The organism is Prauserella isguenensis, assembly GCF_014191605.1.
In the GTDB taxonomy this organism is placed as follows: Bacteria; Actinomycetota; Actinomycetes; order Mycobacteriales; family Pseudonocardiaceae; genus Prauserella; species Prauserella isguenensis.
The window spans coordinates 575,985-633,655 of sequence record NZ_JACHWU010000001.1; the positions used below are offsets into that span (position 1 = coordinate 575,985).

General features: G+C 70.0%; 50 protein-coding genes (2 of these 50 cut by a window edge). 25 read left to right on the forward strand and 25 right to left on the reverse strand.

Translation table 11 applies throughout. The features are described 5' to 3' along the window. Both FHS23_RS02680 and FHS23_RS02685 read left to right on the forward strand, forming a co-directional pair. Positions 1–1,075 carry the 3' portion of a CoA transferase gene (locus tag FHS23_RS02680; RefSeq protein ID WP_183647171.1) on the forward strand. It extends 131 nt beyond the left edge of the window, so only the last 1,075 of its 1,206 coding nucleotides appear in the window; its start codon lies off the left edge, out of view; its stop codon occupies positions 1,073–1,075. Positions 1,076–1,077: 2 nt separating this feature from the next. Then, on the forward strand, positions 1,078–1,953 hold the full coding sequence (locus FHS23_RS02685) for a citryl-CoA lyase (protein ID WP_183647173.1): 876 nt from the start codon (positions 1,078–1,080) through the stop codon (positions 1,951–1,953). Between the two features lie 115 nt (positions 1,954–2,068). On the opposite strand, the gene FHS23_RS02690 is transcribed toward FHS23_RS02685, so the two are convergent. Genes FHS23_RS02690 through FHS23_RS02700 form a run of 3 tightly spaced genes read right to left on the reverse strand, consistent with a single transcriptional unit; the run spans position 2,069 to position 5,097 of the window. Further along, entirely contained in the window at positions 2,069–2,323 is a 255-nt protein-coding gene (locus FHS23_RS02690) for a hypothetical protein (protein ID WP_183647176.1), read from the reverse strand. 28 nt (positions 2,324–2,351) lie between these two features. Further along, positions 2,352–3,695, reverse strand: coding sequence for a TRAP transporter large permease subunit (locus tag FHS23_RS02695; RefSeq protein ID WP_183647179.1), 1,344 nt, complete (start codon positions 3,693–3,695; stop codon positions 2,352–2,354). A gap of 46 nt (positions 3,696–3,741) precedes the next feature. After that, positions 3,742–5,097 (reverse strand): RraA family protein, encoded by a 1,356-nt coding sequence (locus tag FHS23_RS02700; RefSeq protein WP_183647182.1) that lies wholly within the window; start codon positions 5,095–5,097, stop codon positions 3,742–3,744. Between the two features lie 178 nt (positions 5,098–5,275). On the opposite strand from FHS23_RS02700, the gene FHS23_RS02705 reads away from it, so the two are divergent. Further along, positions 5,276–6,019, forward strand: coding sequence for an IclR family transcriptional regulator (locus tag FHS23_RS02705; protein WP_183647185.1), 744 nt, complete (start codon positions 5,276–5,278; stop codon positions 6,017–6,019). 238 nt (positions 6,020–6,257) lie between these two features. Here the strand turns inward: FHS23_RS02705 and FHS23_RS02710 are convergent, their stop codons facing one another. After that, a complete protein-coding gene (locus FHS23_RS02710) occupies positions 6,258–6,752 on the reverse strand; it encodes a dihydrofolate reductase (protein WP_183647189.1) in 495 nt (164 codons plus the stop codon). After that, entirely contained in the window at positions 6,749–7,546 is a 798-nt protein-coding gene (locus FHS23_RS02715) for a thymidylate synthase (protein ID WP_183647191.1), read from the reverse strand. The genes FHS23_RS02710 and FHS23_RS02715 overlap by 4 nt, the downstream gene beginning before the upstream one ends. A gap of 94 nt (positions 7,547–7,640) precedes the next feature. On the opposite strand from FHS23_RS02715, the gene FHS23_RS02720 reads away from it, so the two are divergent. Beyond that, complete coding sequence (locus FHS23_RS02720; RefSeq protein ID WP_183647195.1) at positions 7,641–8,798, forward strand: FAD-dependent oxidoreductase; 1,158 nt, start codon at positions 7,641–7,643, stop codon at positions 8,796–8,798. A 76-nt stretch (positions 8,799–8,874) separates the two neighbouring features. On the opposite strand, the gene FHS23_RS02725 is transcribed toward FHS23_RS02720, so the two are convergent. Both FHS23_RS02725 and FHS23_RS02730 read right to left on the reverse strand, forming a co-directional pair. Continuing rightward, the gene (locus FHS23_RS02725; protein ID WP_183647198.1) at positions 8,875–9,066 is read right to left on the reverse strand and encodes a hypothetical protein; all 192 of its coding nucleotides are present in this window, start codon (positions 9,064–9,066) and stop codon (positions 8,875–8,877) included. Positions 9,067–9,087: 21 nt separating this feature from the next. Next, a complete protein-coding gene (locus FHS23_RS02730) occupies positions 9,088–10,350 on the reverse strand; it encodes an NAD(P)/FAD-dependent oxidoreductase (protein ID WP_183647201.1) in 1,263 nt (420 codons plus the stop codon). A 167-nt stretch (positions 10,351–10,517) separates the two neighbouring features. Here FHS23_RS02730 and FHS23_RS02735 point away from each other — a divergent pair, with 167 nt between their 5' ends. Together FHS23_RS02735 and FHS23_RS02740 are read left to right on the forward strand one after the other, a co-directional pair. Next, on the forward strand, positions 10,518–12,056 hold the full coding sequence (locus tag FHS23_RS02735; RefSeq protein ID WP_183647204.1) for a PucR family transcriptional regulator: 1,539 nt from the start codon (positions 10,518–10,520) through the stop codon (positions 12,054–12,056). A gap of 194 nt (positions 12,057–12,250) precedes the next feature. Next, positions 12,251–13,882: a sulfatase family protein gene (locus FHS23_RS02740; protein WP_183647207.1), complete on the forward strand. Its 1,632-nt coding sequence runs from the start codon at positions 12,251–12,253 to the stop codon at positions 13,880–13,882. A gap of 25 nt (positions 13,883–13,907) precedes the next feature. Here the strand turns inward: FHS23_RS02740 and msrA are convergent, their stop codons facing one another. Continuing rightward, positions 13,908–14,567: a peptide-methionine (S)-S-oxide reductase MsrA gene (gene msrA, locus FHS23_RS02745; protein WP_183647210.1), complete on the reverse strand. Its 660-nt coding sequence runs from the start codon at positions 14,565–14,567 to the stop codon at positions 13,908–13,910. A 149-nt stretch (positions 14,568–14,716) separates the two neighbouring features. Here msrA and FHS23_RS02750 point away from each other — a divergent pair, with 149 nt between their 5' ends. From FHS23_RS02750 to FHS23_RS02760, 3 genes are all read left to right on the forward strand, one after another. Continuing rightward, positions 14,717–15,940 (forward strand): SHOCT domain-containing protein, encoded by a 1,224-nt coding sequence (locus FHS23_RS02750; RefSeq protein WP_183647213.1) that lies wholly within the window; start codon positions 14,717–14,719, stop codon positions 15,938–15,940. A 204-nt stretch (positions 15,941–16,144) separates the two neighbouring features. After that, a complete protein-coding gene (locus tag FHS23_RS02755) occupies positions 16,145–17,629 on the forward strand; it encodes a flagellar basal body-associated FliL family protein (RefSeq protein WP_183647214.1) in 1,485 nt (494 codons plus the stop codon). Then, positions 17,622–21,401, forward strand: coding sequence for an FkbM family methyltransferase (locus FHS23_RS02760; RefSeq protein ID WP_183647217.1), 3,780 nt, complete (start codon positions 17,622–17,624; stop codon positions 21,399–21,401). Before FHS23_RS02755 ends, FHS23_RS02760 begins: the two co-directional genes overlap by 8 nt. Before the next feature lie 74 nt (positions 21,402–21,475). Here the strand turns inward: FHS23_RS02760 and FHS23_RS02765 are convergent, their stop codons facing one another. Continuing rightward, on the reverse strand, positions 21,476–22,645 hold the full coding sequence (locus FHS23_RS02765; RefSeq protein WP_183647220.1) for a hypothetical protein: 1,170 nt from the start codon (positions 22,643–22,645) through the stop codon (positions 21,476–21,478). 164 nt (positions 22,646–22,809) lie between these two features. Between FHS23_RS02765 and FHS23_RS02770 the strand changes: the two genes are divergently transcribed. Both FHS23_RS02770 and FHS23_RS02775 read left to right on the forward strand, forming a co-directional pair. Further along, the gene (locus FHS23_RS02770; RefSeq protein ID WP_343053593.1) at positions 22,810–24,897 is read left to right on the forward strand and encodes an acyltransferase family protein; all 2,088 of its coding nucleotides are present in this window, start codon (positions 22,810–22,812) and stop codon (positions 24,895–24,897) included. An 81-nt stretch (positions 24,898–24,978) separates the two neighbouring features. After that, positions 24,979–25,332: a nuclear transport factor 2 family protein gene (locus tag FHS23_RS02775; RefSeq protein ID WP_183647223.1), complete on the forward strand. Its 354-nt coding sequence runs from the start codon at positions 24,979–24,981 to the stop codon at positions 25,330–25,332. Between the two features lie 105 nt (positions 25,333–25,437). Here FHS23_RS02775 and FHS23_RS02780 read toward each other — a convergent pair whose 3' ends face one another. Next, positions 25,438–27,165 (reverse strand): gamma-glutamyltransferase family protein, encoded by a 1,728-nt coding sequence (locus FHS23_RS02780; RefSeq protein WP_183650683.1) that lies wholly within the window; start codon positions 27,163–27,165, stop codon positions 25,438–25,440. Between the two features lie 107 nt (positions 27,166–27,272). After that, the gene (locus FHS23_RS02785) at positions 27,273–28,583 is read right to left on the reverse strand and encodes a UDP-glucose dehydrogenase family protein (RefSeq protein WP_183647225.1); all 1,311 of its coding nucleotides are present in this window, start codon (positions 28,581–28,583) and stop codon (positions 27,273–27,275) included. Here FHS23_RS02785 and FHS23_RS02790 point away from each other — a divergent pair. From FHS23_RS02790 to FHS23_RS02800, 3 genes are all read left to right on the forward strand, one after another. Further along, the gene (locus FHS23_RS02790; RefSeq protein ID WP_183651257.1) at positions 28,503–28,670 is read left to right on the forward strand and encodes a hypothetical protein; all 168 of its coding nucleotides are present in this window, start codon (positions 28,503–28,505) and stop codon (positions 28,668–28,670) included. The genes FHS23_RS02785 and FHS23_RS02790 overlap by 81 nt on opposite strands. Before the next feature lie 45 nt (positions 28,671–28,715). Beyond that, positions 28,716–29,474, forward strand: coding sequence for an SDR family NAD(P)-dependent oxidoreductase (locus FHS23_RS02795; RefSeq protein ID WP_183647228.1), 759 nt, complete (start codon positions 28,716–28,718; stop codon positions 29,472–29,474). A gap of 606 nt (positions 29,475–30,080) precedes the next feature. Continuing rightward, positions 30,081–31,406 (forward strand): HNH endonuclease signature motif containing protein, encoded by a 1,326-nt coding sequence (locus FHS23_RS02800; protein WP_183647231.1) that lies wholly within the window; start codon positions 30,081–30,083, stop codon positions 31,404–31,406. On the opposite strand, the gene FHS23_RS02805 is transcribed toward FHS23_RS02800, so the two are convergent. After that, positions 31,390–33,087, reverse strand: coding sequence for a TM0106 family RecB-like putative nuclease (locus FHS23_RS02805; protein ID WP_183647234.1), 1,698 nt, complete (start codon positions 33,085–33,087; stop codon positions 31,390–31,392). The two genes, FHS23_RS02800 and FHS23_RS02805, sit on opposite strands and share 17 nt — an antisense overlap. A 170-nt stretch (positions 33,088–33,257) precedes the next feature. Between FHS23_RS02805 and FHS23_RS02810 the strand changes: the two genes are divergently transcribed. Then, complete coding sequence (locus tag FHS23_RS02810; RefSeq protein WP_221218935.1) at positions 33,258–33,860, forward strand: DUF6474 family protein; 603 nt, start codon at positions 33,258–33,260, stop codon at positions 33,858–33,860. Between the two features lie 64 nt (positions 33,861–33,924). Here FHS23_RS02810 and FHS23_RS02815 read toward each other — a convergent pair whose 3' ends face one another. The 5 genes from FHS23_RS02815 to FHS23_RS02835 are packed head-to-tail and all read right to left on the reverse strand — an operon-like array spanning position 33,925 to position 39,496. After that, positions 33,925–34,905 carry a glycine betaine ABC transporter substrate-binding protein gene (locus FHS23_RS02815; RefSeq protein WP_183647237.1) on the reverse strand — a complete coding sequence of 327 codons (981 nt, stop codon included), beginning with the start codon at positions 34,903–34,905 and terminating at the stop codon, positions 33,925–33,927. Further along, on the reverse strand, positions 34,902–35,678 hold the full coding sequence (locus tag FHS23_RS02820) for an ABC transporter permease (RefSeq protein ID WP_183647240.1): 777 nt from the start codon (positions 35,676–35,678) through the stop codon (positions 34,902–34,904). Before FHS23_RS02820 ends, FHS23_RS02815 begins: the two co-directional genes overlap by 4 nt. Then, a complete protein-coding gene (locus tag FHS23_RS02825) occupies positions 35,675–36,898 on the reverse strand; it encodes an ATP-binding cassette domain-containing protein (RefSeq protein ID WP_183650700.1) in 1,224 nt (407 codons plus the stop codon). The genes FHS23_RS02820 and FHS23_RS02825 overlap by 4 nt, the downstream gene beginning before the upstream one ends. Positions 36,899–36,941: 43 nt before the next feature. Further along, entirely contained in the window at positions 36,942–37,589 is a 648-nt protein-coding gene (locus FHS23_RS02830; RefSeq protein WP_183647244.1) for an ABC transporter permease subunit, read from the reverse strand. After that, complete coding sequence (locus FHS23_RS02835) at positions 37,586–39,496, reverse strand: BCCT family transporter (RefSeq protein WP_183647247.1); 1,911 nt, start codon at positions 39,494–39,496, stop codon at positions 37,586–37,588. The genes FHS23_RS02830 and FHS23_RS02835 overlap by 4 nt, the downstream gene beginning before the upstream one ends. Before the next feature lie 265 nt (positions 39,497–39,761). Here FHS23_RS02835 and FHS23_RS02840 point away from each other — a divergent pair, with 265 nt between their 5' ends. From FHS23_RS02840 to FHS23_RS02855, 4 genes are all read left to right on the forward strand, one after another. After that, positions 39,762–40,298, forward strand: a complete 537-nt coding sequence (locus tag FHS23_RS02840) for a hypothetical protein (protein WP_343053594.1) — start codon at positions 39,762–39,764, stop codon at positions 40,296–40,298. A gap of 136 nt (positions 40,299–40,434) precedes the next feature. After that, a complete protein-coding gene (locus FHS23_RS02845) occupies positions 40,435–41,208 on the forward strand; it encodes a YcnI family copper-binding membrane protein (protein WP_183647250.1) in 774 nt (257 codons plus the stop codon). Next, positions 41,205–41,810 (forward strand): copper resistance CopC family protein, encoded by a 606-nt coding sequence (locus FHS23_RS02850; protein ID WP_343053596.1) that lies wholly within the window; start codon positions 41,205–41,207, stop codon positions 41,808–41,810. Before FHS23_RS02845 ends, FHS23_RS02850 begins: the two co-directional genes overlap by 4 nt. Further along, positions 41,807–42,814, forward strand: coding sequence for a CopD family protein (locus FHS23_RS02855; RefSeq protein WP_183647253.1), 1,008 nt, complete (start codon positions 41,807–41,809; stop codon positions 42,812–42,814). Before FHS23_RS02850 ends, FHS23_RS02855 begins: the two co-directional genes overlap by 4 nt. 120 nt (positions 42,815–42,934) lie before the next feature. Here the strand turns inward: FHS23_RS02855 and FHS23_RS02860 are convergent, their stop codons facing one another. Then, positions 42,935–43,801, reverse strand: coding sequence for an aminoglycoside phosphotransferase family protein (locus FHS23_RS02860; RefSeq protein ID WP_343053597.1), 867 nt, complete (start codon positions 43,799–43,801; stop codon positions 42,935–42,937). A gap of 32 nt (positions 43,802–43,833) precedes the next feature. Beyond that, positions 43,834–45,252, reverse strand: a complete 1,419-nt coding sequence (locus FHS23_RS02865; protein ID WP_183647256.1) for a helix-turn-helix transcriptional regulator — start codon at positions 45,250–45,252, stop codon at positions 43,834–43,836. Positions 45,253–45,964: 712 nt separating this feature from the next. Here FHS23_RS02865 and FHS23_RS02870 point away from each other — a divergent pair. From FHS23_RS02870 to FHS23_RS02880, 3 genes are all read left to right on the forward strand, one after another. Further along, a complete protein-coding gene (locus FHS23_RS02870) occupies positions 45,965–46,297 on the forward strand; it encodes a hypothetical protein (protein ID WP_183650712.1) in 333 nt (110 codons plus the stop codon). A 12-nt stretch (positions 46,298–46,309) separates the two neighbouring features. Further along, entirely contained in the window at positions 46,310–46,771 is a 462-nt protein-coding gene (locus tag FHS23_RS02875) for a hypothetical protein (RefSeq protein ID WP_183647259.1), read from the forward strand. A 635-nt stretch (positions 46,772–47,406) separates the two neighbouring features. Next, positions 47,407–48,033: a TetR/AcrR family transcriptional regulator gene (locus FHS23_RS02880; RefSeq protein ID WP_343053598.1), complete on the forward strand. Its 627-nt coding sequence runs from the start codon at positions 47,407–47,409 to the stop codon at positions 48,031–48,033. A gap of 65 nt (positions 48,034–48,098) precedes the next feature. On the opposite strand, the gene FHS23_RS02885 is transcribed toward FHS23_RS02880, so the two are convergent. Further along, on the reverse strand, positions 48,099–49,286 hold the full coding sequence (locus FHS23_RS02885) for an alanine racemase (protein ID WP_183647262.1): 1,188 nt from the start codon (positions 49,284–49,286) through the stop codon (positions 48,099–48,101). A gap of 83 nt (positions 49,287–49,369) precedes the next feature. Between FHS23_RS02885 and FHS23_RS02890 the strand changes: the two genes are divergently transcribed. Further along, positions 49,370–50,677, forward strand: coding sequence for a D-arabinono-1,4-lactone oxidase (locus FHS23_RS02890; RefSeq protein WP_183647265.1), 1,308 nt, complete (start codon positions 49,370–49,372; stop codon positions 50,675–50,677). On the opposite strand, the gene FHS23_RS02895 is transcribed toward FHS23_RS02890, so the two are convergent. Together FHS23_RS02895 and FHS23_RS02900 are read right to left on the reverse strand one after the other, a co-directional pair. After that, a complete protein-coding gene (locus FHS23_RS02895) occupies positions 50,664–51,317 on the reverse strand; it encodes an NAD(P)H-binding protein (RefSeq protein ID WP_183647268.1) in 654 nt (217 codons plus the stop codon). The two genes, FHS23_RS02890 and FHS23_RS02895, sit on opposite strands and share 14 nt — an antisense overlap. Positions 51,318–51,438: 121 nt before the next feature. Continuing rightward, a complete protein-coding gene (locus tag FHS23_RS02900; protein WP_183647271.1) occupies positions 51,439–52,104 on the reverse strand; it encodes a hypothetical protein in 666 nt (221 codons plus the stop codon). Between the two features lie 649 nt (positions 52,105–52,753). On the opposite strand from FHS23_RS02900, the gene FHS23_RS02905 reads away from it, so the two are divergent. Together FHS23_RS02905 and FHS23_RS02910 are read left to right on the forward strand one after the other, a co-directional pair. After that, entirely contained in the window at positions 52,754–53,611 is an 858-nt protein-coding gene (locus FHS23_RS02905) for an HpcH/HpaI aldolase/citrate lyase family protein (RefSeq protein ID WP_343053600.1), read from the forward strand. A gap of 300 nt (positions 53,612–53,911) precedes the next feature. After that, on the forward strand, positions 53,912–54,868 hold the full coding sequence (locus FHS23_RS02910; protein ID WP_183647274.1) for an MsnO8 family LLM class oxidoreductase: 957 nt from the start codon (positions 53,912–53,914) through the stop codon (positions 54,866–54,868). A 6-nt stretch (positions 54,869–54,874) separates the two neighbouring features. On the opposite strand, the gene FHS23_RS02915 is transcribed toward FHS23_RS02910, so the two are convergent. The 3 genes from FHS23_RS02915 to FHS23_RS02925 form a co-directional block, all read right to left on the reverse strand. Next, positions 54,875–55,717, reverse strand: coding sequence for a mycofactocin-coupled SDR family oxidoreductase (locus FHS23_RS02915; protein ID WP_183647278.1), 843 nt, complete (start codon positions 55,715–55,717; stop codon positions 54,875–54,877). 90 nt (positions 55,718–55,807) lie between these two features. After that, positions 55,808–57,154: an amidase gene (locus FHS23_RS02920; protein WP_183647281.1), complete on the reverse strand. Its 1,347-nt coding sequence runs from the start codon at positions 57,152–57,154 to the stop codon at positions 55,808–55,810. A 20-nt stretch (positions 57,155–57,174) separates the two neighbouring features. Further along, on the reverse strand, positions 57,175–57,671 hold the 3' portion of the coding sequence (locus FHS23_RS02925) for an ATP-binding cassette domain-containing protein (RefSeq protein WP_183650721.1). Its footprint extends 295 nt past the window's final position; the window shows 497 of its 792 coding nt (coding positions 296–792); the start codon falls outside the window, past its right edge — the gene reads right to left on this strand; it ends in the stop codon at positions 57,175–57,177.

The window sequence follows — 57,671 nt, forward strand, 5'->3', positions numbered from 1 at the left end:
CCTCGCCCGCCAGCTCGGCGCCGACGCGGAGCTGAACGAGGCACACCTGGGCACGTCGTTCCTCGCACAGAACGGCGGCAAGCGGTCGCTGACGCTGAACCTCAAGAGCGCCGAGGGCAAGGAGATCTTCGCCGGGCTCGTCCGGGGCAGCGCCGTCGTACTGGAGAACTTCCGGCCCGGCGTGCTGGCCAGACTCGGCTTCGACCGGGACCGGCTGCACGACCTCAACCCGCGGCTCGTCTACTGCGCCATCTCGGGATTCGGGCAGCAGGGTCCGATGGCCGACCGGCCCGCCTACGACCAGATCATCCAGGGCCTGTCCGGAATGATGAGCGCCACCGGAACGCCGGAAACGGCACCGCTCCGCGCCGGGTACCCGATCTCCGACACGCTCGGTGGAATGGCCGCCGCGTTCTCGGTGTGCGCCGCGCTGACGCATGCGGAACGCAGCGGCGAAGGCGCCTTCCTGGACCTGTCCATGATGGACACCGCGATGACGGCGATGGGCTGGGCGATGTCGAATTACCTGATCGCCGGTGTCGAACCGCGGGCGATGGGCAACGAGAACGCCACCGCGGCCCCGTCCGGCACGTTCCGCACGGCCGACGGCCACCTCAACATCGCCGCGAACAAGCAGGAGCAGTTCGAAGCGCTGTGCGCCGAGATCGGTCGTCCGGAGCTGGCCGGCGATCCGAGGTTCGCCGCCCGCGAGGACCGGAAGGCCAACCGCGACGCACTCCGCGAAGAGGTGGAGGTCGGCCTCACCGCACGGCCTGCGGCGCACTGGGAACGGGCGTTGTCCGCGGCCGGGATCCCGGCGGCACGGGTGCTCGACGTCCCGGAGGTGCTGGAGCTGGACCAGGTCCGCGAGCGGGAGCTGGTGCACGAACTGCCGTTCCCCGGCCGCGATTCCGGCACGGTGCGTGTCCTGGGCAGCGGCGTGCAGGTGGACGGGAAGGCCGCCGCACCGAGCGGTTCGCCACCGCTGCTCGGCGAGCACACCGACGAACTGCTCGCCGAACTCGGCTACGGAACCGCCGAGATCACCGAACTGCGCAGCGCTGGAGTGGTGTGACCGTGGCAGGCGACAACAGCGACAACGACGACAACGGCAACACCGGCGACAACCGCAACGGCAACGTCGGCACCGACGGCGGCGGACGTGACGAGGCTGCGGCCTACTGGGCGACGAACCTGGTGCGCATCCGGCCCGGCGAGATCGCGCTGCGCGGCTATCCGATCGAGGAGCTGATCGGCAGGTTCTCGTTCGTCGACATCACCTGGTTGATGGTGCGGGGCGAGCTGCCGACACCGCCGGAGTCGCGATTGCTGGAGGCGGCGCTGACCGCGGCGGTGGACCACGGCCCGCAGGCGCCGTCGATCGCGGCCGCGCGCATGGCCGCCACGTGCGGCGTCGGCCTCAACAACGCGATGGCCACGGGCGTGAACCTGCTGGGCGATGTGCACGGCGGCGCGGGACAGCAGTGCATGGAGGTGTTGCAGGACGTCCGCGACCGCGCGCCCGGAGCGGGGTCCGTCGAGGCGGCCGTCGAGCAGGTGCTGGCCGAACACCGCTACGTGCCCGGATTCGGCCACCGCTTCCACCCGCGGGACCCGCGCCGTGACCCGCTGCTCGGCCTCGTCGAGCAGGCCCGTGACGACGGCGTCGTGGCCGGTGAGCACCTCGCCGCGGCCGTCGAACTCGAACGGCAGCTGGCGCTGAGGTCGAGCAAGCCGATCCCGATGAACATCGACGGCGCGACGGCGGTCATCTACGGCGAACTCGGGTTCACGCCGGAACTGGCGCGGGGCCTGTTCGTGCTGTCGCGATCCGTCGGCATCCTCGCGCACGCCTGGGAGGAACGGCAGACCGGAACGAGGATCAAGGGACCGGTACCCCGCTCCGTGCTCGCCGACTACACCGGACCCGACCTGCGCGAACCGCCCCGCTGAACGGACCCGCGATCCGGCATGGACCGACAGCCGGGCCCGGCGGCGAGCTATGCCGCGACGCGGTGGCGACGTCCGTTCCGGCGTCGCCACCGCGTCTTACGGCCCGTAGGAAGCGTCACGCGTCGGCGCTTTCGTTCCGCTTCGGCATGACATAGCTGCTTACGAAACCGACGAGTCCGAAGGCGACGCCTGCCGTGATGCTGGGGGTCAGCAGCGTCTCCGCAGCCCACGAAACCCACTCGGCCTGCATGAGGACGACGCCGGCCAACTGGACACCGACGAGCACTGCCGCCATGGCGAGGAAGACGAGCAGGGTCACGATGAACGCTGCTCGGCACACGACCTGTGCGCGTTGTGTGGTGACGGTCATTCGGAATCCTTTCCGGGAACGGGTCGGGTCAGGACAGAACCGGGAGCAGACCCCAGGCGATCAGGCAGCCGATGAGGGTGATCGGGACCATGTAGTAGGCGATCAGGGGCAGGAACGTCTTCTCGGCTTTCGCGCCGGTGAGCCCGGAAGCCACGAAGATCGACCCGGAGGCGGGCGGCGAAGCCCCTTCCGTCGAGGCGAACACGAGAATCGCCGTGACGGCCAGCACAGGGTCCACTCCGACGGAGACGAGCGCGAACAGGGAGACCTGGCCGACGGCCGTCAGCGTGGCGGTCGACGACAGCGGACCCGCGATGACGGCCACGAGAACACCCACGATCAGGGCCGTGACGTACTTGTCCAGCTGCAGGCCGTTCAGTACGGCGTCGATGTCGTCGGCGAGCCCCAGCTCCCCCAGGACCACACTCGCGGCGACAGCGAAGTACAGCAGCGCGCCGATGTTGGAGAAACGCGGCATCGCCGTGGTGAGCCATTCACCCCATGCCCGCCCCCCGCGGGGGAGGGTGTTCCTGCCGACGACGAGTGCGAGGGCCGTCACCAGGACCGGGATCCAGGTGAGGATCGAGATGTCGTCGATGGATTCGCCGAGCGGGCTGCTGGTGATGAGCAGGTGCGCGACGGGGCCGACCGTGATCGCGATGGGCACGAGCGCGCCGAGAACGATGACGAGTGCCGTTCCGCCTTCCCTCAGGGCTCGGCGCAGCGGCTGCAATTCGTCGGCGGGTGCGCGGTGGATGCCGTCCTTCCTGACGAAGTAGGAGATGAGCAGAACCCGCCACAGCAGTTGGTAGAGCCCCGCACACATCAGCGATAGATAGATCTGCCCGGTGGTCACCATGGACCCGGCGAAGCCGATCATGATGACCATCGAGGCACTCGGCGGCAGAGCGGCCCCTTGCCCGCCGTTGCCTGCCATGACGGTGGCACTGCGTTCCGGCGTCCACCCGGTGCGGACCATCCAGGGGCCGGTGAAAGCCCCGGTGGCCGCGGTGTTGCCGGAATTGGACCCGGACAGCGCTCCCATGACGGCCGAGCCCGCGGTGTCGACCAGTGCGGGACCTCCGCGGACACGGCCCACGAGGGAATTGAGAATCGTCAGCAGCTTCTGGATGAGCCCGGTGCGGTCGACGACGTAGGCCATGAACACGAAGGCCAACGCCGCGTAGAGCACCTCCTCCTCCAGTGCGGACCGCAGGCCGGTGAGAAGCACGTCGGGTGCAGCGGTGCCGCCGAACGCGGCGGTGGTGAGCAGGCCGAACAGCATGGCCTCGCCCATGTTCCGCTTGAGAACGACGTTGAAGACGATGATGACGGTGATGAACGCGCCGAGCGCGAGCAGTGCGGTGGGCATGGGGAATCCCCTCTACGGCGGTGGAGTGGGGTGACGGGTGACGCGGTCAGCCGGCGCGTTCGCCGATGATCCGTTCGTAACGCGCGGCTTCGTCGGCGACGACGGCGCGGGTGGCCGCGAGGACTCGTTCGGCGTCGTGCTGCGGCACGACGATGACCCCGTCGGCGTCCGCGACCACGATGTCGCCGCGGTGCACGACGACCCCGCCGACGGACACGTCGGTGCCGAGGCGGGACGGACCCGACTTGTACGGGCCTGCGGGCGAAACCCCGACCGCCCATACCGGAAAGCCTGCTTCTCGTAGGGCGTCGACGTCGCGCACGGCGCCGTCGATGATCATGCCCGCGATGCCACGGTTCATCGCACGATGCGCGATCAACTCGCCCATGAGGGCGCGACCGGAATGACCACCACCGTCGACCACGAGCACGTCACCGCGCCCGGCCGTGGCCAACGCCTCGTGGATGCCTTGGTTGTCGCCCGGGCGGCAGAGCACGGTAAACGCCCGTCCGACCAGTCGCGCCCCCGTCCACATGGTGCGCACGCGCGGATCGACCACGCCCAGGCGATCGCGCGCGTCCCCGATCGCTGCGGTCGGCATGTCGGCGAAGCCGGCAAGCAGGTCGCCCAGGCTCCGCTCCGGTTCGAGGCTCAACGCGCGGTGCCGATTCGCCGCACCTGTGGTGGCGAGGGGCGCCACGCCGAGCGTGGCGAGCAGCTCAGCGGCCGCCTCGGTTTCGTGAGAGCGGCGCAGGGCATGCTTGCGGGTGCCGTTGTCAAGCCGGTCGAGCGCCTGTTCCCCTCCGACGAGCGCATCCGCGATCTGCGTGCGGACCCATTCGGTCTCACCCGCCGCCGAACCTGCGTCCATGGCCTCGGCGATGACCGCGCCGAGCCCCTTCATGAACACCGTGCGGAGGATTTTCCGCCGGGATGCGGCCCCCGGCTGTCCGCCGATCGCCTCCACGGGAGCGCCCAATGTGCGGAACATCGTCGCTGCCGCGTCGGACCCGGGCCCCGACACGAGGAGAGCCGTCGCCGCACCGAAGCGGGGCACGGAGCCGATCACCGCGACATCGGCGAACTGCTCCGACGCCGACCCGAGGGCGGCCGCGACATTCCGTTTGCATTCCGGCGACGCGGCATTGAGATCGGCGTACACCGAGCGGGCTTCCAGTTTCGGCGTGACCTCTTCCGCAACGGCCACCGCGTGGGCGGCGGTCACGAGGCTCACCACCAGGTCGACGTCGTTGACGGCCTCCCGCGCGCTTGCGGCCCGGCTCACGCCTTGCGGCGTCGGTACGTCACAGGGGTCGAACCCGATAACGGTTGCGCCGGCCGCGACGAACCCTGCCGCGTAGATGGCTCCGGCCTCCCCCAGGCCGAGCACTGCGATCCTCATCGATCCATCCTAATTATCACTGTATGAAATATCCATTCACTTAGTGAGAGTCTTGATTACGGCGAGACTGAAGGTCAAGACTTCCGGCGGAAAAATGAGTTAAGTTCTCATACAGTGATACTGTTGCGGGATGAGTCCAGCGAAACCTTCAGCAGAAGGCACCCAGAGTCAAAGTCCGATGCGCTCGGTACATCGGGCGTTCGACGTGCTCAAGGTCCTCGAGCTCGCGCAGCAACCGCTGCGGCTCACCGATATCGCGCAACGCACCGCCCTCCATGTGGCCACGACACAACGGCTGGTGGGCGTGCTGACCGACCACGGCTACGCGAGCCGCCACGCCAACGGCTACACGGCCGGACCCGCCGCACTGTCCACAGCGCACGCCTTCGCCACGACGAGTCCGCTCCGCCTGGTGGCTCGCCCCGTCCTCGAGGAGGTCGCCACGGCTACGGGTCTCACGGCGTCCCTCTACGTGCGCGTACAGGACACCCGAGTCCTCATCGACCGGGTCGAGGGCGGTCAGCGGCCGCACTACTCGCTGCCCATCGGTGAGCGACTGCCGCTGTACCCAGGCGCGGCAGGCAAGGTGTTTCTGGCCGGCGACCCCGACAACGACCTCGGGAAGATCGCGGACGAGCTGCAGCCGATCACCTTCGCCGACGGGACCGTCCTGGACGCATCCGCCATCCACTCCGACCTGCAACGCATTCGCGACAACGGATTCGCGACCTCGGTGGACGAACGTCGTTTCGACACCACCGCTGTGGCCGCCCTCATCAGGGACACGGCAGACCGTCCGCTCGGATCGATCGGCCTCACCGGCGCGACGCATTCGCTGGGCGATGTCGGCGCGGGAGCGTTGCCCGCGGACGTCCGCCGCGCCGCACAGGCTATCGGCAGCCGCGTACCCGCAGGTGCCTGACAACGATCTCGACCGGCTGTCCTCGCGCCGTCACCGGTCGAGATCGAACGCAACCCCCGCACGGTCGGCAACGCCACGAGGCGCAGTTCGGCAACAGGTCGATCGCGTCGTCGAGATCGACCTCGGACTCCCCGCGAGCGGAAGAACGTGGGATCGAGAGCGAAGAAGAAGTGGCCGATGTTGTGCCCCCGGGTCCAACCCCTTTCGGCCACGCCGACCGCCGCGGCCCGTACGGCGATCACTCGGCCGCGGCGCTCCCCTGCCGGTCGGCAGGCCCCGCCCACTCGAGGATTCGATAGTGCAGCCCGGTCGACGACTCGTGCCACGGCCCGGTGGAGTCCGGCGGCGTGCCGATGTCCGGCGCCGTCGTGTCGCCGTCGAAGTGTTCGCGGATCTCGGTGACCACGACGCGGTCGGCGATCGGCAACGCAGCCCGGTACACCGCCGCGCCGCCCATGACCCACACGTCGCCCGACGCCGCATCGAGCGCCTGCGCCAGGTCGGAGAACGTCTCGGCGTCGTCCTGCGGGGTGCGGGACAACACGAGGTTGCGCCGTCCCGGCAGGGGCCGGAACCGCGGCGGCAGCGACTCCCACGTGCGGCGGCCCATGAGCACCGTCGCACCCTCGGTCACGGCACGGAAGTGCTTGAGATCCTCGGGCAGGTGCCACGGCATGGTGCCGTCACGCCCGATGACGCCGTTCGCGGACTGCGCCCAGATCAGCCCGATCACACCGCCACCGGCGCCTTGATCCCGGGATGCGGGTCGTAGCCCTGGATCTCGAAGTGCTCGTAGGTGTAGTCGAACAGACTGTCCGCCGGCTTCAGGGCCAGCGAGGGGAACGGACGCGCCTCGCGAGAGAGCTGCGTATGCACCTGTTCGAGGTGGTTGTCGTAGATGTGGCAGTCACCGCCGGTCCAGACGAAGTCACCGACCCGCAGGCCCACCTGGTCGGCGATCATGTGCGTCAACAGCGCGTAGCTCGCGATGTTGAACGGAACGCCGAGGAACAGGTCCGCACTGCGCTGGTACAGCTGGCAGGACAGCTCGCCGTCGGCGACGTAGAACTGGAAGAACGCGTGGCACGGCGGCAGCGCCATCCGCGGGATGTCGGCGACGTTCCACGCCGACACGATGATCCGCCGGGAATCGGGGTTCTCGCGGAGCGTGCGGAGCACCTCGCTGATCTGGTCGATGTACTCGCCGTCCGGCGTCGGCCACGACCGCCACTGCACGCCGTAGATCGGCCCGAGGTCGCCGTCCGGCGCGGCCCACTCGTCCCAGATCGTGACGCCGTTCTCCCGCAGCCAGTTCACGTTGGCGTCGCCGCGCAGGAACCACAGCAGTTCGTAGGCGATCGAACGGAAGTGGACCTTCTTCGTCGTGATCAGCGGAAACCCGTCGGACAGCCGATAGCGCAGCTGGTGACCGAAGATCGACCGCGTGCCCGTGCCGGTGCGGTCCGCCTTGTGGGCACCGCCCTCCAACACGTGCTGAAGCAAGTTCTCATACTGCGTATCCGGCATGCCCCGATCGTAGGCAGCCGCGCGAAGCGTGTCCGGTTGGGCGGTGGTGGGCGACGGGCGGGCCGTAAGGACGAGCGCGGGGCATCATGGCCCCATGGCGGAACACGCGGTCGTGGTGGGCGGCGGAATCGCCGGGCTGGCCACCGCCGCCGCGCTACGGCGCCGGTCGTGGCAGGTCACGGTGCTGGAGCGAAAACCGTCGATCTCCGAGGTCGGTGCCGGGATCACACTGTGGCCCAACGCGCTTCGGGCGCTCGACGCACTCGGCCTCGGTGAGCGGATCCGTCGCCTCGGGCTGGTGCAGGCCTCGGGTGGGATCCGCGACAGTCGCGGCCGGTGGCTCACCCGAACCGACACCGACGCGCTGGCCGCCCGGTTCGGCGACGGCATCGTGATCGTCGAACGCGGCGAGCTGCTGACCACTCTGCGGGAGGCGTGCCGCGACGTCCGGATTCGCACCTCGGCGGAGGTACGCGCCGTCGACGCGGACGGCGCCGACCCGGATAAAGCCGTGATCCTCGGCAACGGCGAATCCGTGCGTGGCGACGTGGTGATCGGCGCCGACGGTGTGGGGAGCGCGGTGCGCGGGTCGCTGTGGCCACGCGCCAGGGTCCGCTCGACCGGCATGCTCGCGGCCCGGTTCATCGGCCGGCTCGCCGACCCCGGCGACGTGGAGGGTGGTGAAAGCTGGGGGCGCGGCGACTACGCGGGGCTCGCGCCGTTACCCGACGGGCGGCTCTACGTCTTCCTGGTCGTTCCCGTGGCCTCGGGCGTCCCGTCCGGGCCCGGCGAGGCGCTGCCGTGGCTGCGTCACCGGTTCTCCTCCTGGCACGACCCGCTGCCGCGGCTGCTCGCGAGTGTCGAACCGTCGCAACTGCTGATCAACGAACTCGCCGACCTTGCGCCACTGCGCACCCTGGTCCATGGGCGAACCGTCCTGGTGGGCGACGCCGCCCACGCCATGACCCCGAATCTCGGCCAAGGCGCGTGCCAGGCCCTCGAGGATTCCGTCGAGCTCGCGAGCGCCCTCGCCGCCGGAGCGGATCGCGACCCCGCCCAGCGGCTGCGGGTCTACGACCGTCGACGGCTGCACCGCGTGCATCGGCTGGCGCGCCGCTCCCGCAGCGCAGGAAGGGCGGCAGGGATGCGCGGCCGCATCACGACCACGGTCCGGAACGCACTCGTCGGCGCCGTCCCGGAGGCCCTGACACTCCGCGCGTTCGACGCCACGCTGGACTGGACACCGCCCTGAGCGGTTTCGCGAGCGGGCGTGGAGCTAGGCCGCGCGTCGAGCCGGCCACCGGCGGTCATCGCCTGTCCTCGCGGGGTTACCCGCCCGGCCGAGCCGTGTCGCCGGGCCAGGCGATGCCCAGGTCCTCGGCGAATCCGGTGGCGATGCGTTCGAGGACGTCGCGTTGCGTGCGCAACAGCTGGTTCTCGACGCGCAGCCATTCCAATTCGGCGCGTTCGTCGTCGTTCGGCTGTGGCCCACCCGGCCGCGGCCGCTCGTTCCCGGTCATACCTGCAGCTTTCGCCGGTGGTCAGCGGAGCGGGTCGAACTCGTGGAGCGCGTCCGGCCGTTTGCCGGTCACGATCTGCTCGGCGAGCAGACGCCCGGTGGCGGGACCCTGCGTCAGGCCCCACATGCCGTGGCCTCCCGCCGCGTACACGTTGGGTGCGTTCGTGGCGCCGATGATGGGCTTGCCGTCGTGGGTGACCGGGCGGGCGCCGACCCATTCGTCGGTGCGTTCCTCCCAGCGGACCCCGTTCAGCAGCGGGCGGGCCGATTCGACGACGGCGTCGATCCGCGCGGGGTCGAGCGCATCGTCCACGCGGCGGAACTCCATGGTCCCTGCGACCCGCAACGCACCCTGATACGGCGTGCAGGCCACGCGGATCCCCGGCAGGTACATCGGACCGGTCACCGGCTCGTCGGTGGGCACGGTGAACGAGTAGCCACGACCGGCGCGGACCGGCACCCGGATCCCGAACCGGCGACCGAGCCGGCTGAACCACGCACCGCCCGCCAGGACTGCGACGTGCGCCGACACCGTGGCCGACTCCGTCGACCTCAGCGTCACGGCTTGATCGTGGGGCCGCACGCCGGCCACGTCGAAACCCTCGCGGATGACACCGCCTCGGGCGCGCACGGAGTCGGCGAGCGCCCCCGCGAACCCACCCGGGTCGATGTAGCGCTGCCCGTCGAGGCGGACCCCTTCGCCGAGCCGGTCGGACGCCTGCGGCAGGCGGTCCCGCAGCTCACCGGCGCTCAGCCGCTGGTACGAGACGTCCTGGCCCGCGTCGCCGAGCCGGTCGAACTCGCCGGTCAGCACGGCGGCCTGGTCGTGGTTCTCGAAAGCGGCAGTGATCGGAGCGTGCACCGCGTGGGTGTCCACACCGCCGGCGGCGAGGGTGTCGTAGGCCTTCAAGCTCTCGACGTTGAGCGGCAGGTTCGCGCGGGCCACGCGGTCCCAGCCGCTCGTGGTGCAACGCGCGGCGAAGCGGAGCAGGAACCGCCAGAGCGCCGGGTCGATCCTGGCCGGTACGTGCAGGGGTGCCGTGCGGTCGAACAGCGAGCGCAGCCCGTAGCGGAGCACGCCGGGGTCGTTGAGCGGCAGCGCCAGCCCCGGCGAGAGCCAGCCCGCGTTGCCCCAGGACGCACCCGCGGCCACGCCCCGGCGGTCGACGACGGTCACCTCGACCCCGTGTTCCTGCAGGAACCAGGCGGTCGACAACCCGACCACGCCTGCTCCGACGACGACCGCCGTCCGCGGGTGATCGGAGCTGCCTGCGGCGTTGAGCATGAGTACCTTCCCGTGTCCGGTCCGACTCCTGTGAGCATGACCGAACCGGGCCGCCACCGGGTTGTGCGAAATCGACAAACTCGGCTTGCGGGATTGTCCGGATCGGCCAGCGTACGATCGGCTCATCCGGGCGGTGTCCCGGCGGATTCGCGCAGGGCTGGTCGTGCATGGTCAGGCTGGATCGCCTCATCAACGTGCTGGGCGGTTACGACGTACGTGCCGCGGGCCACAACCGGAGCAGGGACGCGGAGCTGCACAGCGTGGCGATGCACGACCCGGCGGGCGAGGGGCCGGTCCTCGGCGACGCACTGCTGGCGGTCGGCGTCCCCGATGGCGCCCGTGCGCTCGAACTGGCGCGTGCCGCCCAGGCCAGGGCCGTACTGATCCGGGTCGACGGCGAGCTCGGCGAGGACGTCGTCGCTACGGCCAAGGCTGCAGAGATCTGCCTGTTGCTGGTGCCCGGGGAAGTGTCGTGGAGCCAGGTGGCGGGCGTCGTGTACGGCCTGGTGCTCGAGGGGCGGGAGACCGAGGCGGGCCGAGGGCCGAGTGACCTGTTCACCCTCGCCGACAGCATCGCCGCCGGTGTCGGGGCCCCGGTGACGATCGAGGATCAGCTGTCCCGCGTCATGGCCTACTCGAGCGTCCAGCACGACACCGACGCGGCCCGGCTCGACACGATCCTCGGCAGGCGCGTGCCGGAGCGGGTGCGGACACTGTTCGACGAGCGCGGCGTGTTCGGGCACCTGGCGGTGTCCGACGAACCGCTTCACGTCACCGGCGAACCGGAACACGGGTTACAGGACCGGACCGTCGTCGCGGTGCGCGCGGGCCGTGAACTCCTGGGATCGCTGTGGGTCACGTGTGACGGCCCGCTCGATGCGGTCCGCACGCGGGTTCTCGCCGACGGCGCCCACACGGTGGCACTACACCTGCTGCGTTCCCGGGTGAGCGCCGATCTGGAACGACAGGTCGAATCGGAGCTGGTGATCCAGTTACTGGAAGGCACTCCCGACGCGACCGCCGTCATCGGCAAACTCGGCCTTCCACCGCGACGTCACCGCGTCATCGCACTGCAGGCACACACGGCGGCCGAACGGAACGCCGCGATTCTGCTGGCCTTCGAGCGGGCGACCACCGGTTTCGGCTGGTCGCGCCCAGGCAGGACAACATTGTTCGGCAACACCGTCTACACCGTGCTTCCGTGCGGCGACGACCCCGCGCCCGCACTCGACTGGCTGCACGAACTCGGACAGGGGCTGCCGGTCCACACGAGCCTCGCCGCGGGCGTCGGCGGACCCGCCGAACCCGGCGAGATCCCGGCGAGCAGGCAGGAGGCGGACGAGAGCCTCGCCCTGCACGCGGCACGGGCGGCCACCGAACCGGTCTGCTACGACGAAGCCTGGGACGAGATCCTGCTGCAGCGGCTCCGAACCGCGGCCACCGCGGGACGAGTCCCGTCGCGGGGACCGATCGCGCACCTGGCGCGCCACGACGACGCGCACGGCACCCGATTGCTGCCCACGCTCCACGCGTGGCTCGAGGCGCAGGGCGACCTGAACGCCGCGGCCGACCACCTCGAGGTCCACCCCAACACCGTCCGGAACCGCCTGCGCAAGATGTCCGAACTCGCCGATCTACGCCTCGACGAACCACGCAAACGCCTCGCGATGCTGATCACCCTCGCCATCGGCGAACACGAACGATAAGCCCGTGTTGTGCCTTCAGGGGCGCGTGTTGTGCCTTCGGGGGCCCGTGTCGTGCCTTCAGGGGCGCGTGTTGTGCCTTCAGGGGCGCGTGCTCTGCATTCGGGCCCGCGTGTCCTGCGTTCGGGCTTCGCGCCGTAGGCGCCCCCGACGTCGTCCTGACGCTGCTCACACATCCCGTCGTGATCATGGTTCGCATGGCTGCGGGGTTCGACGGGAGAAGCGGTGTGCGAACGCTCGCGGCGTTGCTGGCGACGGTGCTGCTCGGCGCGGTCGCGCTGACCGGATGCAGCGCGCCCGCCCGGACGCAGGAGCCGGAACCGAAGCGCAAGCCCAACGTGGTCGTGGTGATGACCGACGACCAGTGGCTCGAGTCCATGCGCGTCATGCCGCGGACGCAGCACCTGATCGGTGACGCCGGAGTGACGTTCGACCGGAACTACGCGTCGTTCCCCCTGTGCTGCCCGTCACGCTCGACATTCCTCAGTGGACAGTTCGCGCACAACAACGGCGTTCGGCACAACTATCCGCCACAGGGCGGCTACCTCAACCTCGACGAGCAGGACACCCTGCCCGTGTGGATGCAGCGGGCCGGGTACACCACCTCGCACATCGGCAAGTACCCGAACGGCTACGGCTACCGGGACGAGACGGAGGTGCCACCCGGCTGGGACGAATGGCGCGGCTCCGTCGACCCCACCACGTATCGCATGTGGGGATACCGGCTCAACGAGAACGGCAAGCTGCACACCTACGGCAGGCCGCACGTCGAGGACCCGGAGCTCTACCAGACCGACGTGTACCGCGACAAAGGCGCGGACTTCATCGCCCGCCACGCGACGTCACGTAAGCCGTTCTTCCTGAGCATGGCCTTCCTGGCCCCGCACTCGGAGAACACGGGCGTCGGGCCCGCGCCGCGGCCCGCACCGCGCCACGAGGGCGCGTTCGCCGACGAACCCCTGCCCAGCGGTCCCGCCTTCAACGAGAAGGACCTGGGCGACAAACCGTCCTTCCTGCAACGCAGGCCACGGCTCGACACGGCAGACCGGTCCAGGCTCACCGAGAGCTACCGGGGTCGACTGGCATCGCTGCGGGCCGTGGACGAGGCCGTGCAGAAGCTGGTCGACACGCTGCGAGCCACCGGCCAACTGGACAACACGTACGTCCTGTTCACATCGGACAACGGGTTCTTCTTCGGCCAACATCGCGTGCACACCGGCAAGTACCTGCCGCACGAGGCGTCGGCGCACGTGCCGATGCTGATCCGCGGCCCCGGCCTTCCGGCGGGCCGCCACTCCCGGGAACTGACCGGCAATGCCGACCTGACCGCGACGATCGCGGAGATCGCCCGAGCCGAGCCGGGCCACGCACTCGACGGGCGGTCCCTGCTGCCGTTCGCCGAGCATCCGCAGCGACGCACCACACGGCCGGTGCTGCACGAAGCCGCGACCGGTGCCCAGCCCGACGCACTGAAGGCCGACAGCGAGCGCGGTCTCGAGGGCGCGTCCGGCCGAGCCGCCGCGGAGGGCAACCTGGACCAGGAAGGCACGGCGTGGTCCAGGGTCGAGACCGACGAGCAGGAGAAGGGGGAGATCACCTCGGCGTCCTACGAGGCGATCCGCACCGACCGGTACCTCTACATCCGCTATGCCAGCGGGGATCGGGAGCTCTACGACCTGCGCACCGACCCGCACGAGCTGACCTCACGGCACGACGATCCCCGGTACACCGCGCCACGCCGTTTCCTCGACCGGCAACTGGACGAGCTCCAGGACTGCCGGGGCGAGGAGTGCCGAACGGACATTTCGCCGGCTCCCGCGCCGACGTAACGAACGCGCCTGTCAGCGGGTTCCGCTACGACTCCACACCCAGGCCCACTGGGCACGACACCCCAGTGCCGCCGAGGCCGCAGTAACCGTTCGGCACCTTGGAGAGGTACTGCTGGTGGTAGTCCTCGGCGTAGTAGAACTCGCCGAGCGGCGCGAGTTCGGTGGTGATCTCACCCTGGCCCGCTGCACGCAGCGCCTGCTGGAACGCCTCCCGCGACGACTCGGCGACGGCGCGCTGCTCGTCGCCGTCGTAGTAGATCGCGGAGCGGTACTGGGTGCCGACGTCGTTGCCCTGCCGCATCCCCTGCGTCGGGTCGTGGCCCTCCCAGAAGACCTTCAACAGGTGCTCGTAGCTCACCCGCGTCGGGTCGTAGACGACGAGCACCGCCTCGGTGTGGCCCGTCAGTGCGGTGCACACCTCGTCGTACGTCGGGTTCGGCGTGTGGCCGCCCGCGTAGCCGACGGCCGTCGAGTACACCCCGTCGGTCATCCAGAACAGCCGCTCGGCGCCCCAGAAGCAGCCGAGGCCGAACACCGCGGTGCGCATGCCCTCCGGGAACGGCGGTTTGATACGCCGGTCCGGATACACCGCGTGCAGTTCCGGCGTCACCAGCGGTTCGGTGCGACCCGGAAGGGACTCGTCCGCGGAGACCCGGCGCGTCTTGTCTCGACCGAAAAGCGACATACAGCCATGGTAGGCGACACATTCTCGCGCGAACCGCTGATAACAACCGTGCATCGGCCAGTACTGTGCTCGGCGTACGCGCGGCCGCCGGAACGGCGAGCGGCCCCGCCCGCGCCCACCCGAGCACGAAGACCCACAGGGGAGCCCGCATGAGCTGGCAAGAAGAGCTGCGACGTCTCGATGCCCAGCTCACCGCCGGTGCCCTCACCGAGGCCGAACACCGGCGCAAACGGGACGAGATCCTCGCCGAGGCCTCCTCCGACGGCGACGGCGGTGGAAATGGCGGTGGCCACGGCGACGGCGGTGGCACCAGCAACACCGGTGACGGCGACCCCTCGCCGCAGCAGGGCGCCACCGGCCGGTCGACGACGGCCCCTGCCGCCGGGTCCGGGGAGCAAACCTCCGACGGGCCGACGTGGGCGGCCGCCAACCCCGCAGCCGCCGCGCAGCTGTCCGCGAGCCGCGACTCCTCCGACGTCCGGCCCGACGCGAACCGGCCGAGCTCGTCGCAGAACCGCTCGTCGCTGAACCCGTCGTCGCAGCCGCCCTCGACGGCCCGCCGGGCACCCGCTCCCCTGTTCGTGCCGCACACGCCCGCGAACGGCTCCACCAGGCCGGCCGAGCAGGGCCAGTTCGGTGCGGGCCTGCCGCCGGTGGACATTGACGAGACGTCCCAGGCGAGCGACTATCCCGACTTCTCGGCACCTGCGAAGAAGCGCAGAGGCACCTGGATCGTCGTGCCGCTGGTGATCCTCCTGGTCCTCGGTGGCGTGATCGGCGGTGCATGGTGGCTCGGCACCTCCGGGGACGGCGCGACCTCATCCGCTCCGGCGTCCGACACGCTGGCCGACCCGGACGGCGACGACGAGGGCGGCGGCGAGGGCAGCGGCGACGAGGCCTCACTCAGCGACCGCCTTCCCGAACTGCCCGGCGAGCCGAGTCCTGACAACTCGACGATGTCGGTCGACCGCGCCCTCGACCTGGGATTCATCACCGACGTCGACGCCGAGTCGATGCGCAAGTTCGGCGTGGCCGACCTCGTCTACCGCGCCTCCGCCGAGGGCCGACAGGGTTACAGCCTCCTCGTGGCACGTAGCCCCAGCGAGCAGAAGGCCGTGGGCCTGCAGCGCGCCATGAACACGACCCTGGTCAAGGAAGGGTTCAGCAACGGGCGGCTGCACGACGACCCGCGGTTCATCTCCTTCACCGGCGAGCAAGCCGACGGCCGGGTGAGCATCGTCTGGTACGCGTCCGGCAACAAGGCCGTCGGCATCGGCGTCTCCCAGCCGACCGGCGGCGACGAGCGGAAACTGATCGGCCGTCTCGAGGAAACCCTCACCTCCCTGCAGGACGCGCTCCCCGCGTCGTCGTGAAGCCGCGGCGGTCGGGTTCCGCCACCCACGTGGACGAGCACGTCGTTCGAAAGAAGCGTTCCGGTGACCGGCCGGAATCGGCGAGGTCACAAAATGACCCACGCCTCCTCACGGCCTGCACGCCGTGCAGAATGAGCGCAGTTCGAACACATCGCAGGAAGCGGCCGCCCGTGCCGGCGGCGCTGATCGAGCAGGGGGTACGTGGTGTCCTGGCAGGAAGAGTTGCGCAAGCTGGACGAGGAGCTTGCAGCCGGCAGACTCTCCGCTGACGACTACCGCGTGCGGCGCGACCAGGTGCTGTCGTCGGCCGTCACGCATGGTGACGAAGCCGCGGGCGCCGCTCAGGCTCAGACACCGGGGCAAGCACCCGGCCAGCCCGGCCAGACCCAGCAGCCCGGTCAGCCGGACCCGGCCCAGCAACAGCAGCCCCAGCAACAAGCGCAGCAACAGCAGCCGCCCCAGGCACAGCAGGCCCAGCCGCCCCAGGCACAGGCACCACAGCAGGCGCAGCAGCAGAACCCCCAGAAGCCCGAGCCGCAGAACCCGCAACAGCCCCAGCAGAACCCGCAGCAACCCCAGAACCCGCAACAGCCCCAGAACCCCCAGCAGCCGGCGAACCAGAACCAGGGCGGCGACGCCAGTTCGACGCAGGTCATCGCCCCGGTGACCCCGCCGCCCGGGCAGGCGGCCCAGCCGTCGCAGGCCGCCCAGCCGAATGGCGACCCCGAGGCCACGCAGGCGGTTCGCCCCTCGGACCCGGAGGCGACGCAGGCGGTCCGGCCCGGTGACGCCGAGGCCACGCAGGCCGTCCAGCCGGTGGCTCCGCCGCAGCCGCCGTACCAGCCGCAGGCCTCCCCCGCCGCGGGCTTCCCGCAGCCCGCGCAGGCGCAGCAGCCGTGGAACGCGCCCGAGGTCGACCAGAGCCCGCCGTGGGGCGGCGAGTTCCCGCCGGTCTCGCCCGGAAACTCGGCCGACTGGGGCCAGGGCCCCGAGGACTCGTTCGAGAGCGAGTCGAAGGGCGGCAAGGGCAAGATCTTCGCGATCCTCGGCGCCGTCGTGCTGCTGGCTGGTATCGCCACGGGCGCGTTCTTCCTGTTCGGCTCCGGTGACGCCGACAACCAGGCGGGTGGCGGCAACCAGGGTCAGCAGGGCGGTGGCGGCAACAGCAGCAGCCAGGCCCCGCCGCCGCAGGACGACATGCCACTCGAGGGCCAGCAGGGCGAGATCGAGGACAGCGCATCGCTCGACTCGTGGGACGACATCGCCAGCATCAACCTGCTCACCGACGACGAGTCGTCCGCCTACCAGAGCGCGGGCCCCGGCGAAGCCGAGTACGCCGTGTACCGGCACGACGGCGGCAAGGTCAAGACGGTCGTGCTCATGGTGAAGGTCGCCGACCAGGACGCCGCGTCGGCCGCGGTGGGCGAGCTGCGCGACATCCAGCTCAAGAACAACCAGAAGAACACGTCCGTCAACGGCGTTCCCGGTTCGGTCCAGGTCACCGAGATCCAGCAGAAGAAGGACAAGGGCAAGGTCACCCAGCCCGCGACGATGCGTGCGCACTACCTGTCCGGCGACGTGCTGGTGCGCATCGAGGGCTGGTCCGGCGAGGAGAAACTCGGCGCCATCCGGGACAAGTTCGAGGCGACGTTGAACACCCAGCTCGAGAACCTGCCCGCCGATGAGTGAGCCGACGCAGGCCAGCGGCGACCTGACCGTGGTCACCGCGTGCACCATCGTCGCCCGCAACTACCTGCCCGCGGCACGTGTGCTCGCCGCGTCGTACCTGAAGCACCATCCGGGGCACCAGTTCGTCGTCGGCGTCATCGACAGCGACCGCGGTATCGACACCACGGCCCCGGGCGACGACGAGACGGTCATCGACGGGATGCACATCGTCGGGCCGTCGGCGTTCGGGATCGACTCCGAAACGTACCTGCGCATGGCGACGGCGTACTCGATCACCGAGCTGGCGACCGCCGTCAAGCCGTACCTGCTGCGTGAACTCCGGGCCAGCTCGTCGGTGGTGATCTACCTCGACCCGGACATCCAGGTGTTCTCGCCGATGCCGGAGGTCGCCGAGCTGGCCCTCGAGCACAGCATCGTGCTCACCCCGCACTTCACCGCGCCGCTCCCGCGCGACGGCAAGGAGCCCGACGACGCGGTCATCATGGGTACCGGCATCTTCAACCTCGGGTTCGTCGGTGTCGGGCCGGGTTCGGAGGAGTTCCTCGAGTTCTGGGCGGGCAGGCTGCGGCAGGACGCGATCGTCGCGCCCGCCGAGCAGCTGTTCACCGATCAGCGCTGGGTCGACCAGGTGCCCGCGTTGTTCCGGCACGTGGTGCTCACCGACCCGGGCTTCAACGTCGCGTACTGGAACCTGCACGAACGCCCCGTCGAGCGCGCCGACGACGGCACGCTCACCGCGGGCGACCACCCGTTGCGATTCTTCCACTTCTCCGGGTACCGCCCCGAGAAGCCGTGGCTGCTGACGTTCCACTGCGCCCGCAACCCGCGGGTGCTGCTGTCGGACAACCCTGACCTGCGCGCCCTGTGCGACGCCTACGGTGCGGCGCTCAAGTCCTCCGGGTACGCCGAGACCCTGGACGCGATCCCGTACGGCTTCGCCACATTCGGCGACGGCACACCGCTGCCCGCGGGCTGCAGGCGACTGTTCCGCGACGGGTGGATCGCCGCCGAGACGCCGGACGAGACGGGCCGCGGCGCGGGCCGCCGCGAACCGATGCCGCCGCATGCCTACGGCGAGGACGGTGGCGAAGCGCTGCGCGCGTGGCTGTCGGCGCCCGCCGACCACGCGCAGGCCGCCGCAGGCCTGAACCGCATGACGATGGCGGTCTGGCGCGAGCGGACGGACCTGCAACTGGCGTTCCCGCACCCGACGGCTGCCGACGCCGAGGGATTCCGGGCCTGGTGCGACGGCTCCGGTGTCGCCGAACAGGTGCTGCCCGACTGGGCACTGCCCCACCGGCAACCCGAGCCGCGCGAACCGGACGAGGACTTCGGCGTCAACCTCCTCGGCTACCTGACCGCGGAGCTCGGCCTCGGCGAGATGGGCCGCGTCATCCACGACGCGATCGTCGACGCGGGTGTCGAGGTGGCGTCCGTGGTCGAGGAGAAGGCGGTGTCGAACCGCACCGGCGTCCAGCGGCCCGCCACGGTCGGCGACCCGCGGTTCCCGCTCAGCATCATCGCCGTCAACGCCGACCAGACACGCCTCGCAGCGTCGACGCACCCCGACGTCGTCCACGACCGGTACCGCATCGGCCTGTGGGCCTGGGAGCTCGAGGACTTCCCCGAGTGGCAGCACGAGGCGTTCTCGATGGTCGACGAGGTGTGGACGGTCAGCGACTTCTGCCGCGACGCGTTCGCCGCCCACGCGCCCGTGCCGGTGAAGACCATTCCCGTGCCGGTGCGCGATCCGGGCCCGACCGCGCGCATGCGCAAGGCGGGCGATCCGACGCGGTTCCTGTACGCGTTCGACTTCAACAGTGTCGGCGAGCGCAAGAACCCGTGGGGTGCGGTCGAGGCGTTCCGGATCGCATTCGAGAGCCGCACCGACGCGCGGCTCGTGCTCAAGACGATCAACGGCGACCTGCACCCGCAGGCCGCGGAACGCCTGCGCACGATGGTCGCCGACGACGCCCGCATCGAGCTCGTCGAGGGCTACCTCAGCGCCGGCGAGCTGGCCGACCTGTATGCCTCCGCCGACTGCTATGTGTCGCTGCACCGCAGTGAGGGCTTCGGGTTGACCGTCGCCGAGGCGATGGCGCGCGGCATGCCGGTGATCAGCACCGCGTACTCGAGCACCACGGAGTTCCTCGACGCCGACACCGGCTGGCCGATCCCGTACCGGCTGGTGTCGGTCGGCGACGACTGTGAGCCGTACCACCCCGGTGCGCTGTGGGCCGAGCCCGACGTCGACGCCGCGGCCGAGGCGATGCGCCAGGTCGCCGACGTGCCCGCGGAGGCCTCCCGCCGGGGCCGCGCCGCCAGGGAACACATCCTGCGCACGCGATCGATGGAGACCGCGTCGAGGTGGTTGCGCACCGAGCTGGCACGCGCGCACCGAACGTGGCTCGACCGCCGCAGGGCCGCCGAGGAGACACCCGCGCCCGAGGACCCGTTGACGCCGATGCGGCAGTCCCGCGAGGCGCTGCGCTGGCGGCCCGAAACGGGGGCCGCCGCGCGCTCTCCGATCGCACCCGCGCTGCGGAAGGCCGTGCTGCGACTGCTGGACCACTACGACGTCCACCAGCGCAAGGTGCTCGGCACGCTGCAGGACGGGTCCGAAGCGACCATGCAGCGGTTGCTCGGCCGGATCGAAGCGCTCGAACGGTCCGTGGAGGCGACGTCGAGCGACGCCGCGGAGGCGCGCGAGGCGGCCCGCAGGCAGGAGAAACGGGCCGAGCAGCTGCGCCGCACCGTGGACGAGCTGCGCCAGGCCGAGACCGTCGGCGTCGACGAGTTCCGCAGCAGCAGGGCCGACATCGGGAAGGTCGCCGACCGGCTCGCGCACCTGTCGGCCGACGTCGACCGGCGGCACGAGGCGATGCACGAACTGATCCAGGCGCGGGACCAGCGGTTCGACAACGACGAGCACGCCCTCCAGCGGCTCGGCCGCGACCTCGAGGCGGTGCTGGAGGCGGCACGGCTCGTGCACGCCCCCATCCCCGAGGGCGGCGACGTCGTCGTGTGCGACGCCGGTGCGCTGCTGCTGCCCGTCGACGACGTGATGCTGCCGTGGATCCGCCACCACCGGTCGTGGGAACGCGACGAGGCACAGCTGTTGACGCAGCTCGCGCAGCGGCGGCCGGGCGCGTTCCTGGACCTCGGCGCCCACGTCGGCTATCACACGTTGAGCCTGCTGCGGTCGTCACCGGCCGTCACGAACGTCGTCGCCGTCGAGGCCGATCCGACGAACGCGGAGTACCTGCGCCGCAACCTGGCCGTGAACCTGCCGAAGGACCGTTCGGGACTGGTCAGCGTGCTGGAAGCGGCCGCATGGGACGGCGACGGCAACCTCGTGCTGGCCCACCCCGACGAGCGCAACAGCGGCGACCACCGGGTCCGCGAACCGGACGGCACGGCCGGACTCATGGTTCACGCCGTGCGGCTCGACGGCCACACCGACGTGCTGCGGCAGCCGGTGGGCCTGGTCAAGACCGACCTGCAGGGTCGCGACCATCGGGCGCTCGCCGGGTTGCAGGAGACCCTCGAGCGGGACCGGCCGGACGTGCTGTGCGAGTTCTCGCCGGAGGCGATCGAGGAGTTCGGCGACGACCCGATCGCCGTGCTGAGCGCCTACCGGAAGTGGGGATACCAGCCGGTCGAACTGCTCGCCGACGGCACGCTCGCCGACGACGAGCCGGACGACACACTCGTCCACCGCGCCCGCATGGACCAGCGCGGCTTCACCACCCTCTGGCTCCGCCCCCAGTAATCCTCTGTAGGCGGGTTCGTGCCCCCGGTTCGTGACGCCCACGTGCGCGGAATCGTTACGCCGCGTCGACGTCGCTACGGGTTGAGCTCGGCGTACGCCAGCAGGTAGGCGCCCCACCAGGCGCCTGCGACACACGCGAGGGACAGCACGACCGCCGACACCCATCGCGGCACGCGGGCCAGCAGGAACGCCACCGGGACGGCGAGCGTGATCGCGGGCAGCAGGAACCGGGCCCGGCAGTTCCAGAACGCGCCCGTGCCGAGCGCCGAGGCCATCATCGCCGCGGTGTAGACGTGTGCGGGCAGCGGAATCGACCGAACGAACCACGACGCGACGAGCAGCCCGACGCTCACGACGACGACCGCGGCGAGAATCACCGACCACATGGGCTCGTCGCCGGACACCACCCTGCCGAGGGTGATCCAGGTGAGCTCGCCGCCGTCGAAGCCCATGTGCCAGGCGTGCTCCTGGATCCAGAACCACGCGTCGAGGCGACCGCCGCGCCACGCGACGTACAGCAGGTAGGCGGCCAGTCCCAGCGGTGCGAGCAGCGCGGCGGCCCAGGGGCGCCAGCCGTCACGGCGGCGTGCGATCGCGATCAGCGCCGCGACGCCGACGGCCGCGATGAGCGCCACCGCGGTACTTCGCGACAGGCCCGCGAACAGTGTCAATCCGCCCGCGGCCACCCACTGCCGCCGTTCGAGCGCCAGCAACGTCCACACCGCGATGGCCACGAACAGCGACTCGGAGTAACCCATACGCAGCACGATCGCGCCGGGCGCGACCGCCCAGAGCACAGCCATGAGGTTGCCGACGCGCGGACCTCCGAGGCGTGTGCCGAACACGTGCAGTCCCCACGCGGCAACTCCCCCCGCGAGCAGCGACACCAGCAGCAACGCGGCCGCCGCGGGCATGCCGAACAGCCCGAACACCGACGCCAGCGCGGGCAACAGCGGGAAGAACGCGAGGCTGACCGGTTCGGGGTTGCCGTCGGCGTCGAGGAGGACGTCCTGACGGTAGCCGTGCTCGGCGATCTCGGCGTACCAGTGGACGTCGTAGCTGCCGACCAGTTCCGTGAACGACACGCCCGCGCGGTCGGCGACGAGCGCGATGACGACGTACGAGACGACCTGGACCGCGTAGAACGCCGTCAGCGCGGGCAGCACCGGCCGGAGCGCGTGCCACGCCCGCTGGCGAAGTGTCGCGGGCGCCGCCGTCGGGAGCGCGGCGGTCGTGTCGGTCATGCGCGGCGTCACAGCTCATCGGTCGGACGGGGATTCCACAGCCATGCTAACTGCGGATACGCTGCCGTTTGCCCGATTCACCGTTGGAGTGAACCAGAGCACCGGAGGTCGTCGCAGCCGGGAACGGGAGGATCGGCAGGGACACAGAGCGGCACGCTGAGGGGGTGAGTGCGTTGGACAGGACGTCGCGCGCTCGGCCGAAGCCGCTCGAAGGCGACGACAAGACCCGCATCTCGTTCGTCGACATGGGCCGTGCGATCGCGGCGCTGCTGGTGGTCTACTCCCATATCGCCCACCCGTGGGTGCAGGTGAAGGGCGAGAACGCGCCGGTCATCGAGTTCGTGGAGACCTTCAGCAGCGAACCGATGCGCATGGCCACCCAGGGCATCGGCCAGGTCGCGGTGCCGTTCTTCTTCCTGGTCAGCGGGTTCATCGTGACCCCGATCGCGATCCGCCAGGGGTACCGGAAGTTCGCGCTCAACCGGTTCATCCGCGTGTACGCGCCACTTCTGTTCGTACTGTTGTTGACGTCGGCCGCGCTGTGGGCGGGACTGGAACCGCAGTCGACGGGCCAGTCGCAGGAGCTGACGCCGTGGACGATGTTCACCAACTGGACCCTGGTGAACTACATCCTGTATCCGCAGGTCGTCCTCATGCCGGTGGCCTGGACCATGATCATCGAGATCCTCTTCTACCTGATCCTGCTGGCGCTGCTGCCGGTACTGCGGCGGGCGGTGTGGCTGGCGATCGGCATCGAGCTGACGTTCGTGTTCGTCGTGCTGTCGAGCCGCAGCGAGCTGAACGAGTCGTGGTCGCTGTTCGCGGTCAACGTGTCGTACCTGCCGATCCTGATCATCGGTCAGATCATCTGGGCGACGACGTCGAAGAAGATCCCGCTGTGGGCGGGCGGCGGGCTCGGCGCGCTGGCGTGGATGCTGTACGTGTACGCCGACATCATCGACGTCGGGCGCATCGACGACTCGTACAACCTCGCGATGTCGATCGCCGTGATGTTCTTCCTGATGGGCTACTTCGCCGAACCGAAGCTGCGACAGTTCCGCTTCTGGACGGCCATGTCGGAGCGCTCGTACTCCATCTATCTGCTGCACGGACTGGGCATCTTCGTCACCCTCGGCCTGCTGCGCCCGACGGTGCCGTTCGCCATCGCGCTCCCGGTCTCCCTGCTGGTCACGGCGGCGCTGGTCGAGGTCAGCTACCGCGGTGTGGAACGACCGAGCCACGATCTGGCCCGAAGACTGTCACGCCGCGTGGGCAACGGCGTGGGACGCGGATCCGGTACTGGTGACGCGTCGGACGGTGCTTCGGGTGGCGCCGGCGTGGACGAGTCCCGACGCGAGGACGCCGACGCCGGAGCCGGACCGCCGAGTGCCGACACCGCCGAGCCGACCGTGCGGCTCCCGGCCGATCACGGCGGCGCGGGGCGGTCCGAGCGCCGCCGTCCCAGCGGCCCGGAGTCGCTGCCCTCGGAGTCGTTGTCGTCGGGTCCCCAGTCGTCGGAGTCGTTGTCGTCGGGTCCCCAGTCGCCGGGGCCCCTGTCGTCGGAGCCGCTGGCCTCGAGGTCGCTGTCGGAACCGGCGCCTGTCGACCCGACCCGCTCTCAGCCGCCACGACCGGGCCGGCCGGGACCGCCACAGTCGCAGGCGGAGGGTCGGCGCTCGGAGCCTGCGCGCCCGGAGCCGCCGGGAACCGATCGTAGGTTCCGGGAACCGCGACCGCCGCGGAACGGACCGCGGTCCGCACCCGAGCCGTCTCCAGACCATCACGGCCGCGGCGCCGATCCTCACCTCAACGGACGCGGTGGCCCGGGCGACCATCCCGATGCTCGGCCTCGGCCTCGCCCTCGACCGGACGGAGCCGAGCCGGTCGCGAACCGCCGCCCGGAACCACCTCCGGACGGGTCCCCGCAGCCGCAACGGTGGCACCCACAGCAGGCTCCGGGCCCCGGTGCCGATCCGCGCTGGGAGCAGCCGCGGGCAACCCGCGCGCCCGGATCCTGGCCGGCCGAACGTCCCGACCGGCCGAAGGAGGAACGAAACGGGTCGGAACACGCCGGCCCCGGGCAGGCACAGCAACGACCGGAACGGATGTCACAGCCACGCCCGCCGGGACCCGAACCGCACCCCCGGCCACCCCGTAGGCCGCCGCGACAATCGCCTGAGGATCCGTCTGACGAACGTCGGGTTCCGCCCCGACGTCCGGACGGCGACGACGGTCCGCGGCATGCTCGTTGACGCGACGCCGGGGGCCTGCCGACGAACCCGCTGACCGGCGATGATGGGAACAAACCCGCCGGGCGAGCACGAGGAGTGGCCATGACCCTGTACACGCGGTGGCTCGACGAACTGTGGAACGGCGACCTCGACGACCTGGAATCGATCGCGGCGCGGATCGTTGCCCGCGACTTCGTCGGCCACTGGCCGGGGCGCCCCGCACTGGTCAACGGCCCCGATCAACTGGCGGCCGTGATTCGTGAGGGCCGCGGGATGTTCGACGAGCTCACATTCGCCCTCGACGTCGGACCGATCGTCGACGGTGACCTGATCAGCGCCCGCTGGGTCGCCCACGGCCACCGGAAGGGAACGCCGGCCGAATTCCACGGCCACGACGTCCTCCGCCACGACGGCCGCGTGTTCGTCGAGTACTGGGTGATCGCCGAAACGCCGTGACCCGCGTGCCTGACCGCACCATGACCCGCGGAACCGGGCGTGGCGCCGGTCGCGCGATGACTGGCCACGCCGTGGAACACCGGCGCCCACGCCGACTCGGCTGAATCACCGGCCGACGGCGTAGCCCTGCATCCCACGCGCGTTCGCCGCACCGCGGAGGGTCCCACCGTTCGGGTCGCGCGACACCGCCGAAAGGCGTCCCAACGCCCACGGCCCGGCGTCGACCACGTCGTGACCGCGGTCCGCCAGGTCGGCAAGCGCCTCCTCGCCGACGCGCGATTCGACGACGAGCTCCTTCGGCGTCCACGACCTGGGGTAGAACGAGCTCGGGAACGCCGTCGTGTGCCATGCCGGCGCGTCGATCGATTCCTGGAGGTTCAGTCCGGCACCGACGTGCGCGAGCCAGAAGCAGAGCTGCCATTGGTCCTGCTGATCGCCGCCCGGTGTGCCGAACGCGAGAGTCGGTTCGCCATCCCGCAGTGCCATCGACGGCGACAGCGTGATTCGCGGCCGCTTCCCGGGCGCGAGCGAGTTGGGAAGCCCGTCTTCGAGCCAGAACATCTGGGCCCGGGAGTCCAGGCAGAAGCCAAGCCCCGGGATCGTCGGCGACGACTGGAGCCAGCCACCGGACGGTGTCGCGGACACAATGTTGCCCGCTGCGTCGACGACGTCGATGTGCACGGTGTCACCGCGAGTTCGACCCTGCGGCTCGACGGTGGGTTCGCCGATCGAGCCGGATCCGGCGGTCGTGCCACGCGTATGTTCGATCATCTCCGGTAGGCGGGCGCCGTCCCCGCCGGGACGCAACCGGTCGCTCGCTTCGTCGCCGATCAGGGCCCGGCGGTGCGCGGCATACTCGCGTGACAGAAGACGGTCGATCGGCACGTCACCGGAGTCGCCGTACCAGGCTTCGCGGTCTGCGAAGGCGAGTTTCGCGGCTTCGGTGGCCAGGTGGATCGTGCGTGCCGTCGGTTTACCATCCACATACGACAGGTCGAGTTCCTCGAGAATGCGGAGTTGCTGCACAAGGGTGGGGCCCTGCGTCCATGCGCCGCATTTGACGAGGCTCCACTCTCCGAAGTCGGCCACGACGGCATCCTCATAGGACGCCTCCCACGACGCGAGGTCGTCGCCGGTCAGAAGCCCCGCGTGGTCACGACCCGAGTCGTCGCGGAATGCGGTACGGCTGAACGTGTCGACGGCCTCGGCGACAAATCCCTGTGACCATGCCCGTCGCGCGGCGTCGATCTGCTCCTCCCTGCCCGACACTGTTTCGGCTTCGCCGAGCAGTCGCTCCCAGGTCCGGGCGAGGACGCGGTTCGAATGTAGCGAACCCACGGTCGGCGCATCACCGCCAGAAAGCCACAGCTGTGCGGATGTCGGCCAGTGCGTCGTGAACAGGTCGGACACCGCGTCGATGGTCGAAGCGATTCGACCGAGAATGGGGATGCCGTTCCAGGCGTACGAAATGGCGTACCCGAGCACTTCGCGGAGCGACTTCGTGCCGTAATCACGGAGAAGGAGCAACCAGGCATCCCACGCACCCGGCACCGTGGCCGACAGCAGTCCACTGCCGGGAATCAGCTTCAGTCCGAGGTCGTCGAAGTGACCGATCGTGGCCGCAGCCGGTGCACCTCCCTGACCACAGAGCACCCGCGGGCCCCCACCTGCCGGAGCGAAGATCGCCGGCACCTGTCCACCAGGTCCGTTCAGGTGCGGCTCGGCGACCTGGAGGACGAAGCCCGCGGCGACTGCGGCGTCGAACGCATTGCCCCCATCTTCCAGTACGGCCATGCCCGCCGTCGACGCGAGCCAGTGCGTCGAGGCGACCATGCCGTGGGTTCCGACAAGTTCGGGCCTGGTGGTGAACGCGGAAGGATTCGCAGCAGACACGCCGCGACCCTACGGCGAATCAGGTAGTTACCTCAACTAACGAGATGTCACCCGACGGCAGGGGTGGCGTATTCGACCACCCGTGGCCTGCCGATCCCCTGCCAGCTCAGGCCCGCGTCGAGCACCGTGGCCGGGTCGAGCAGGTTCCGCGTGTCCAACACTGTGTCGCCGTGCATCGCCTCGGCCATGACGTGCCAGTCCAGCCTGCGGAACTCCGGCCACTCCGTGAGTACGACGACCGCGTCGGCACCTTTCGCCGCCCGGTATGCACTGTCGACCACGAGCATCCCGGGCTGCTCCTCGGCGACCGCCGGGTCGTAGGCAGTGACCTCCGCCCCGTGGGCGCACAACACCGAAGCCACACCCAGTGCAGGCGAATCGCGCAGGTCGTTGGTGCCCGCTTTGAACGCAAGCCCCAGCAGGCCGATCCGAGCGCCGGAAAGGTCACCGCCGACCGCCCTCGCGATCTTCGAGATGACACGCTCCCTCTGGGCGAGGTTCTCAGCGATCGCGGCACCGAGCAGATCGAACCCGAAGCCGACCGATTCGGACATACGCAGCAAGGCACTCGTGTCCTTGGGCAGGCACGAACCTCCCCAACCCGGGCCGGGTTCCAAGAAGGACCGTCCGATGCGCCGGTCGTAGCCCATGCCCTCCGTGACCGACTTGATGTCCGCGCCGAACCGTTCGCACAGCTCTGCGACCGAATTCACGTACGACAGCTTCATCGCGAGGAAGCAATTGGCCGCGTACTTGACCAGTTCCGCACTTGCCGCGTCCGCAACGACCGACGGTGCACCCAGCTCGGAGTACAGGTCGACGACGGTCTGCGCCGCCTCCGGCGTATCGGAGCCGACGACGATCCTGTCCGGCCCCAGGAAGTCGTCGACCGCGCTACCTTCGCGCAGGAACTCCGGGTTCGACACCACCGGCACATCGGACCGACCGAGCAGAGCACTGATCCGCCGTGCCGTCCCGACCGGAACGGTCGACTTGGTGACCACCACGCAGCCGGACGGCAACCTGTCTGCCAGCTCGGTGACGACCTTTTCCACAGCTCGGAGGTCGGCTGCGCCACCGGCACCCATGGGGGTCGGCACACACAGGAACACCGCATCCGCGTCCGCGACCGCGTCCGCGGCGCCTACGACGAAAGACAATGTCTCGTCCGCGAGCCCGCGCTGCACCAGTTCCGGCAGGCCGGGCTCGACGATGTCCACGCGGCCTGCCGACAGCCGCGCGACCTTCACTCTGTCCACATCCGCACAGGTCACCCGATGACCAAGACTTGCAAGGCAGGCGCCCGTGGTGAGTCCGACGTATCCCGTTCCGACCACGACGATCCGCGCAGGGTTCATGAGGGAACGGTCACAGTCGCCGGTGACCTGCGGGCGAACGTCGAGGGAACCAGCAGGCGGACATTGGTCAACGAATCGACCGCGTGACCACGTACGCTCAGCCTGCTCGAAGACGTGCGAGAAGGGACGAGCATGCAGATCAAGGACACCGCGGCCATCGTGACGGGTGGCGCTTCCGGACTCGGCGGCGCTGCCGCGAAGGCGCTGGCCGCCAAAGGCGCCCGTGTGTTCGCATTCGACCTCGCGGCCTCGATCGAGAAGGCCGAGGAAATCGAAGGTGTCACCTACGTCGAGGCCGACGTGACCGACGGTGCTGCGCTGCGGACTGCCGTCGACCAGGCTTCGTCCAGTGATGTCCCGCTGCGCATCGTCGTCAACTGCGCCGGCATCGGCCCGTCGGCACGGATCCTGTCGAAGAATGGCACGCACGACCTCGACCTGTTCCAGAAGGTCGTGAACATCAACCTGGTCGGGACGTTCAACGTCATGACACTCGCGGCCGAGGCCATCGCGAACACTGAGCCGCTCGAGGACGGACAGCGCGGCGTCGTGATCAACACTGCGTCGGTCGCCGCCATCGAGGGTCAGATCGGCCAGATCGCCTACTCGGCCTCGAAGGGCGGTGTCGTGGGCATGACCGTGCCGGCCGCCCGCGATCTGGCCTCGCAGGGCATTCGCGTCATGACCATCGCACCGGGCATCATCGACACGCCGATGCTGGCGACCGTGAGCGACGAGTTCCGCGCCGGCCTCGCTTCGGGGGTGCCGTTCCCCAAGCGGCTCGGCCGTCCGGACGAGTACGGGCAGCTGGCAGTCGACATCGTCGAACACGACTACCTCAACGGTGATGTGATCCGCCTCGACGGTTCCCTTCGCATGGCCCCGCGCTGACGCCGATAGCCGACCAGTCACGGCTCCCGTTCGGCAGTGCCGCCTCCATGCCGGTGGTGCGCCGGCACCGCTCGTGTCGATTGCGACGCGTCGCCGTGCACACAACCGCATTCCGCCCCCGAGATCATTCCGCCTCGGGGGCGGAATGCATTCTCGACACCGAAATACCCAGCACCGCTCAGTCTTCCTGACACGTCGGAGACATGCAGCTCCGGGCGATGATCCATGCCCGGCACACGAACGCCACAACATCATCGGCCCCCTTTTCCACATCACGCCTGTCGGAAAGGCCCACTTCGCGGCGTCGTCATCACTGCGGGGCTGATCTGTGGAACGTTCGGCTGAACCGGGACCACCGTGACTTCGGTCCGACCTGGACTTCGGCCTGACCTGTGACTTCGAGTGGCGCTGTACTGATGGCACTGTGCCCTTGGCACACGGAGCGGACCCGCCCGCACTTGCGACCACGGTCGGTGTGCGGGCGCAGGGTCGAGTGTGGCACAGGCGCACAGGTCACAGTGTCGCCTGATCGAGTGGTTCGAACATAGGTTTGCCAAGATCTCGGATTCGTGTGTAATGTTGCCGCCCACGAAACGAGGGGGATCGATGAGGATTGCCGATGTCGTACACGCCTGGCGCCGAGTCGGCGAGGCACAGGCGGAATACCTGAAAACACTCGCCGCGTACTCGGAAGAGCACGAGAGAACCACCGATGTGACCGCCGAGCTGGCACTCGCACGAGGCGAGTCCGAACACGTGGTGCGGCGAGAACTCGAATGGGCCCGTCAGCTGACATCGCGACTGCCGAACACCTCGGCCGCGCTGGCACGTGGCGACATCGATCTGTTCAAGGCATCCAAAGTGGTCAATCAGACGACGCCACTTTCCACAACGAAGGCCAGCCGTGTGGACACCATCGTCGCGGACAAACTGATAGACCGCAGTGCTTCCTCCATTCGCCGGATCGCCTACAACGCGGTCCATCGTGTGGATCCCGACGGCGCCGCAGCACGAGCACGTCAGCGACGTACGGAACGAAAGGTGGCGCTGCGCCACCGCGAAGACGCGATGGCGACGGTTTCCGCCTACCTGCCCGCAGAACAGGCCTCGGCTGTATATGCTCGTATCGACCGGAGTGCCCGCGCCATGCGCAGCCGCACTGAAGACCGGACGACGGACCAGTTACGTGCCGACCTGCTCGCCGACCACCTGCTGGCCGACTGTTCCTGCGGACGCTATGAGGGGTCCGGTGGCACGCGGTCATCCGCGAGACTTCTGCCGACGAGTCGAACGGGCAAAGCCGAGATTTACATCCACATCGACTTCGACACGCTCATCGGCATCCGTGACAACCCCGCGCAGCTGTCAGGCCACGGCCCCGTGCCCGCGGAAGTGGCGAGGCGGATCGCTTCCGACCGGACGTCGACATGGCGGCGAATCATCACCGACCCCCACACCGGTGCCCCGCTGGATATCGGCAGAGAGCGGTACCGGCCGCCGGCAGTCACAGCCGATTTCGTGAAAGTTCGCGACCGCGAATGTCGATTCCCAGGCTGCCACCGTCCGGCCCAATTCGCGGATCTCGACCATGTGCAACCGCACGGATGCGAGGGACCGACGTGCGCGGCGAACCTGGTTGGGCTCTGCCGACGGCACCATATCGTCAAGCACACACCCGGCTGGGCATTCGAACTCGAAGCCGACGGCACAGTCCGCATAACGACGCCGGAGGGAACCGTCCGCACCGGAAAACCCATCCATCTCGAGAACGCCACCGACCGGCAAAAGCGTGCGGAACGGAAACGACGTCGACGTCGCGGCAACCGCCGCAACGGGAATCGGGCCAGAACGAACCATGGTACGACCGGAAATCGAGCGAACAGCGGACAGAACGGTGCTCATCGCACGTCGAGCGTCACAGGTCATCCATGAACGGGACCTCGGTCATGGCACGCTCACTGATCCACAAGCGCAAGGCGTGCGTGGCGAGCACGTCGTCCTCGTTGTACTGGAGCAACCTGGAACGCTGCACCACGTCAGGTTCCGCGCCGTCCATGCCGACCGCGTCGCGATACCACCGCATCGACGCTTCACCGCCCGCCTCCGCATCGCGCCAGGCGAAACCGGCCACCGGTGCAACCACCTTGAGCCCCTTGCCGTGCGAACACAGAAACTGATCGGACACGCTTCGGAACAGGTCGACCCACTCGTCCGAATCGACGAACGCCCGCACCTCCGCCTTCGACGGCACGCCGGGGAACCCGGCGAACCGCTCCGCGGAGGCGTACAACCAACGGTTCTCGGCCAACGCGTTGTAGCAATACGCACGGAACTGCAACCCGGCGGCGTCCGTGCGCCGGCGTACGTCCGTCAGCCACGCCCAGAACGCGGCGAACGACCGCGCCTCGTCGTCCGTCGGCAGCGGCTCCCACGTAGCGAACGAGTGATAACCGCGCTCGACACCGATGTCCGCCCCGTTGAGCAGACAGCCCCACAGGTACGCGCCGGCGTCGCCAAAACTCTCCATGTCTATGTCGACCTCGACGTCACCACGCGACACCGTCACTTCCGGGACCCGCCGCACCATCGTCAGGTCCGCAAGCCACGCCTTCGCCAGCGACACGGCATCCGAGAACGACACACCCGTCCACTGAATAGGCGGTTCGTCGTGGACGTCGAGAGCGGCGAGCTTGTCCACCGTCGCGATGCCGGCGCGACGGAGCTCCATGGCGTCCTCGCCCCGCACCACAAGGCTCACGTCACGCACCCTCTTGAGCTCTGCCTCGCAGGTCGGCCACCACGGGCAGCCCTTGCATTCGAGGATTCGCGATGGCTCGGCAAGCGGCTCATCACGTGCAGCGGCAGCACGCGCCACGGCGAGGCGATCGGCGAACCGGCTGTCATACTCCTCGAGCGCGGCCCGCCCGCCCGGCCACGTTCCAGCTTCCAGGTCGTGCCACAGCACCACATCCGCATCGAGCCCGATCACGCCTCCGATCGCCCGATCCGGCTCGGCGAACCCTGCAGCCTGGAGAAGTCGGTAGGTGTGAGCGAGTCGCAGCTGGTCCCGCGGGTGCGACCGCACCTTGCGGTCCGGGTCGGTCAACGCGTTGGCAGGGTCCAGGTCCGTCAGCGCGGTCGTCCGCGCACCCTCGCCCGGGTCCGTGATGCGGTGCCGAACGACGAGCACCGGCACGTACCCGTCGACGGTTCGGACGAGCAGCTGAATGCCACCGCGACGCCCGGCCTCCCGATCGCGCGGCAGCAACCCACCCCAGATGTAGGCGACGCCTTCTTCGAGCGCGGTGAGCGTGAGCCCGGCGCGATCCGCCGGAGGCAGGTCGGTGGGGACGACGGCCCATGCCGTCCCGGCCGACTCGTCACCCGTCCCAATCGGGGCCGCCGGATTCTCGTCGTCACCGATCGGGGCGGTAGCCGCCTGTAGCCGCTCCGAGACGTCGATCCGGTGGGCTTCCGCGTCGGCGATCCGCTGCTCAGCGGAGGGGTCGGGCAGTGCGAGCTGCGTTCCCACCATCGTGGGGTCGTTGTCGAGATGCACCCGCCGACGACACCGTGTGACCACGCCCGCGTCGAGCAACACCTCGTCAACCATGGTGTTCACTTTATGAGAAGGCCCCGACACTCCCGGAGGCGACGTGCTCCCGGCCCGGTATGAGCAGTAAGTTCTGCCGCAACCGTCAACACGAGCACGGTGCTCCGGAGTCCCGACACCGGGAGCCCGTGCACCACGTAACCGACCGGAACCGGAGGCGAGGAACGGCGATGGCCCGCACATCCCGCAACACAGGCCACGAGGACGACGTCTTGTCCGAGCCCTCGGAGCCCTCCACGTTCCCGGACGTCTCCGAGTCAGCGCCGGCCAAGTCGAAGAAGGCGGCGAAGAAGGAGCGGAAGGCAGCGAAGAAGGCCGCCAAGTCCGGCGAGCACGAGTCGGGCCTGACACCGCAGAAGGCGAAGAACGCGGTCAAGGTGGCGAAGATCGTCATCCCCGCGGTCGGACCCGCACTGGTGCCGCTGGCCGTGCGCGCCGCGGGCACCGTTCGCGAAGCGTACGACCGCTACCAGGCGCGCAAGATCGGCGTCCCGGTCGAGCAACTGTCCGAGTACAGCGGCCACGGCGGCGGCCTACTCGCCCGCATCGCCGGCGCGGCTGACGGCCTGGCGGAGCTACGGCGCGCGCCGCAGGTCACCGACGACGACGTCTCGTTCGCCCAGCACGCCCAGGGCACCCTTGAGCAGCTCACCGCCTCGGTGCGCGCCGCGGAACACATGCCGTCGACCCGCCGCAAGGCCGCCCACAAGGCCATCGCCTCCGAGCTCGACAACCTCGAGTCCGAGCTGCTGCGGCGCCTCGGCGTGGCGTGACCCAGCGTGGCGTGGCCGGTGCACGACGTCGCACGCACGGCGGGCACCGTGCGTGCGAGACGGCTCAGCGGATGAAACCCTTCTCCCGCATCCAGTCGTAGGCCACCTGGGACGGGTCGGCACCGTCGACGTCGACCTTCTTGTTCAGCTCGATGATCTCGTCGTTGTCGAGGGCGTCGGCGACCGGCGCCATCACCTCGGCGATCTGCGGGTGCTCGTCGTAGAAGTCCTTCCGCACCGTCACGGCCGCGTTGTACTGGGGAAAGAACCGCTTGTCGTCGGCGAGCACCCGCAGGTTCAGTCCCGCGATGCGACCGTCGGTGGTGAACACCTCGCCGAAGTTGCACGTGCCGTTGGCGACCGCCGCGTAAATCGCTCCCGTACCGAATGTCTTCGTCGTCGTCACAGGGAAGCCGTACGTCTCGGTCACGCCCGGCATGCCGTCCGGGCGGCTGGCGAACTCCGTCTCAACGCAGAACACGGACTCCTTCGGGTGCTGCTTCACGAACTCCGTCATATCCGACATCGTCCGCAGCCCGTGCTCGCGCGCGAACTCCTCCGTGGTCGCGAATGCGTACGTGTTGTTGACGTCCGAGTACGGCAGCCACATCAGGTCGTTGCGCTTCAGATCCGCCTTGCGCACCGCCTCGTACTGAGCACGTTCGTCCGCGATCGGCGTGTCCTCTCCGAGATACGACAGCCACGCGGTGCCCGTGTACTCCCATTGCACGTCGATCTGCCCGTCCTCGAGGGCGTACCGGGCGCTGTTCGAACCGGCGATGTTCGTCAGGTCCACCGTGTCGGCACCTGCCGCCTCCAGGGCGAGCTGCGCGATGTAGCCCAGAACGATCTGTTCGGTGAAATCCTTCGACCCGACCGTCACCTCGACACCGTCGAGCGCAGGCATCCGGGGGATCGACCCCGGCTCCACGTCGTACGGCAGCGCGGCGTTGACGGTCAGCCCGCACCCTGCGGTCGTCGTCAGCAGCAGCCCGGCCGCGACCATCGACCGCACTCTGCGACCGATCCGCTTCCCGATCCTCATCGCAGCCCCTTCGGTCCGAGCAGCTGTTCGGCCAACGCACCGAGCCAGTCGACGAGCAGCGCCAACCCGACGGCCAGCACCGCCCCGACGACAAGCACCTCGGGCCGGTTCAGCTTGTATCCGGTGTCCACCAGCTCGCCGAGCCCACCGCCGTTGACGAAGAACGCCAGCGTCGCCGTGCCGACCGCCAGCACCAGCGACGTCCGTATGCCCGCCAGCACCATCGGCAGCGCGAGCGGCATCTCCACCCGCAGCAGCACCGACCGCGGCGACATGCCGATCCCCCGCGCGGCGTCCACCAGCGCCGGGTCGACGGACTGGATGCCGACGATCGTGTTCCGCAGCACAGGCAGCAGCGAGTAGAACGCGATCGGCAACGCCGCCGCCCACAGGCCCTCCCAGCCCGTCCACAGGAAGAACAGCACCAGCACACCCAGGGCGGGCGCCGCCTGCCCGATGTTCGCGATGCCGAGGAACAGCGGCGCCACGGGCTTCGCCCACCGCCTCGTCAGCATCGCCCCCAGCGGCACCGCCAGCCCGACCACGATCGCCGTCACGACGGCCGTGATCAGCAGGTGCTCCCACGTCTTCGTCAGCAGCACGCCCGCCTGGATCGATTGGGCCTCGATCTCGTCGTTGTTCCTGGTGAACGCCCACACCAGCACCGCGCCCACGACCACGAGCACCACCAACGGCTGCGCCAGCAGCCGCGCCCGGTCGGCCTTCTTCGCCCGCGACTCGGCGGCACTCCCGGCCACGTCGACGTCGCTCATGACGCACTCGCTCCGGGTTCGGCCGCCGCCCCGGCGCCGCCGGCCGAGTCACCACCGTCGCCGGCGTCGTCGGCCGAATCGCCACCGTCGGTGTTCTCGTGTTCCTCCCGCAGCTGTGCCAGCACGCCGGTCACCGTCTCGATGTCGATCATCCCGACGTACTCGCCGCGGGTGCCGGTCACGACGGCGTGGCCACCCTCGGCGAGGATCGCCTCGAGCGCGTCCTGCAACGTCGACCGGGTGCTCACCGTGTCGCCCACCGGCCTGCCGACGCCGGCCAGGGACCTCACCGACGACAGGTTGCGCACGTGCACCCACCGCTGCGGCCTGCGCCTCCGGTCGACGAGCAGCGCGTACGTCTTACCCGCCTTCGCCATCCTCGCCCGCAGGTCGGACGGCGATTCGCTCTCGTCGGCGGTCATCGCGATGTCGGGATAGTCGACGTCGCGCACACGCAGCAGGGTCAGCTGCTTGAGCGACGCGCCCGCGCCCACGAATCCCGCGACCATGTCGTTCGCCGGGTTGGCGAGAATCGCCTCCGGGGTGTCGTACTGCTGGATGCTCGACGCCTCGCCCAGCACGGCGATCCGGTCGCCGAGCTTGACGGCCTCGTCGAAGTCGTGCGTGACGAACACGATCGTCTTGCCGAGGTCGGCCTGCAGGCGCAGCAGTTCGTCCTGCAGGATCCCGCGCGTGATCGGGTCGACCGCGCCGAACGGCTCGTCCATCAGCAGCACGGGCGGATCCGCGGCCAGCGCCCGTGCCACACCGACGCGCTGCTGCTGCCCGCCGGACAACTGCCGCGGGTAGCGATCGCGGAACTGGGCGACGTCGAGGCCGACGAGGTCCATCAACTCGTCGACCCGTTCGGCGATGCGCTTTTTGTCCCAGCCGAGCAACCCGGGCACGACGGCGATGTTCTGCGCCACCGTGAAGTGCGGGAACAGGCCGGCCTGTTGGATCGCGTAGCCGATCTTGCGGCGCAGCTTCACGTCGTCGAGCTTCAGCGCGTCCTCGCCGCCGATGGTGATGCGGCCGGACGTCGGCTCGATCAGCCGGTTGATCATCCGCATCGTGGTGGTCTTGCCGCAGCCGGACGGGCCCACGAGCACGACGATCTTGCCCGCGGGGATCGTCATCGTCACGTCCTTCACCGCGGGCTCCGCCGACCCGGGGTAGCGCTTCGTGACCCCCTCGAGCTGGATCTCGGCGCCGGACACGGCGCCGGCGGTCGAATCGGGAGTCACGGCGGTCTCGCCTTTGTCAGCCACGGATACCTCTCGAAACGGTGAAGCGGGCGATGAGGAAGTAGACGCCCTCGAGCAGCAGCGCGAGGACCACGACGCCGAGCGTGCCCGCGAGTGCCTGGTTCGTCGCGTTGGCGCTGCCCGCTCTGGTCAGTCCAGAGAACACCTCGCCGCCGAGACCTGGTCCCTTGGCGTACGCGGCGATGACGGCGATGCCCATCAGCATCTGCGTGGCCACGCGCATACCTGCGAGGATCGCGGGCCACGCGAGGCGCAGCTCGACCCGCGTGAGCACGGCGGTCCTGCCCATGCCGATGCCCTTGGCGGCGTCGGTCACGGCGGGGTCGACGCCGGCCAGGCCGACGATCGTGTTGCGCGTGATCGGCAACAGCGCGTACAACACCAGCGCCACGACGGCGGGCGTCGGCCCGAGGCCGAACACCGGGATCAACAGCCCGAGCAGGGCGAACGACGGGATCGTGAGGATCGTGCTGGCCAGCGCGGTGGCCACGGCGGAGCCGACCGGGCTGCGGTACACCGCAACGCCGATCAGCACGCCCAGCACCGCAGCCAGCAGCGTGGACTGCACGACCTCACTGACGTGCAGCCACGACTGCAGGGCCAGCCGATCCCACCGATCGGCGATGTAGTCGAACAGGCTCACCGGCGCCGCGCTCTCAATCCACGGCGCCGCGCCCGGCGCTCTTCGATGCGTTCGTCATGAATCTCCTCCAGCGACCTGCGCATCTCGTCCTCCTTGAGGATCAGCGGGTCGCTACGCAAGTCCTTCCACAGCGACACGCACAGCCCGACCATGACGAACACGAACGGCACGGCGATCAGGATCGTCAGGTATTGCAGCCCGTCGAGTCCGGTCTCGCCACCGGCGATGAGCATCACCGCGGCGACCGCACCCATGATCACGCCCCAGAAGATGACGACGTTGCGCTTGGGCTCGACCGACCCCTTCTGCGACAGCGTGCCCATCACGACCGACGCGGCGTCGGCGCCCGAGACGAAGAAGATCGACACGAGGATCATCACGATGATCGCGGCGGGCAGGAACCACGGCAGGTTCTCGAGCATCGTGAACGTGATGACCTCGGACGAGACGTCCCCGCCCTGGTACAGGTCGGCGCCGCCGTTGCCGGGGATGCCGTCCGTGCCGCGCTGCTGGATGTCCATCGCGGCGCCGCCAAAGATCGCGAACCAGACGAGGCTCACGGCGCTGGGCACGGCGATCACGCCGACGATGAACTGGCGGATCGTCCGGCCACGCGAGATGCGCGCGATGAACATGCCCACGAAGGGCGTCCACGAGATCCACCAGGCCCAGTAGAAGATCGTCCAGGTGGACAGCCAGTCCTGCATGGCCTGACCACCGGTGGCGCCGGTGCGGCCCGCCATCTCCGGCAGCTCGCGCACGAAGTTACCGATGGCGTTCGGGACCAGGTTCAGGATCATCACCGTCGGCCCGACCACCAGGATGAACACGGCCAGCACGGCGGCCAGCACCATGTTGATGTTCGACAGCCACTGGATGCCCTTGGCCACGCCGGACACGGCCGAGGCGATGAAGCACACCGTCAGCACGGCGATGATCCCGACCAGCAGCCCGCTACCGGGGCTGTCGATCCAGCCGACCGCACCGAGACCACCGCCGACCTGCAACGCACCCAGGCCGAGCGAAGCGGCCGAACCGAACAGCGTCGCGAAGATCGCCATCACGTCGATGGCCTTGCCCAGCGGACCGCCGGTGTGCCGCCCGCCGAGCAGGGGCCAGAACACCGAACTGAGCAGCTGGCTACGGCCGCGGCGGAACGCGCTGTAGGCGATCGCGAGGCCGACGACGGCGTAGATCGCCCACGGGTGCACCGTCCAGTGGAACAGGGTCGTCGCCATCGCGGTGTGCAGTGCCTCGTCCGAGTTCGGCGCGAGGCCGGTGCCGGGTGGCGGCGAGGCGAGGAACGTCACCGGTTCGGTGGCGCCGAAGAACATCAGTCCGATGCCCATGCCGGCGCTGAACATCATCGCCACCCACGACGAGGTGCGGAACTCGGGCCGCTCCTTGTCCCGGCCGAGTTTGATCCGCCCGTAGCGGCTGATCGCGAGGGCGAGCGCGAACACCACGAAACCGCTGGCCGTGAGCACGAACACCCACCCGCCGAACGGGATCACGGCGTCGAACAGCAGCGCTTCGGACACCGACAGCAGACTGTCGGGCTTCAGCACACCCCAGGCGATGATCGCGAGGGCCAGGATCGCCGCGATGACGAACACCGGCCGGTCGGTGACGGCCTCCCGGTCGGCGGCGGACAGGACCGGTTCGCCGGCACCGTCGACAGGGACAGCGCCGTCAACAGGGACGGCACCATCGGCGGGGTCGACACCACCCGGACCCGCCGCTTCGGGCGGATTCGCGTGCGCGGCCACCGTCGCACGGCCGCCGGACGTCGCCGAGCCCTCGGGACCGCTCCCCTTGCCGTTGCCCGCTACCGGCTCTGCGGTCGGGTCGCCGGGCACGTCCGGGTCTCCACCCGTCGCGCCGTCCTTACCGGATTGTGTGGACATAGGCACACGCCCGTCCGATCACGACGGACGCGTTCTCCTTCCTGGTCGCGAGCCAACCTTCCCTGCGCACGAGGTGGTGTTCGCTCGTTCGGAGCAGCATCTTAAGCACATCGCATGACGTGACGGGCCGCGCCCGCACGGTGCACTGTTGCCGATCGGGCACCGATGGGCAACGGTTTCCGCCGTTCTCGCGGACTGTTTCACCTGCGCTTCCGGCATCTACGACCAAACGGGACGCGATCAACGCGGCCGATAGGCTGACGGCGTGCGCACACGAACGCCGTCCGAACGCCTCATGCCGGCCGTTCGTGGTGTTCTACTCGCGGCGACGTCGGCGGCACTGTCGGTAACCGCGCACGGCGCCGCAGGCGGTGGACTCCCCCATCCGGCGACAACGGTCGTCGTGTCGTCACTCATCGGATGGGTCGCCACGGCCACCGCGCACCGTGCGCGCGGCATCCGCGGCATCCTGCTGTTCCTCGGATCGGGTCAGCTCGCCGCGCACATCCTGCTCACTACGCTGTCCGGCCACGGCGGCGAAGGGCCCGCCATGCTCGCCGGTCACGCGCTGGCCACCGTCGCCACCGCGTGCGTCCTCGCCCACGCCGAGGCCGTGCTCGCACGCGCGAGCACGGCCGTCCGCGCGATCCTGCCGGTGGTCACGTGGCGATGGCGGCCGTACCGGCGGCCGCAGCACGTCGCCGCCCACCCGCCGCTCGCGCTCCCCGACGCCGCAACCACCGTCGTCGACGTCCTGCTCCGCCGCGTACACGGCCGCCGCGGTCCGCCCGCCGTCTCCTGATCGAGAAGTTCGTCCACCCCGCGCGCAGGTCCGCGCGGGCCCTCGCCGCGTCGACCCGCGGGCAGCCGCGCCATCGCGCTCGTCCACGTCGTCGCCGCGGCCACGCCATCGTCAGAAATCATCAGGAGAAACCACCATGTCGACATCCCTCCCCGCCCGACGTGTCCCGCGTTCCCGGGCCCGGCGTCACGCTCGCGGCGCCGCGCTGACCACGACGCTCGGCATCGCCCTCACCGCCGGTGCTGTGCTCGGGGCTCCGGCCGCGTCCGCGCACGTCACGGCCAACATCTACGGCGACGCCCCCGAGAAGGGCGGCTACGGCGCGATCACTCTCCGCGTGCCGAACGAGGAGGAGAAGGCGGGCACCACGAAGCTCGAGATGACCGTCCCCGAGAAGTACGAGATCTCCAGCGCGCGCACCCAGCCGGTGCCCGGCTGGACCTCCGAGGTCACCACGAACGGCTCCGACGTCGTCACCAAGGTCACGTGGACGGCGGACGGCGAAGGGATCCCGGCGGGACTGGACTCGTACCAGGAGTTCGGCGTGCAGCTGGGCGCGTTGCCCGACAACACCGACGAGCTGATGCTGCCGACGAAGCAGACCTACTCGGACGGCACCGTGTCGAACTGGAACCAGCCGCAGGAAGGTGACGCCGAGCCGGAGAGTCCGGCACCGGTGGTCCCGCTCGCCGAGTCGTCGGGCGGGCACGGCGCGCACTCGTCGCACCGCGACGGCGAGAATGCTTCGGGTGATGCCGGGTCCGGCGACCGACAGCACGCATCCGAGGGCGGTACCGACGACACGGCACGCTGGCTCGGCGGCGCGGGCCTGCTGGTCGGCGCACTCGGCGTCGGTGTCGGCACGGGCGCCACGCTGCGTGCACGCAAGAACGGGAAGGTGGACTCGTGACCGCGCACATCACCCCTGACAGGCGCCCGTCCCGGCGTCTCCGCGCAGCCGCACTGTCGCTCGCGACGCTCGTCGCACTGCTGGTCACGGCGACACCGGCGGCCGCGCACAACCAGCTGATCGAATCGGACCCCGCCGAGGGCGCATCGCTCGACAAGGCGCCGGAGCGGGTCACGCTGACGTTCGACCAGCCGGTGCAGCGCGGCGCGGGCGAGGGCGTCAACCAGATCGCCGTCACCGGCCCCGACGGCGGCCAGTGGACGAAGGGCGATGTGCAGGTCGACGGAGCGAGCGTCACCGCTCCGCTGCACCCACTCGGACCCGCCGGCGAGTACGTCATCGGATTCCGGATCCTCTCGGCCGACGGTCACCCCGTCAGCCAGGAGCTCCGTTTCACGCTGACCTCCCACGGGCCCGGCGCCGACACCCCGCCGGGCGGGCAGAACGCCGCACCGTCCGCGGCGAACGCCGACGACGCGCCCTCCGCCGATGGCGGTGATTCCGGCGGCGGCATCCCCGTGTGGGTGTGGATCGCCGCCGCGGTCGTGCTGCTCGGCGCGGGCGTGACGGTGGCGCTGCGCACCGGGTCAGGCCGGTCGTGAGCCGCGCCGAGACCACCTCGCGTCCCCGCGTCGACACGCTGACCAGTCTGCTCACCGCCGCCGTGGCGGGCGCGCTGATCGGCTTCGCGGGCGCCGCCTCCGGCCCCGTCCGGGGCATCACGGCGGCCAACGAGGTGGTCTCGGCGGGCATCCCGGTGGCGAGGGCGGTGATGAACGTCGCCGCGGTCGTCACCGTGGGGCTGGCCCTGCTGCCGGTGTTGCTCGGCGGTTCACGGCAGAAGCTGACACGTCCCGTGCTGGCGTCCGCCCAGCCCGTCGCGGTGGCGGCGTCGCTGTTGTGGACGGTGGCGGCGGGCGCAGCGCTCATGCTGCAGGCGGCCGAGTACCGGCCCGCAGCCCTCGACGTGACCGGGTACGTCGCCGACATCGCGGCGGGCAAAGCGCTGGTGCTGGTCGTGGTGCTGGCGCTCGGCCTGGTCGCGCTGAACGTCGTGGCGCTGCGCCGGCCGGACACCGTGCCCGCCGAGGTGCGCGTCGGCCTCGGACTGTTCGCGTTGCTTCCGCTGCCGGTCACCGGGCATGCGACGGGATGGTCGCTGCACGACTACGCGTCGATCTCCGTCGAACTGCACGTCCTGGCCGCCGTGACCTGGACGGGAGGGCTCGCCGCGATCGCCGCCGTCCTGGGCACCAACCGCACGTTGCTGGCCACGGCGCTACCCCGGTTCTCGACGCTCGCCACCGTCTGCCTGGCCTGCGTCGCCGTGACCGGGGTGTTCAACGCGATCGTCGAGCTCGGCGGCGACCCGGAGCTGTCGTTGCCCGCCGCGGTGTTCGGCACTGCGTACGGCGTGCTCGTGCTGGTCAAGGTCGTGTGCCTGGCGGGCGCCGCCGCGCTCGGTGCGCACCTGCGGAGAAGGCTGTTGCCGCAGGTGTTGCGTCACCGCCGGACGGCTCTCGCCACGTGGGCGGCCGTCGAACTGACGATCCTCGGCCTGGCGTTCGGGTTCGCCGTCGCACTCAGCCGCACTCCGCTCGGCTGAGCGGCATCCCGCATCGCAGGCCCCGGTGCGCGATCGGTCCCACCGAATGTCGACGAGAAACACCGCCATCCGGACCAAACGCCGAACGGTTGGTTTCTGTCGTTGAACGACGAGCGGTTGTCACCCTGCGCGGTAACGCGTCCACCGATGGTGGAGGTTCCCCGCCTTCAGATCCGCGATCCGGCGGTGCGCCTCCCGGCGTACTCCGGGGGCACGGTCGGCCGTGGGCAGCACGCTCGTCGCCAGCTTGAGTTCCCGCATATCGCGCAGCACCTCGAACCCGTCCCAAGCGGTGACGTCGAAGCCGTAACGGTCCGCGAGCTCGGCGTATCGCGAGGGCGGGTCGCCGAACCGTTCACGTCCCACGGCCGCCGGGACGAGATCCCATTCCGGCGGGCCGTGGCAGGCCGAGTCGAAGTCGCACAACACCGGCCTCTCGGGCCCGACGATCACATTGCCGACGTGCGCGTCGCCGTGAATCAACGTCCTGGCCAGGGGAAACTCCAGGTCGTCTGCCTTCGCTTCGAGTTCGTCGCACCGGTCGAGAAGGAACCCGCGATCGGCGGCGGTCAACTCGTCGGACCCCGCCGCCACCCGCGCCCGCACGTCGTCCAGCGGCGCCCACGCACCCGCACCGTCGTCCGGAAACCCGTCGTCCGGAATCCCCGCGGCGTGCAGCTCGCGTAGCAGCTCCGCCAGCTCGCCGGGGGTTGCGTGGCCACCCGCGTCGGGGACCCGATCCCACACCGTCGCCAGGTGTTCGCCCACCCGCACCGGCTGGTCGACACCGGCCGCGAGCCGCACCGCCGGTACGCCGAGTCGCTGCAGGTGACGCGCGAGCCGCACGACCTTCGGCGCACGGTGGCGCAGCGCAGGCGTACCGACGATGCGCACGACGAGCGGCCGATCGGCGAGCGCATAGACCGCGTTGTTCGTGAACCGCAGCAACGTGGCGCCGCGGGGATCGGCCCCCAGCCGTGCGCACACGGCCGCCAGGACGTTGTCGAGCGCGCCGCCGACTAGGCGAAGAATGCGTTCATCCGTTCGACGAAGTCCCTGGCGTCGGGGTTGTTCGACCGGCGCGCGGCCTCCTTCTTCAGCGGCTCCATCCGCTGCTCGACGCGGGCGGACTTGAGCCCATCCGCCGAGTCGAGCGCCTTGCCACCGGTGCGTACGCCCTGGTCGATGTCGCCGTCGATCATGTGGTTCGTGGCGAGCATGCCCAGGTTGAACACCTTGCTGCGGGCCATGTCGTCGTTGTAGGCGTCGATGGCCCTGCTCAGCGCCGGGATGGCGTACTTGGTGTGCATCGGGTCGGCCGATTGCGCCAGCTCCGTGTGCACGGTGCCGACCATCGCGTGCACGTCCGTCTCCGTGAAGAACTTGACCCACGACTCGGCGTTGACGAGATCGGCACGCGCGAACTCGTCCCGCGTCCTGCCCAGCAGTTTCACGGCCTGGTCGGAGTTGCCCATCATCGCGTACGCCCACGCCTCGTTGGCGCACAGCACGGCCACGGCCAGTTCCGAGCCCGACTCCTGCGCCGCGATCTGACCCAGCTGGAACAGCTTCAGCGCGTCGTTCGGCGCCTCCTGGTGCAGGTACACGCGTCCCATGCGGTACAGGATGTTCGCGACGAGCGGGTGGTTGTCGCCCTGTTTCGCCAGGTTGAGCGCATTCGCGAAGTGACCGCGGGCCGAGTCGATCAGCCCGGTGTCGAACGACGTCCAGCCGGCGAGGCTGTGCAGGTCGGCCAGCGCGACGAACAGCCGCGATCTGACCCCGTCGGTGGTGCTGGCCTGCATCATCTGCTGCCCCCAGGACAGCTGCGCCACGACGGCGTCGCGGCAGAAGCCGCCGCCGTACTGGTAGTCGAGCGCACGCAACGCCCTGGTTGCGGCTTCGACCTGCCGGACATCGGTGACCCCGATGCGCCCCGGCGCGGGTGTCCTTGCGGGGCTCGCCGCCCAGGCCTCCGCCGACGATCCGAAGACCGCGGCGCCCATCGTGACCTGGGCCGCGTGCGCGAGGAACTTCCGCCGTTTCACGGACTCGTCCTCCTCAGCCTGCTGCTCGCCGGAGGTTCCGGCGACCTGAATCTCGGTGGCCTCGTCGTATGCGAGACCCATGTATCCACGGGGAATACCCAGGCCCGCGGCGATCCTCGCCAGCACGTCGTAGGCCATGACCTGACGGCCTTTCAGGATCTCCGAGACCTCGGACTGTGACTGGCCGGTCATCGCAGCGATCTGGCGTTGCGACACACCGTGTTTGCGCAGTTGGCGATAGACCTCACTGACGTTTCGCACGGAGAGCGCGTCGCGCATCTCGTCGCCTTCCCAGACCTCCGGGTTCAGGCGGCTGGGCGCGAGCTCGGACGAGTCCTCGGTCGCGCCTCCCGAGATGCGGGCGATCGCCGTGTTGTCGGTGGTGTCCATGCGCCCCTCCACAGTCCTTCCGGGCGTCGTCAGCAGCGTAGGCACTTCACATTGAACCGCGCGAAACCCGATTTGTGACCCCTGATCGGCCCTGCCGAACTTCGTCGACCGCTTAACGGCCAGCCGTTGCCGGTCGCCGCTGCCCGACCCACCGAGGCTTCTATCGGCGTTTCATTCATCGCAATCTAGTTCTCGGGATCGACGTGACCACCCGAACACGGTCCGCGATCACCCGGGAGATCCACCCGACCGGAACTCCTGTGCACGACGAGAGCGGCACACGAGAACCGCACGACGAGAACCGCACCACCCACAACCGAACACCGGCCGGATCCGGCGACACACGGACCGGCCGTACGGGCCCTCCGCACCCGGGGTTCCGTACGGAACGAGTCCGGGCAGGCGGGTGCGGCGCGACGACTGCGAAGACGACCACTACGAAGACGACCACTGCGAAGAACGACGACCACGAAGACAGCGACACCTGTGAACGGCACGGCGAAACGCCCGTGAGCACCGACGAGTACGGAACGGAGACGACGTGGAGATCGCATCCCCGGCCACCGCGCGTGGCACGTCGTCCCTGTCCCGGCCCTCGTCGGTGCCCGGTGCGCCGTCGACGCCCGACACCTCCCGCGAGTCCGGGTCCGCGCTGCCGGACTCTTCATTGCCGGGAGCGGCGCTGTCCGAGTCCGCAGGGTCGGGCGCCGCACTGTCGACCGCGCCGCTCCCGCCTGCCGCCGGTCCTGCCGCTGCCGCCGGCTCCCCGTCCGGGACCTCGGTCCCGGTCGCCCGGCAACACTTCTCCCCGGTCCCCACAGCCGACACCGGCGACCAGGACGTCCGCCGTGAAGAGAACGGTCAGGTCGTCTGGCGCGTGCAGTGCGGCGATCTCATCGGCCGCGAACGCTGCATGACGGTGTACGTGGACGACGACGAAATAGTGCTGGTCGGCCCGCCCGGCGAAGCGGCGCGGCTCACCCGCACCCAGCTCGGCCGACTCACGGCCGCGCTCGGCGAAGCCGCCGGACTGGCGGAAAGGTGACGGTGACGTCCTGTGGACAAGATCCTCGGCCAGGTGCTCCGCAACGCGGTGTGGGAACGCCTCGACATGCTGTCCGACCTCGCGGACAGAGCCGACGAGCCGTCGCTGGTGTCGGTCGCGCGTTCGGAGCTGCCCCGACTGACCGATGGTTGGCGCGCGATGCTGCGCTCCCACGAACCTGACGACGGCGGTCACTGCCCAACCTGCTCCACGCGCTGGCACCGGGTGAAGGCGCCGTGCACCGTGTGGCAGGTGGCGCACGAACACCTCGTCGCAGGCGGCCTGGCCCCCGAACAGCCGACCAAGCGGAAACTGCGCCGCAAGGGCACGCCCGCTCCGGCGTCGGCGCACGCGCCCTCCGAGGCGCCCCCGCGGCAACCCGACGAAGCCGCGATCCCCGAGCAAACGGGTCGGCACATGTCGGTCTCACCGACATCGGCCCGGCATGCCGTATCCGGACCCCCGACCCGGTAGTGGCATGCGAACAGGCGACGGGTTTCCGCCCGTCCCGGCCGGCGGCCGGCTCGCTCGTACCCCCGAGCGAAGCGGGTCGGCCGCCGGCTTCCAACGCGACACTCAACCTGATTAATCGAAAAACCCGTCTTTCGTCCGCTGGCGAAGACGGTGATCGATGGTTAGGTTGGGGGCCGTGACAGCGCGTCAACAACTTCATATGACAACACCGCGACTCGACTTCCGGTTCACCCGGACGGCCGAATCCCCCGGTCGCGGTAGTAGCCCGCAGTAGATCCCCGCCTACGCAAGGGCCCCGATCCCCGCGGGCCGGTGTCGAAGATTCCCCTCCCCCGACCGACACCGGCCCGCGGTCCCAACGGTCGTGCTCCACGCTCGCGCCGGAGCGTGACCGCTCTGGCCGACGACGGATTGGTCGCCGTCGTCGATTTTTGGCCAACTTCGATTTTTTCGTGTCCGTCGACGTGCATCACTCGGGCCGGCAGCGCTCCGACCACCACCCGAGATGCCCGCCGCCTCCACCGGATGCCGTCGACCACGGCACCGCGCTCGACGTCGACTCCGCAAAGTGATCACTCGACCGTGAACAGCTCGCCTGCGCGTTAGAGTTCCCACGCAGAGTGAGGGAGCACCACGTGTCTGACAGCCGTACCGAGTTGCCACCGCTACGTCGCAAACCGGTCCAGGAACGCAGCGCCAAGCGGGTCGAGCGCATGCTCGACGCTGCGGCCGAGCTGCTGGCCGAAGTGGGGTACGACGCGCTCACGACGACGCTCGTCGCAAAACGTTCCGGCGTGGCGGTCGGCTCGCTGTACCAGTTCTTCCCCGACAAACGCGCGATCGTGCAAGCGCTCACGCACCGGAACCTCGAACGGTTCCTCGGTGCCGTCGGTGAGCGGTTCGAGGGCGTCGACCACCAGAGCTGGTGGGAGATCGTCGACTCGCTGCTCGACATCTACCTCCACATGCACCGTGAGGTGCCGGGCTTCTCGCGGGTGCACTTCGGCGATGCCGTTGACGTCCAACTGCTGGACTCCGAGCGCACCAACAACGGCGTCATCACCGACGCGCTGGCCGACCTCGTCGCCAACCACGTCGACGTTCCCCGGGACGAGGTGGACCTGCCGATCTCCGTCGCGGTCGAGGCCGCCGACTCGCTGCTGAAGTTCGCGTTCCGCGCCGACCCCGAAGGCGACCCGCAGGTCGTCGCCGAGACGAAGGCGCTCATCAAGACGTATCTGGCGAGCCGCTTCGGCGACTGATCTCTTGCACAACTGCCACCCCACCGGCGACGGCTCGTCACCACGTGGCGGGCGTGCAACAGGCGTCAGCCGAAGGACTTGGCCTCGCCGCGGTAGGTGGGCGCCGGGTGGTCGATCCGAGAACCGCGGACCAACTGGTACTCGGGGAAGTGCTCGGCGAGTTCCCCCGCCTTGGCGTGCCGGAACCACACACGGTCACCCAGCGCGAGGTCCCGCGCGGCCGCACCTGTGACGGGCGTCTGCACCTCGCCGGCCCCTTCGACACCGAGCAGCGCCAACCCGGCCGGCGCGACGGGCGCCGGCAGCCGTGACGGCTTCGGCGGCCCGGACGCGACGTAACCGCCCGCGAACACGGTCGCGATGTCCCGCGTCGGCCTGCGCACCACGGGTAGCGCGAACAGTGCGGCGGGCTGCGGCGTGAACCGCGTGTACGAGTCGAACAGGCCCGGCCCGAGCAGGCCGGATCCCGCGGCGATCTCCGTGACGGACGGGTCGTCGCCGGTGGATTCGATGCTGCCGGTGCCGCCGCCGTTGACGAACTCCAGGTCCGCGACACGGCGCACCGCGGCGACGGCCGCCCCACGTCGCCGCGCCAGCTCGGCCGCCGAGCGGCGCTGTATCCACCGCACCATGCGTGCCTCGAGGCCGCGACCACCGTCGGGAACGCCTGCGATCTGCCCCTCGTAGGCCATCATGCCGACCAGCCGGAAGCCCCGGCGTTCGGCGACGCGTGACGCCAGAGCCTGCGCCGCTCGCGGCCGGAACACCGGCGACCGGCGCGTGCCGATGTGCAGCCCCGGAGCGGGCCGCCACGAGACGTCGAGTTCGAGGGCGACCCGGATCTCGGGGTGCGCGGGTCCGATCGCCGCGTCGATCGCGTCGAGGTGCTCGGTCGAGTCGACCATGATCGTGACGGCCGCGCGCGCGGCGTCGTCGGTGGCCAGGGTGCGTAACGCGGCGTGGTCCACGGTCGGGTACGCCACGACGAGGTCGTCGCTCACGCCGCAGTGGTGCAGCCAGAGTGCCTCGGGCAGCGAATAGCACAGCAGTCCCCCGAAGCCGGGCATGGCGAGCGCGCGTTCCAGCAGCTCCCTGCAGCGCACGGACTTGCTGGCGATGCGGATCGGCAGGCCACGGGCCCGCCGGACGAGGTCGCGCGCGTTGGCGTCGAACGCATCAAGATCGACGACCGCCAACGGCGGGTCGAGAGCCTGGGTCGCGGCGTCGTACGCTGCGGCGTTCACGGTGGTCACGGCGACTACCGTACGTCAGAGAACCTTGAAACGCGAAATGCATTCACATATTCTTCCGACCTCTCACGCAGGCAGGTGATCACGTGACGACGTGGACGAACTGGGCCGGCACCGCGACGGCGAGTCCTCAACGGCTGCTTCGCCCGCGGAATCTCGACGAGATCACCGCCGCAGTCCGGCAGGCCGCCGACGCGGGCATGCGGATACGCCCGCTCGGCAGTGGCCATTCGTTCACGGGAGTCGCGGCCACCGATTCCGTCGCACTCGACCTCACCGAGTGGGCGGGCGTCCTCGACGCCGACCGCGACACCGGTCTGGTCACGGTCCGGTCCGGCACCACGTTGAACCGTCTGAACACCGAGCTCGCGCGGGTGGGCCTGGCGATGAGCAACCTCGGCGACATCGACGCGCAAACGATTGCGGGCGCCGTGTCGACCGGCACCCACGGCACCGGCGCCCGGTTCGGCGGGCTGGCGACGCAGCTCCGCGCGCTGGAACTCGTGCTGGCCGACGGTTCCGTCGTCACCTGCTCCGAAACGGAACGGCCCGACCTGTTCGACGCGGCCCGGGTCGGCCTCGGCGCGCTCGGCGTGATCACCACCGTCACGCTGCAGTGCGAGCCCGCGTTCGTGCTCGACGCCCGCGAAGGCCCGGAACCGCTGGACGCCGTGATCGAGGCGTTCGACCACCACGCCGACACCAACGACCACTTCGAGTTCTACTGGTTCCCCTACGGCCGCAACGCACTGGTCAAACGGAACAACCGGGTGGCGGGGCCCGCCGAACCGCTGTCGAAGCTGCGCGAGTTCGTCGACTACACGCTCACCGAGAACGCGGCGTTCGGCACGCTCTGCCGGCTCGGCCGGGCGGTGCCCACGCTGGTGCCGACTCTGGGCAGGCTGTCGTCGGCGGTGTTGTCGACGCGCTCCTACCGGGACGCCTCGCACCGGGTGTTCGCCACGCAGCGGTCGGTGCGGTTCGTCGAGTCCGAATGGGCGGTTCCCAGGGAAGCCGTGGGCGACGTGCTGCGCGAGCTGCGGGCGCTGGTGCCGACGTTGCAGACGCCGGTGGCGTTTCCCGCGGAGGTACGTGTCGCGGCGGCCGACGACGTGTGGCTGTCGACCGCCTACGGCCGCGACACCGCCTACGTGGCGATCCACCAGTACGTCGGCATGCCGTACCGGGAGTACTTCCTGGCGTTCGCGGCGATCGCCGGCGCAGTCGGCGGGCGGCCGCACTGGGGCAAGCTGCACGACCTCGACGCGGACACGTTGCGAGAGCGGTACCCGCGGTTCGACGACTTCCTGCGAGTGGCCACCGGCGCCGACCCGGCGGGCGTGTTCCGCAACGGCTACGTCGACCGGGTCCTCGGGCCGGTCACAGCCTGCTGACGGCCTCCGCAACGGGCGTGTTGCCGCTGGTCAACTCGAGCGTGAGCCGGAACGCGAGGTCATCGCTGAGCAGCGCGACCAGGACGGCCGCCACGTCGTCGCGCGGGACGTCGCCGCGCGGCGTGCTCTCGGCGAGCTGCACCATCTCGGTCGCCTCGTCGTCGGTGAGCCGGCCCGGCCGCAGGATGGTCCAATCCAAGTCGCGGCGGCGCAGATCCCCCTCCGCGGCGGCCTTCGCGCGCAGGTAGGCGGCGAAGACCTCGCCGAGGGCGTCCTCGTCGAACGGGCCGTCCGTCCCCATGGCACTGACCTGCACGAACCGCCGGACGCCGGCGCGCTCTGCGGCATCCGCGAACAGCACAGCGGCGCCGCGGTCGACGGTTTCCTTACGCGGGACGCCACTTCCCGGACCCGCACCGGCGGCGAACACGGCCGCGTCGGCGCCGTCGAGCACGGCGGCCACCTCGTCGACCGCGGCGTCCTCGAGGTCCAACACCGCGGGTTCGGCGCTCACCGCCCGCAGGTCCGCGACATGGTCCTTGTTGCGGACGATGCCGACGGCCTCGTCGCCGTTCGCGGCGAGGCGCCGCTCGAGGTGACGGGCGATCTTTCCATGTCCACCGGCGATGACTACGCGCATGCCACGATCCTAGGCAGTCACGCGGAGCGTGTCCGGTTGGGCGGCGGTGGGAGACGGGCGGGCGTAGGCAGCGGCGCGTAGCGCCACAGTATGGGAGATGGCGGAACCGCGGCCCGGGAGGTCACGCGTGCTGCGTGGACTCCTCCGGCGACGCGGTGCCGCTGTCCTCCATCGTGATCAGCTGCTCGTAGACGACCTCGTTGACCCAGCGCCACACGGCGTCGCGGCCGAGAAGGACGCGGTCGCTGTGGCTCTCGACGTCGAGCGACACGTGCGCCTCGTCGTCGGCCGACACGACCGCCACGCCGTACGTGCGCGTCCGCGGAAGGCAGTTGTCGACATAGTCATGGGTCAGCGTCATCGACTGGGGCAGCACCATGGCCGCTTCGCCGTAACGGGAGAACGGGACGGTCGCGGCGAGGCCGGTGCGCCAGTGCCGCGCCACCGCGAGCACGCCCACGATGTCGGCGGCGGGCGGCGGAGCGGTGTCGGCCAGCTCGGGCCACGTCCACGTCGACACCTGGGCCCGGTCGGTGACGGGCTCGTGGCCGAGGGCGATCCGCTCGGCATGCGCTTCGGGGCGCAGTTTCGCCACGACGTACACGCGCCTGCCGAACATCGTCACCGGCGGGAGCACCGCGCCGTGCCAGCCGAGGCTCGCCGCGGCGTCGGCGGCGAGCGCGTCGACGTTCTCCGGCAGTTCTACGGGCGGGACCACCTGGCTCGGCACCGAACGCGTTCCGTTCGTGCCGTTCGTGATCGCGGTCTGTCCGGGTGTCGCCGCCACGGATCTGCCTCCCGTGCTCGTTCGAAGTCCGCTCCGGGGAGCGGTGCTCCTGGTTGAATGGCTCTCTACTCCGAACACCGCCCGCCGGATTCCTCCGCGGGCCCTGGTGTTCACCAGCCCCTGCGCCGGTGCAGCTCCTCGCCTCGCCTGCTCGTTCCGTGTGCCTGTCCGGGCGGTCGAACCGGCGCCGCGAAGCGCTGCCAGTTCAGATTGCAACCGAAACGGGCCGACGTCTGCGCCCTCGGGGGGTAGCTGCGATCGACGGCGCTCAGCGGTCGGTGATCGGTCGGTGAGCGGTGAAGGAAGTTCGGCCCGGCGATGCTGCCGTATGGGTGACATACGACTGAACGGGGGATTTGCCGGGCATTCCGGGGCGACGCGGTGACGTTTACCGCAGTCATGGGCTGCGACGGACGGTTATGGTCTCCGGTGGCCGGAAGCCGAGCGGTTCGGACCACGGAACGACCGTGGTCCGGCCGCTGATCTGGATGGACTCCAGATCAGCACATTCGGCGTCCGGATTCAATAGGAAGGACACAGGCGGCAACGAACGTGCGACGGACCGACGAGCGCGCAGGCCCGCCACCCGGCCATCCCCAGCCCATCCGGCGACACCCCGAGATACCGACAGCGACAAGGAGGTCCGTGCGTGGCACCGCGCCGTTCCGTTCTCTACATGCCCGGCGCGAACGAGCGGGCGCTCGAGAAGGCCAAGACCCTGCCCGCGGACGCGCTGATCCTGGATCTGGAGGACGCCGTCTCCCCCGACGCGAAGGAGGCCGCGCGCGAGCGGGTGTGCGCGGCGATCGCGTCCGGTGACTACGGCCCGCGCGAGGTGGCGATCCGCATCAACGGCATCGACACCGAGTGGCACGACGCGGACCTGCGCGCCGCCGCCCAGGCCGGCCCCGCCGCCGTCGTCGTGCCGAAGGTGAACTCCGCACGCGACGTGATGACCATCGAACGGGCACTGGAGCTCAACGGGGCGCCCGAGTACACGACGATCTGGGCGATGCTCGAAACGCCCGTCGCGATGCTGCGCGCCGAGGAGATCGCCGCCGCGAGCGAGCGACTCTCCGTGCTTGTCATGGGCACCAACGACCTGGCCAAGGAGCTGCACGCCGAACCCGCGGCGGGCCGCGCACCGCTCGTCGCCGGCCTGTCGCTGTCGCTGCTGGCGGCACGCGCGGCGGGCAAGCAGATCCTCGACGGCGTCTACAACGAGGTTCAGGACCTCGCCGGCTTCGAGGCCGAGGCCACGCAGGCGCGGCAGTTCGGCTTCGATGGCAAGACGCTCATCCACCCGGGGCAGATCGAACCGTGCAACCGCGTGTTCGCCCCGTCCGACGAGGCGATCGCCCACGCCCGCAAGGTGATCGACGCGTTCGAATCCGCACGGGCGAAGGGCGACGCCGTGGTGACGGTCGACGGACGCATGGTGGAGAACCTCCACGTGGCCGAGGCGCAGCGCATCCTCGACCTGGCGGACGCCATCGCGGCGAAGTAACCCCGTATTGCCGACCCCGGGGCCTGTTGCCGACCCCGGGGCCTGTTGCGGGTGCCGGGCCTGTTGTGGGGTGTTCCGGGGCCGGAGGCGGATTCGCGCGTCTGTGGACGACGCGGCGCGAGCCTGCTCCGCCTCAGCGGTGTCCACTGTGGATGGGTCTCCGCGAGGCGGCCGGCGCCTCCGCGACGAGTGACACCCACGGAGCAGGCCGCTCGCACAGGCTGACCGGCACGGGCCAGAAGGCGTGGGCGGAATCCGGGCGCGGCTGCGGGCGTTGTACCGGGCGTGCCTCTTCCGCCGATGTCCGTGCTCGACCGCGCCTCCGTACGTCAGGGCCACGATCCGGCGGCGGCGCTGCGCGACACGGTGACGTTCGCTCGCGACGTCGAGCGGCTCGGGTACCGGCGGTTCTGGGTGGCCGAGCACCACGGCGTGCCGGGTATCGCGGGTGCGGCACCGACGGTGCTGGCCGCCGCGGTGGGCGCCGCGACGTCGACCATCCGCATCGGCACGGGCGGCGTGATGTTGCCGAACCACCGGCCGCTGGTCGTGGCGGAACAGTTCGGCACGCTCGCGTCGCTGCATCCGGGCAGGGTCGACATGGGGCTCGGCCGTTCCGTCGGGTTCACCGGTGCCGTGCGGACCGCGTTGGGTGCGGACAAGACCGCCGCGGACCGCTTCGCCGACGACGTCGGTGAACTGCTCGGCTACTTCGACGGCGACCACCGCGTGCGCGGGGTGCCCGCCGAGGGGTTGCAGGCACCGCCGCTGTTCGTGCTCGCCACCGGTGCAGGCGCCGATCTCGCGGCGGAACTCGGCGCGTCGCTCGTCATCGCACCTCTCGGCGGCCTCGACAGGGTCGCAGAGCGTGTCGGACGCTACCGGGAAACGTTCCAACCCTCGGCGCAGTGGCCCGAATCGCACGTCGTCGTGTCCACCGCGGTCGCCGTGGCCGATACCCGCGAACGGGCGCGCGCACTACTCCTCCCGGAGGCGTGGGCGATGGTCCGCTCGCGGATCGACGGCGTGTTCCCGCCGCTGCTGCCTCCCGACCGGGTGCCCACGCCCGACGACCGGGAGCGGCGCTACCTCGACGACGTCCTGCACGGCCAGCTCCACGGCACCGAATCGGACGTCGCCCACGCGCTCGCCGAGCTGACCGAACACACCGGCGCGGACGAACTGCTCATCACGATGAGCACGCACGACCGCGCCGACATGCTCGACTCGTACACGCGCCTGGCCCGCCTGGGATGAACGGCGCTACACGATGTTCGCACCCGCGTCGACCGGCAGTGTCGCGCCGGTGATGTAGCGCGCCTCGTCGCTCGAGAGGAACAGCACCGCGTTGCTGATGTCCTTCGACTCCACCCACGGCACGTCGAGGGCGTTCAGCGAGGTGAAGCCGGGAACCGCCTTCTCCTGCGACGGTTCGGGATCACCCGGGGCGAACATCGAGTACACGCCGGGGTTCTGGATCATCGTCGTGTCCACATTGGTCGGGTGGACGGTGTTGACGCGGATGGCGTGCGGCGCGAGTTCGTTGGCCATCGTGCGCATCAGCCCGACGATGCCATGCTTGGCCGACACGTAGTGGCCGACGTGCTGAATGCCCTTGAAACCGCCGATCGAACTCGTGAACACGATCGACCCGCCGCGGCCGGCCTCGATCATCGACGGCACCGCGACCTTCGCCGTGTGCCACACGCCGGTCAGGTTGACGTCGATCATCTCCTGCCACTGCTGGGCGCTGAGCTCCCACGACTTCGTGAACGCCGTCGCGATCCCCGCGTTCGCGACGACCGTGTCGACCCGGCCGAGTTCTGCGCGCCCGTGGTCGAACGCCTTCTGCAACGCGCCGAGGTCCCGTACGTCGACCTTTTCCGTCACGACCTTCCTGCCGAGGTCGGTCACGAGCTTCGCCGTGCCCGCCAGATCATCCTCCGTCGCCAGCGAGTAGCACGGGGTCACCGTTTCGATGTCCTCGCAGATGTCGACCGCGATGATGTCCGCGCCCTCCTCCGCGAGCCGCACCGCGTGGCTCCTGCCCTGCCCCCGGGCGGCACCGGTGATGAACGCGACCTTGCCTGCCATCCGACCCGTCATCGTCTCCTCCTCGAGACCTGCGTCACACGGTTGACCGAGTCTCGTCCGGATCGCTAATCCATGTCAAGGATTAGCAGGAATCGATGCGGCTCAGAGGGTGTCGAAGGTGGCAGCTGCGCGCAGGGTTCCGATGTCGTCGAAGCGGCGGCCCGCGAGCTGCACACCGATGGGCAGCCCGTCCGGGGTGCGCCCGCAGTCGACGGAGACCGCCGGCTGGCCGGACATGTTGTACGGCACCGTGAACGCGACGTGCTCGAACGGGCGCGCCGGGTCCCCGGTGGGCGAGGGTGAGTCGAACGCGTTGGGCGGGACCTGACACGTCGGCGAGAGCACGATGTCGTACGGCTCGGTGGCGCGCAGGGTCGCGACGGCGATCGCGTCCATCTGGGCGAACCCGTGGTAGACGTCCACGGCGGACAGCCCCTCGGCGGAGCGGGCCCATTCGACGATGTAGGGCAGTACGGCGCCGGCGTCGAGTTCTTCCAGCTCGGCGAGCATGCGAGTGCGCCAGAACCGGTCGAGCCCGTCGAGCATCTCCCGGGTCAGCCACGGTTCGACGACCTCGACGCTCGCGCCGGCGGCTTCGAACCGGCGGGCGGCATCGGTGACGGCGTCGCGCACGGCCGGGTCGACCGCCAGCCCCACCCCGGGGTCCAGGTGCAGCCCGATCCGCAGCGACGAGGGCTCGGCCGGCGGGCACGACCAGTCCTGTTCGGACGGCGGCAGCGACAGGTGGTCGCGCGCGTCCGGCAGCGACAGCACGCGCATGAACAGCGCGGCGTCGGCGACGGTCCGCGTCATCGGACCCGCCGCCCTACCGGGGAACGGCGGATCCACGGGCACGCGTCCGAAACTCGGTTTGAATCCGACGATGCCACACCACCCCGCGGGCAGCCGGATGGAGCCGCCGATGTCGGTGCCGACGTGGAGCGGCCCGTATCCTGCCGCCGCGGCGGCTCCCGCTCCCGCACTCGATCCGCCGGGTGTGCGCGTGAGGTCCCACGGATTCCGCGTCGGCTCGTGGAAGCTCGACAGGCCCGAGGTGAGCATGCCGAAGTCGGGCATGGTGGTCTTCGACAGGAGTACGCCGCCGGATTCGCGTATCCGCGCCGCCACGGGCGCGTCGACCGGCGACGGGTCGAGCCTCGTCGCGGCCGTCCCCATCGGCTTCGGGGTTCCCCTGGTCGCGATGTTCTCCTTGATCGTCAGCGGGATGCCGTCGATCGGGCCCAGCGGGGTGCCCGCCCGCCACCGCCGCTCCGACGCCGCGGCCGCGTCCCGTGCGGCGTCCGGGTCCAACGCGTACAGGGCGCACAGCTTCTGCTCACGCTCGTCGATCCGGGCCAGCACCGCGTCGGTGACCTCGACCGGACTCACCTCGCCGCTGCGGTACGCGGCGAGCAGTTCCGTCGCTGTGGTCTCCGGAAGTCCGGTCATCGACTCGCTCCTTTTCGGACTCAACTCTCGGGCTGTGCAGGCTCCACCGAAGTCGGGGGCGGCGCCGTCGACAACGCGCCGTGCAGCGTGGGGGCCGCGGCGATCAGCTCGCGGGTGTACTCGTGGCGGGGCGTGTCGTACACCGTGTCGACGGGGCCCTGCTCGACGATCTCGCCCCGGCGCATGACGGCGACCTCGTCGCACACCTTCCGAACGACGCCGAGATCGTGCGAGACGAACACGAGCGTCAGCGCGTACTCGTCGACGAGTCGGGTGAGCAGATCCAGGATCTGCTGACGCACCAGGACGTCGAGTGCGCTGACGGCCTCGTCGGCGATCAGCACGTCGGGACGCGGGGCCAGTGCGCGGGCGATCGAGATACGCTGCCGCTGCCCACCCGAGAACCGATGCGGATGCTTCCCGCCCGCGTCGGCGGGAAGGTCGACGGCCTCGAGCAACTCGGCGACCCGTTCGTCGCGGCCGCGCGTGCGGCCGAGCGGTTCGCTGATGATGTCGC

Bases quoted from the DNA above. Each gene is read 5' to 3' on its own strand.
- FHS23_RS02690 (WP_183647176.1), bottom strand. From the start codon at position 2,323: ATGACCGTCACCACACAACGCGCACAGGTCGTGTGCCGAGCAGCGTTC.
- FHS23_RS02695 (WP_183647179.1), bottom strand. From the start codon at position 3,695: ATGCCCACCGCACTGCTCGCGCTCGGCGCGTTCATCACCGTCATCATC.
- FHS23_RS02700 (WP_183647182.1), bottom strand. From the start codon at position 5,097: ATGAGGATCGCAGTGCTCGGCCTGGGGGAGGCCGGAGCCATCTACGCG.
- FHS23_RS02705 (WP_183647185.1), top strand. From the start codon at position 5,276: ATGCGCTCGGTACATCGGGCGTTCGACGTGCTCAAGGTCCTCGAGCTC.
- FHS23_RS02715 (WP_183647191.1), bottom strand. From the start codon at position 7,546: ATGCCGGATACGCAGTATGAGAACTTGCTTCAGCACGTGTTGGAGGGC.
- FHS23_RS02720 (WP_183647195.1), top strand. From the start codon at position 7,641: ATGGCGGAACACGCGGTCGTGGTGGGCGGCGGAATCGCCGGGCTGGCC.
- FHS23_RS02725 (WP_183647198.1), bottom strand. From the start codon at position 9,066: ATGACCGGGAACGAGCGGCCGCGGCCGGGTGGGCCACAGCCGAACGAC.
- FHS23_RS02730 (WP_183647201.1), bottom strand. From the start codon at position 10,350: ATGCTCAACGCCGCAGGCAGCTCCGATCACCCGCGGACGGCGGTCGTC.
- FHS23_RS02735 (WP_183647204.1), top strand. From the start codon at position 10,518: ATGGTCAGGCTGGATCGCCTCATCAACGTGCTGGGCGGTTACGACGTA.
- FHS23_RS02740 (WP_183647207.1), top strand. From the start codon at position 12,251: ATGGCTGCGGGGTTCGACGGGAGAAGCGGTGTGCGAACGCTCGCGGCG.
- msrA (WP_183647210.1), bottom strand. From the start codon at position 14,567: ATGTCGCTTTTCGGTCGAGACAAGACGCGCCGGGTCTCCGCGGACGAG.
- FHS23_RS02750 (WP_183647213.1), top strand. From the start codon at position 14,717: ATGAGCTGGCAAGAAGAGCTGCGACGTCTCGATGCCCAGCTCACCGCC.
- FHS23_RS02760 (WP_183647217.1), top strand. From the start codon at position 17,622: ATGAGTGAGCCGACGCAGGCCAGCGGCGACCTGACCGTGGTCACCGCG.
- FHS23_RS02765 (WP_183647220.1), bottom strand. From the start codon at position 22,645: ATGACCGACACGACCGCCGCGCTCCCGACGGCGGCGCCCGCGACACTT.
- FHS23_RS02775 (WP_183647223.1), top strand. From the start codon at position 24,979: ATGACCCTGTACACGCGGTGGCTCGACGAACTGTGGAACGGCGACCTC.
- FHS23_RS02780 (WP_183650683.1), bottom strand. From the start codon at position 27,165: ATGGTCGCCTCGACGCACTGGCTCGCGTCGACGGCGGGCATGGCCGTA.
- FHS23_RS02790 (WP_183651257.1), top strand. From the start codon at position 28,503: ATGACCAAGACTTGCAAGGCAGGCGCCCGTGGTGAGTCCGACGTATCC.
- FHS23_RS02785 (WP_183647225.1), bottom strand. From the start codon at position 28,583: ATGAACCCTGCGCGGATCGTCGTGGTCGGAACGGGATACGTCGGACTC.
- FHS23_RS02795 (WP_183647228.1), top strand. From the start codon at position 28,716: ATGCAGATCAAGGACACCGCGGCCATCGTGACGGGTGGCGCTTCCGGA.
- FHS23_RS02800 (WP_183647231.1), top strand. From the start codon at position 30,081: ATGAGGATTGCCGATGTCGTACACGCCTGGCGCCGAGTCGGCGAGGCA.
- FHS23_RS02805 (WP_183647234.1), bottom strand. From the start codon at position 33,087: ATGGTTGACGAGGTGTTGCTCGACGCGGGCGTGGTCACACGGTGTCGT.
- FHS23_RS02810 (WP_221218935.1), top strand. From the start codon at position 33,258: ATGGCCCGCACATCCCGCAACACAGGCCACGAGGACGACGTCTTGTCC.
- FHS23_RS02815 (WP_183647237.1), bottom strand. From the start codon at position 34,905: ATGAGGATCGGGAAGCGGATCGGTCGCAGAGTGCGGTCGATGGTCGCG.
- FHS23_RS02820 (WP_183647240.1), bottom strand. From the start codon at position 35,678: ATGAGCGACGTCGACGTGGCCGGGAGTGCCGCCGAGTCGCGGGCGAAG.
- FHS23_RS02835 (WP_183647247.1), bottom strand. From the start codon at position 39,496: ATGTCCACACAATCCGGTAAGGACGGCGCGACGGGTGGAGACCCGGAC.
- FHS23_RS02845 (WP_183647250.1), top strand. From the start codon at position 40,435: ATGTCGACATCCCTCCCCGCCCGACGTGTCCCGCGTTCCCGGGCCCGG.
- FHS23_RS02865 (WP_183647256.1), bottom strand. From the start codon at position 45,252: ATGGACACCACCGACAACACGGCGATCGCCCGCATCTCGGGAGGCGCG.
- FHS23_RS02895 (WP_183647268.1), bottom strand. From the start codon at position 51,317: ATGCGCGTAGTCATCGCCGGTGGACATGGAAAGATCGCCCGTCACCTC.
- FHS23_RS02910 (WP_183647274.1), top strand. From the start codon at position 53,912: ATGTCCGTGCTCGACCGCGCCTCCGTACGTCAGGGCCACGATCCGGCG.
- FHS23_RS02915 (WP_183647278.1), bottom strand. From the start codon at position 55,717: ATGACGGGTCGGATGGCAGGCAAGGTCGCGTTCATCACCGGTGCCGCC.
- FHS23_RS02920 (WP_183647281.1), bottom strand. From the start codon at position 57,154: ATGACCGGACTTCCGGAGACCACAGCGACGGAACTGCTCGCCGCGTAC.